This is a genomic window from Lysinibacillus sp. NPDC056959 (assembly GCF_042674095.1).
GTDB classification, from domain to species: domain Bacteria; phylum Bacillota; class Bacilli; order Bacillales_A; family Planococcaceae; genus Lysinibacillus; species Lysinibacillus zambalensis.
The window spans coordinates 1-47062 of sequence record NZ_JBHURE010000030.1 but is presented as its reverse complement, the minus strand read 5'-3'; the positions used below and the strand labels follow the sequence as shown (position 1 = coordinate 47062).

Below are 47062 nucleotides of genomic sequence, written 5' to 3'. Positions count from 1 at the left end.
GTTGCTAAAATGACAGTTAGTAGTAGATTTCCTTTCTTGGCATTATGATATTGTACAATTATTATTACAAGAGCAATAACTATAGGAATATAAAATTGCATTCGTAAACCTCCAATTATCATAATTTTTCAATTTATATAAGTAAATATATGTTATATTTTGATTATATTAACACGGGGGGGGATTACAATGAAAAAATTAAAAGCTTTAGCACTTGTTGCCGTATTATCAATTACAGTTTCTGCTACTGTTTCAGCTGCTCCACAAGATGTATCGACATTTGGCTTTCCTTTTGCTTGCACAGGTCCTTGTATGGATAGATAGTATGAAATTAAAATCAATTATAACTGTCTCTTTTTATGATTTTAGTTAACTCTAATTCAAAATTCAAAAAATCTTATCTCTTTTTATGTGATTTTATTATATCTATTGTATTTCATTTTTTCATACAATTCCATACGGAATAATGTTCCCAAATGAAAGTTTTGGGACGAAATAAAACACTTAAAACGTTGTCATACCAATGTATTAAGTGTTTTTCTTTATTTCATTCATATACACCTTTTTATGCACTATCGTTTGAACTTAGATACATCAAAGCCTTCGATGCTGTTCAAAAGAAATTGCACTGAATCATATTTTGAATAAAAACTTGCATATACAGCGGATTCCTTAACGTTATAAATCAACCTTTTCTTTTAACATAGTCTTTTTCTTTATTCAACTAACGGGGTGCTTTAGTAAAAGAAGAAAGGGTTCTACATATTATATATGACTAATATGTAGAACCCTTTAATTTTTCTATCTTTTTTAAAATTAGGTCTTGATAAAATATATCCAAGCGTTTTTTTATTGATTTTTAAAGTTTATAGATGGGTGTTGAATTTTTTACAGCGACAAGACGTAATCTAGGATATCCTTAATTTACCAAAGAAAAACCATACACGGCGTATAAATATGTAGGAGAGACTTAGAAGATTGATTGATCAGAGATAGTGATAATAATTTTTAATATATCAGTGGATATGAAAAATGGAAATCAGTCATTAAATTGTATTTAGTTCTATCACGAACAACCGTACATGAAATAAGTGGGGTGGTTTTTCCTCCAAATATTTTATTAAAAGCAACAAAAGTAGTTTGGAATCTTCATGAATTTGAACATTAGATTTTGAGGAGGGATGTTATGAAAGTATATACAATATTTAATAATACTATAGGTATACTATTTACAATTGTTTATTTATCCGTATTAGTCATTGGGTCATTATTTGGTTACAGTGATGATCTAAATATTTATATGAGAGCTGCAATTATAGGAGCCTTATCAAATATTGTTGTCTATATCTATTATTTAGTTAGAGATAAATTCATGTCTAAGAAAAGTTTAAAAATATGTGCGATATGTATGGTTATACAATTGCTATTACCAATTCCATTTTGGTGCATAGGTATTATGATTTTACAATAGTTTTTACTAAGGAAGTCGTTGGTTATTTATGATTGATTAGCAGGATTAATGATTAATTATATTTGGAGACCTCAATCCAAGTAATAATTACATTAAGGATCTTGCTCTATTATCGAGATTAGCCCACTTGACATAGCTAGGCATTTCATCGAATCAGATTTGTGATTTTGAACCATTAAGTGAATTTTATTATGTACTTTTAGGAATAATTTCGTCTTAATATTTATGGTTTTCTTTAGTTTATTTAATGTGTATAAACCGCATTTAGTCACATTGCGGAGAACCGTATCATAATTAAGTGCGGTAAAAATGAAAGACCTAAAGTATTGATTTACCTGTTCAGCTACTCAATTAAGTCATTTTTTTATTATATTATATGGAAGAATTGTATAAATAATATATAAGCATTTTGTTATAGGTAAAATGAAGGTATAATTTACTTTATGTTGAAAAAATTTAGAAAATAGATTCGGTTGTAATTTTCAGGAAAATGAAATTGCGCAATTTATATGAGGGTGGTTTTTTTATGTGGATTTTTTTGGGGGGGATAATAATAGGACTTTTACTAATATGCATACGCCTACATTATCAAAAATCTAAGCTACAACAAAAAGTAGAGTTATTAGAACCACTGGTGGAATCGGTTGAAAATATACGTGATATTTTATATTACTGTGAGACAGTTCCTAAGTTGAAATATCTATATTTAAGTCCTACTGTCAATAATCTCCTTGGTCCAAATGCATTAAGAGATCATGTACAGGATCCTGATAAAATTTTTGAAATAATCCATCCTGATGATTATGAGATCTTAGTAAAGAAAATAGTAGGGGCACTTAATTTTAACCAGCCTATTACGGTACGCTTAAGAAATCATCTAGGGGAATACATTTGGTCTGAAGAATATGCTACACCTGTTTATAAGGACGGCAAGTTTGTAGCTATACAAGGTTTATTTAGAAATATTAATGATAAAATCGTATTACAACAGCAATTAGAGTACAAATCTACTCATGACGCCTTAACAAATTTGTATAATCGTGATTTTTTTCAAGTAAAGATGGCTCATTTTAACGAACGCAACGACCCGATTACAGTAGTCCTAGCAGATTTAGATGAGCTGAAATGGGTTAATGACGAATACGGTCATCAAATGGGAGATAAATTAGTTTGTGAAACAGCAGCTTGTTTGGAAGCTTATGCAGATAATGACATGCTTATAGCAAGAATCGGTGGTGATGAATTCTCTATTCTTATTCCAAATAAAAGCGTTTTACAAGTCGAGCAATATTTAAAAAATGTTGAGATGAAAATGCTAAGAGACTATAAAGATTTGCCGTTCTCATCGATTAAAATATCTATCGGATATGAATATAGCAATTCCTCTTACGGCGTTATGGAGCAGTTGTTTAGCCAAGCAGATGCCAAGATGTATAAAAATAAGAAAAAAAGAAAATTATTGAAGGAAAAGATTTAGTTTTTTATTTTGATGCAGTAAACCGCACCATAAGTAAGTGCACTTATGAAAAGAGAGCTTGGGACATAATAAAAAGTCATCATTTCTTTCAGAGGACCGCAATATTAATAAACTAAAGTTTTTTTCATGGTTCAATGAGTTATATGAAGATGACAGGCATCATAGCAGCTTTTTTATCAATAAACATGTTAGAAAATATTTAGAAAGCTCTATTCGTGTCTACCTACTAAAGAGTAGCGAAAAAGAACAGAAAAAATTTATTCAACTATTAAAGAAAGTTGCTCAAGAACGAGAGAAAAATAAAGTTAAAAAAACTACCAGTTAATATGGTGATGAGAATTTTACTGTAATTAAACAATATTTAATTAAATTTAGGAAGGATAAAAATGAAGCTATATCTAAAAAAATATACACAAGGTTTTTTATTTGCGATATTGCTTCCGATTATGTTTGAAATAACGGAGGGAATTAGCAATACGGGGGAATTGAAATATTGGATAGTACTAGCATTAGTATTGCCAGTATTTTTATATTTTCAAATGGATTTTAGTAAGGAATTTATGAAAAATAATATGTTTTCAAGAGTGAATTTTATTATGTACTTTTGGGAATAATTTCATCTTTAATAAGTATGGTATTAGTTGGTTTATTTAAAGTGTAAAAACCACATTTAGTCATATTACGGTGAACCGTATCATAAGTAGAGGCGGTTTATTAAAAGAACCATCTAAAATGCTAATTTAACAACTAGGATGGCTCAGACTTTTACTTCTTATCTGTTTGAACCTGTCTTGAAATAAATCCCTATCAAATAAATCTCTAGTAAACAAAGTAAGCGCCTTGTTTACTAGAGAAATATATTGTGATTATTTAATTAAAATGCTCTTGTTTTTAGCGTTCCATAGTACAGTTTTACCAAGTTCTTCACTTACAAAGCGAAGTGGAACAAATGTCGGGCCATTAATGACTTCAGGTTTTACTTGAAGTCTCTTATCAGAGCCGTTAACAGTTACATAATAGCTATCAGTATTTAATACGATTTTTGTACCGTTTAACTGTACTGTAATATCATTATTTTTAGAATTCCAGTTAACTTTTGCACCAAGCTCTTCACTTACAAAGCGTAAAGGAACTAAGGTTGTTTCTTGTTTAGTGAAAGGTGCAACAGGAAGTATTTTACTTTTACCATTAACATAGGCTGTTGTACTATTTAAATATAATAAAATCTCGTTGCTTTTTGTTAGTGCATTTGGATAACCAGCATTTAAAGTATACGTACCAGAAGAGTATTGATCACCCCAATAGTCACTGTAAACTTTGATATAGTATGTGCCGGCTGCTAAATATTCTGAATAAGACCGTGAGCTACTATCCAACAATTTTTTATTTGCATCATAAATATCAAAACGTGCTGGCGCTGAAGTATTGGATAACGAGATGTTAACATATCCTTCTTCATTTGAGGTAATTGAATAAAAATCAATATCATCGCTATTTGAAATTTGAGAGTTGATTGAAACCTTTGATTTGATAGGGAAAGCATGTTCACTCGTATCATTAGGTTCAAATGTTGATGGATTGTGCTCTTTAGAATTTGTAGAATAGGTCGCAATTAAATCATACGTACCAGAAGAGTATTTATTATCCCAATAGAAATCATAAACTTCAATATAATATGTACCAGCTTTTAAAGATTTGAAAAGAGTTAAGTTATTGCTAGCAATTAAATTTTTATTACTATCATATAGGTTAAATTTGATTGGTGCAGATGTATTTGCTAAATAAATATAAACATCACCATTGTCTACACTGGTACTAAATTTATAAAAATCAACATCATACTCATTTGAAATTAAAGAAGAAATCTTTTTTCCTGACTGAATAGGGAAAGCATTTTCACTTGTATCATTAGGTTCAAATGTAGTCAAATCATGAGTTACATTTCCATTCATATACGTCGCTTTAATTTCATAAGAACCGCTAGAATAGCTATTACCCCAATCGTAATCATAAACTTCAATATAGTATGTACCAGCTTTTAAAGTTTTGAAAGTAGATGAGACACTCCAAGCAATTAAATTTTTATTACTATCATATAGAGAAAATCTGACTGGCGCAGTTGTATTTGCTAAATAAATATTAAGATCGCTGTTATCTTGCTTAGTATCAATTTGATACCACTGTGATTCTTTTGGAGATGTTAGTGTGTTTGAATGTGTGTTACCAGATTCTAAATAAATCGTATTTGATGCATGACTTGTTGAAGCGAATCCAACCATAGCAAACATCACAAGAAATAAACTTAAAATATGTTTTTTCATTAATGACACTCCTTCAAATTATATTGTATTTTTATACAAAATTATACAAATAAATAACTGTAAAATCAACAAAAGGATAAATTAACCTAGTTTTAAATGGTTGTGTCTTAAAGTGAAAAAATACCAAGTAGCTGATGAAAATTAAATTTCAACTATATAAAATTGGTATAAATTTTATTTTTAGGTAATTATTTGTGAATATTAATGAACTATGTAGTAGGGCAGTGCATTTTATGTGGCAGCATCATATGGCCGCCTTCATTGTGAGTATGAATAATTTTTTGAAAGGAGTATGCTATTAACCCATACGAATACGAAAGAGTAACTTCCAACTGTTCATAAATGGTAATTTACTATATCCTATCCGACCTTGCGAAAAAATGAATATTTCGTTAGGTCTTTTTGGTGTGCGTAAATTTGTTTGCTTTAGAGGGTACCCGTCCCAGCTAAATAAAATTAATTCTTCGTATAAAAATATCACCCTCATGTTACGGTGATAAGTCAATGTTTCCTAAAGTATTAGATATATTATTTAGTACTTTTTATGATGTTACTAAAGTCTTGTTGTTTTTTCGTCAATATTTTTCGGATAAATACGCACCGTTTGTCAACGCGAAAAATATGATATAAAAAAATAAGGGATGTGGTTGAGCGACTTGGTTAATCATTTTAGCTTTTACTTTTTCATCCAGTATTGATAATTTGGGTGTCGGACTATCATACGGGATTCGAAAGATAAATGTTAGATTTGAAAAAAATAAAGTAATTTCGCTCATCTGTTTTCTTATGAGTATGGGAGGCATTACATTTGGCGTTTGGCTCTCAACTGTTCTACCCGGTATGCTTCCTGTAATCATTGGAGCGTTACTATTATTTATAATCGGTATTCGGATTATTCTTTTGGCGAAACCATGGAAAGAAGAGACTTCAGATAGTAACTATGAAGCGCAGTTCGATTATGGACAAGATATTGTAAGAAATCCTGAGGAATCTTTTTCAATAAGTCTGGAGAAGTTGGATGAGGAGGGTAGGTGCTTCTGGCATTGCCTTAACGGCGAATGAACGTACGAGTGGGGTAGGTGCAGGTTTACTCGGTCTTTCAACGCTTGTCATCTCGATCTTTGTGCCATCACAAAGCCGAAACTGGACGTAAATGGGTAGATTTCATCTTAAGTGTTGACAAAATGTCAACATAATAATAAACTTTTTGATAATCTTAATTTTATATACAACTGTTTAATGTATGCTAGTCACGGAAAGAAGGGGGAATTGAAAATGGTTGAGCATAGAAACAGTATTACTCTTGGTGTATTGCTGAGAGAATTATTAAAAGAACGTTCATTGTCTATGCGGAAGTTTAGTGAACTCACTGGAATCGATACAGCTACGATTTCACGGATAATAAATGGAAAGAGAAAAGCGACCCCACAACATTTAGAAAAATTTGCTGACTGCCTTGGCGTTCCGTTAATCAATCTTTTTGAAGCAGCAGGATACGCTATAGAACAGAGACAAGAAGAGTCAGATTCAGATATTCATACGTCTGTTGATGCAATACAGGCTCTTCTTAAATCTTCAAATGTTTATGATGACGAATTTTCGGTAGCACATGTTGAACAGAAACTAGAAAGCTATGGATTATACGCGCAAACAGAAGAAGGAAAAAGTTCAATCTATAAGGATTTTGATGAAAAAATTAAGAGTGTAGGAAGCATAGGTCCGTTTATAAGCAAATTAAAAGAGTTATATGAGAAATTCTCATTGGGGAAGGGTACAATTTTTGAACTAACCGTAATTGGAAGTACATTGTTATATTTTATAATCCCTGTAGATGTTATACCGGATTATTTATTTCCAATTGGTTATTTAGACGATGCAATAGCAGTACAACTTACTACAAAGGCAGTACTAAAAAAATAAATTAGCGTTAATGATAGGTGGATATTAATGAGAAAAAGTAAAAAGAGCCGTAAATGGTTAAGGAATTTGATCTTAACATTCGCATTAGTAATCGTAGCAGTGATTATTTATGGGGTGTATCAATACAATAGCGGTTTGGCTATGGCAGAAGATGGTCTTTATAAAGATGACCAAAAGGCGTATGACCCATTTGAAGGTGCGGATGTGCAATTTGGTCAGATTAATGTGCTATTAATGGGAAGTGACGCTAGAGACGAGGATGGTAGATCAGATACGTTAATGATTGCACACTATGATCAAACGACGAATGATGTAAAACTTATATCTATCATGAGAGATACGTATGTTGACATCCCAGGGCACGGAATGAATAAAATAAATTCTGCTTTTGCCTTCGGAGGTCCTGAACTAGTAAGAAAAACAATTAAGCAAAATTTTGATATTGATGTTAATTACTATGCTCTCGTGGATTTTAAAGGATTCCCTAAAATTATAGATCTTTTAGCACCGGATGGAATTGAAGTTGATATTCCTTATGAAATGTCCTATGGAATTGGTATGACCTTAAATCCGGGAAAACAAACTTTACATGGTGACGGGTTATTAGGCTATGTACGATTCCGCCACGATCGTTTAAGTGATTTTGGACGAGTGGAACGCCAGCAAGAGGTTTTGACAAAGGTGAAAGAACAAATCGGTGTTTCAAGCTTAATGAATTTACCAAAGCTTCTTGGTGTTGCAGATTCATACTTTGATACAAATGTTGATAATAAAACAATCCTTACCATTGGAAAAGGGATTGTAAATGGAAAATCTAGTATGGACACTTTACGAATTCCGATTGCAAATTCCTATGCAGATAAACGTGTGAATGTAGGAGATGTTTTGGATATTGACTTAGATAAGAACAAACAGGCATTAGAAGAGTTTTTATCATCGAAGAACAATGAAAGAATGGCTAAGACAGACGAAATTTCATCTTAAGTGAATAAGTATCAAGATATTAACACAATAAAATTAGAGTATGTTTTGAACAGTTTTTCAAAGCATACTCTTTTTGTTTCTTTAGATAAATATCACTGCATTATCGAGAAAAGTTGCTACATATTCCAATCTGCTACTAGCAATTTTATTTCATTTCATGCTCTAGAAAAAAGGTAGCTGACGATTTCATTCATCAGCTACCAATCTTATTTTTCAAGCTTTGTTAATGTTTTACCGCTCCAACCAAAAAGGATCGTCAAAATTGGTCCGAGTAGACAGAAGAAGGTAAATGGCAAGTAAGATGTTGTTGGTATATCTAGTACACTAGCAATAAAAATACCACAAACACTCCACGGAACAAGAGGATTGACTACAGTCCCTGCATCCTCCATAACTCGGGAAAGGTTTTTAGGGGCAAGTCCAACCTTTGCAAACTGTGCTTTAAAAGCTTCACCCGTTAGTAGGATAGATAAATATTGCTCACCAATTAATGTGTTCACACCGATCCCTGTAATGGCAGCACCCGTAATAACAGAGCCAGCGCTTTTAAAGAAGCTTTCGACCTTCGCTAAAATACTTTGAATAATGCCGAGCGTAAATAGTAGACCGCCCATTGTTAATGCTAATAAGACTAAGGCAATTGTAAATAGCATACTGTTCATACCACCACGAGACAGTAGTGCATCAACATCTTTATATCCCGTAGTAGATACATAGCCTTCAAAAAGGATTTTAAAGACATTCGATAAGGCAATCGGTTCTTGTATGTAGGCAAGTACGACACCAAGAATGGAGACAACTGCGAGTGTGATAAGTGCAGGTGCTTTATAAAAAGTCATAATAACGAGAACGGCAATTGGTAATAATGTATACCAATGAATAAGTCCAGTTGACAGTAAGCCTTCTTTAAAAAGCTCAACTGTTTCAAATGAAGTATTTCCTCCTGTTGGCGAAATGATTGCATAAAGGACGAATGAGATCACGAAAGCTGGAATCGTTGTCCAACCCATATTTTTAATATGCTCGAAAAGATCAACACCAACTGTACCAGATGCAAGATTTGTTGTATCCGATAGGGGAGACATTTTATCCCCAAAGAAAGCACCGGAAACAATCGCACCAGCCGTTATAGCTAAAGAGATGTCCATTGCACCAGCAATCCCCATAAAAGCAACGCCCACTGTCGCAACAGTCGTTAAAGAACTCCCAACTGATACACCGACGATACTACAAATTAAAAATACGATGGCAAAGAAAAAGCTTGGTGAAACAGTTAAAAAGCCATAGTAGATAAGTGTTGGAATTGTGCCACCCATAATCCAACTAGAAATTAAAATACCGATAAAGAAGAAAATAAAAACTGCCCCAAGTCCAGCACTTGCACCAGCAACCATACCAGTTTCAAGCTCACGGAACGGAACTTTCTTTAGTAATCCATAAGCAATTAAAAGTGAAATGACAAGAAAAATAGGTATATGGGGTGTCGCCTTTAAATACCCAATACTGTATGCCATCACGGCAATAATTAAAAGTATAATAAAGCTTGCCTCGATAAATCGAGGGTTACTCTTTGCTTCAATTCGAAACATGCTAATCCTCCTACTAGTTACTTCTTCGCTTCAACGCGGTGAAGCCTAAAAGAATTATAGCACGCTAATAATTTTTGTCAATTGGCTGATAAATTTCATTAATGAAATTGGTAGTATTTTACTTAGTGGGTGATGAAATAATCCCATGCATTTTTGACAATTAATGTACAAGTCATGATGATAAAAATAATACGCATCATTTTTGTCCCACGCTTCAGTGCAAATTTTGAACCCAATATGGCACCAAAGATCATGACAAAGCCCATAGGAAGACCGTATAAAAAATTAACTTTTCCTAATAGTAAAAACATAGCCAGTGCAGCTAAGTTCGATGTGAAATTAAAGGCTTTAGCATTACCGGCGGCCTGCAAGAAATCATTGCCTATCATTAATAAAATGAAAATAAAAAAAGAACCAGTGCCAGGTCCGAAGAAACCATCGTAAAAGCCAACAGCTGCAAAAGCGCCAACAAAGATGACTTTCTTTCTAGTACTTAATATCCGCTCTTCAGGTTGCTGTCCCCAATCTTTTTTTAAAACCGTATAAGTGGTAACAAGGACGAGCATAACAAGCATTAGAGGCTTTAAAATAGCCGGTGATACAAGATGCACAGTATAGGCACCAATGAACGAACCAATAAAAATAAAAGGTATTATTTTTCGATTCTTTTTTACATCGACCTTGCCAGCTCGTAAAAAAGTTAACATGCTAGTCCCGTTGCTAATTGTATTGGCGAGTTTGTTTGTGGCAATCGCTGTACTTGGCGGTAAACCAACCGCCATAAGCGCAGGTAATGAAATTAACCCTCCGCCACCGACAATCGCATTTAAAAAGGATGCGATAAAGCCGAGTACTAAAAGTATTACAAGTGATAGTAAATCGATGTCCATATGTATGATACTCACAACCTTCTTTAACGCATATTGTGTAAGTTACACTTTTCTTATAACAGTACTGCGAATTGTAATAAATGACAATGGAGTTTTTCATTTCTAATGTAAATTTCGTTTACAATTCCTTAACATTTATAAAGATGAAAAAAATAGAAGGAAAAAAGTTTTTCAAGTATTTTTATAAAAATAAAAGAAAAAATGGGTATATTTAAAGAAAAAACGTTCATTTTTGTTATTGAGTTTCCAACGTTTTCAACTTGGAAAAGTACCTAGAAATAATTGTGGCGAATTTTATATTACATTTTTGTAAATTCAACTCGTTTATGTTTAAAAATCTGTAGAAGTATGTGAAAGTTTTGTTATGATGATTGCAGAAATCGACAATATTTATTCAACAGGAGGAACATGATGTTCAACTCAAACAAGCAAGATCCATTTTTTAAAGCATTATTAAATATTTCTAAAAACGTCAAAGAAGGTATTTATTATGCGCATAATGCACGTATTCAAAATATAGATGGACTAAAAGAAATCGCAGACACAATGAAGGACTATGAAACAAGTGGAGATAAATTAATTCACGAACTTATTGTAATGTTAAATAAGTCATTTATGACACCAATTGAGCGTGAGGATATTTTAGCACTTGCCAATAAATTAGATGATGTTATTGATGGCATGGAAGGCTGTATTGCTCATTTTGATATGTATAATTTAACAGAAGTGACAGAGCCGATGCGCCAATTCTTAACATATATTGCGAAAAGCACAGACGAAATGGTCCAAGCAATGGAGCTATTAAATAGTAAAAAGCTTGTTGAAATGCGTAAACATGCTATTCAAATTAAGGACTATGAGCGTGAATGTGATGAAATTTTCCGTTCTTCAATGAAGCAATTATTTATTCAAGAAAAGGATCCAATGCGCATCATGGTGTTTAAAAGTATTTACGAACAATTTGAAGATATAGCAGACAGCTGTCAAACAGTAGCAAATACAATTGAAACAATAATTATGCGTAACGCGTAAGATGGAGAGTACGAAATGGATACGATATTACTGATAACAATATTAGTCGTTATATTTGCACTTGTGTTCGACTTTATTAACGGCTTCCATGATACAGCCAACGCGATCGCAACTTCTGTATCAACAAGGGCATTGAAGCCACGTACAGCAGTATATATGGCTGCGGTTATGAACTTCATTGGAGCTATTACATTCGTTGGGGTAGCGAAAGCTTTAACAAAGGATATTGTTGACCCGTTCAGCTTAAATTCTTATATTGGAGATACTACAGGTTCTGTCGTTATTTTAGCGGCATTATTATCAGCAATCACATGGAACTTAGTCACGTGGTACTTTGGAATTCCGTCTAGTTCATCGCATACTTTGATTGGTTCTGTAGCAGGTGCTGCTATTGCAGCGGCAGGCTTCAATGTATTGAACTATAGCGGCTTTATAAAAATCCTTCAGGCACTTATTTTCTCACCATTACTTGCGTTTGCAGGTGGTTTCTTAATGATGTCTTTATTCAAAGTATTATTTAAGGATATGAACTTATATCGAACGAATAAAGGCTTCCGGACAATGCAAATTGGTACAGCAGCTTTACAATCATTTACTCACGGCACAAACGATGCGCAAAAAGCGATGGGGATTATTACGCTAGCTTTAATTGCAGGAGGCTTGCATCATACAGATGATATTCCTTTTTGGGTACGTTTTGCAGCAGCATTGGCAATGGGTCTTGGTACTTCTGTAGGTGGTTATAAAATCATCAAAACAGTCGGTGGTAAGATCATGAAAATCCGTCCAGTAAATGGAGTTGCAGCAGACCTTGCTTCTGCATCCATCATTTTCGGTGCGACATTGATTCACTTGCCAGTATCTACAACACATGTTATTTCTTCATCTATTATGGGTGTAGGTACAGCACATCGTGTAAAAGGTGTTAAATGGGGCATGGCACGGAAAATTGTAACAACATGGGTGATCACGATGCCAATTTCCGCAGTCATGGCTGCAGCTATTTACTATATATTAAGTTTATTTTTCTAACATAATGAGGGAATGCACATTTTGCGTGCATTCCTTTTTTATTTGATTTATTGGTAGGATTGATGGATTGAAAGGCGAAGCGAGCGATAGTCCAGCTAGAGTGGCGGAAAGGCAGGACTGAGCGACGGAAAGAAAAGGCAAAGTGACGGAAGGCCCGCTCGAAGCGACGGATAAAAAACGAGAAGTGACGGAAAGGCAGATCTATGGTAATTATAAAGAAAGTATAAAGTTCAAAAAAAATGTCTTTTTACATAGTAAGGTTAATGCAGGAGGAAATCAGATGAAAGAAAAGCTATTAGTGATTGAGGATGATACGGCGATTGGACGTATTGTGAAGGAAACGCTTGAGCAAGAAGGTTACCAAATTACTTGGGCAACAACAGGACTTGAAGGGTTAGCTGATTTTCAAGCGGATACTTTCGATTTAGTGTTAGTCGATTGGATGTTACCGGAGATGGACGGTCTGACGGTTTGTCAAAATATTCGTTGGGAAAGTGATGTACCTATTTTAATGATGAGTGCACGTAAGGAAGAGGCTGATAAGGTTGAGGGCTTGCAGGGCGCTGATGATTATATTGCGAAACCGTTTAGCTTAGAGGAGTTAAAGGCACGTGTTGCCTCACACTTACGTCGTTGGAAACGTTATACGAAAAAAGAATTAACAGAAGATGTTACATCCTTTGCACAAGGCTTAAAAATTGATTGGCAAAAGGAAACAGCGCGCCTTCATGATGAAGAGCTTACTTTAACACAGAAGGAATTTGCGCTGTTAAAACTACTTGCGAAAAATCCAAACCAAACTTTTTCAAAAGAAGAGTTATATCAGCATATTTGGCAACAGGCTAGCGTAGATGAAACACATACTGTCACAGTACATATAAAGGCGCTACGAGAAAAGATAAAGGACCCAGTTAAAACACCGTATTATATACAAACAGTTTGGGGCAAGGGCTACCGTTTTATAGGTGAACCGCTATGAAAATAAAAACTTGGTTACTCATCACTTTTTTCATCGTGATGGTGTTACCGATAACAGGTGCTTATAGCCTTTATGTGTGGATTAATGCCTATTATCAAGATAAAAGCGTTGTTGAATATTTCGAAAAAATGACCGAGCTTAATCAGGTGAAATCTGTTCTTGAAAATCCTGAGCATTATAAAAAAAACGCGGATATACAAGATATTAAAGCACTATCGAATGATCAACTCGCCATTACACTTTACTCGAAATCAGGCATTCTTTTGTATTCCTCAAATCCATTGAAACCAGATTATGAATCTATGAATACTATTTTAAAAGGTTTATATGAACTAAAGCAAAATTACAATGCCTTTACGTATAAAGAACCTGTTTATCAAGATGCGGAATTACTTGGGGTATATGAAATTCAATTAGTTCGGACGGATTGGGTAAAAGGTGTAGAAAGCCGTTCGTGGCTTGTAATAGTTAGCTCTATACTATTATTCCTCCTTATTTATTTCGCAGTTATGATGCTGCTTAACCGTAAATTAAATCGGCCGTTACATGAACTGATGAGGCAAATGCGTGCTTTTGCAAAGGGGGAACATGTGGAATCGAATTTAGTAGCAAGAAAAGATGAAATTGGAGACCTTGCTCAAACCTTCCTTGCCATGCAGGACGAAATTGAAACTGCACGAGCTCATTTAAAAGTAGAACAACAGCAAAAGGAGCTAATGATTGCAAGTATTTCCCATGATTTGAAAACCCCTCTTACAGCTATTCAAGCGTATGCCGAGTCTTTACAAAGCAAGGTGTTATCAGAAGAACAGCAAGACGAATACCGACAAATTATTTTAACAAAGTCTGAAACGATGAAGCAGATGCTAGAGGATTTACTAATGTTCACTTTACTGCGATCCACAAGCTATCATTTAGACCTTGTTGCAGTAGATGGGGCCGAGTTTTTTGAAATGGCACTATCTGATTATGAGCAACTATGTAAGGATCGAGGATTTATGCTTGAAGTCACTTGTGACATAGTAGGTATGTATGCAGTGCATCCAAAGCAGCTTCAACGGGTGATTGACAATTTAATAAGTAATGCTTGGCGCTATGGAGCACTAGGTACAACGATAGGCTTAGCTGCCATGAATGCTGGAGAATGTCCGGTTTGGAGCTTTGATTTTGTACGGCCAGCTCTAAAAAAACAAGATGGTATGTATATCATCTTGCAAAATAGCGGGCAAGGTGTAAAAAAAGAGGATATTGAGAAATTATTCGAGCCCATGTACCAAGCAGATTCAGCAAGAACAAAGGCTGGGGAGCGCGGAACTGGACTAGGATTAAATATAGCAAAACAAATAATAGAAAAGCATGGTGGGACAGTAGAACTTGTATCAAAAGAAGGCTATGGAACAGCTGTACTTTGCTGGTTGCCACCATTAAAAGGAGAGAATTGATGATGAATTGGAAAAAATCATTACGTGCAGCAGGTTTAGTTGCTGCCTTAACATTTAGCTTAGTGGGTTGTAATACGGAGGGATCATTTTCACCTCAGGAAATTATTGACCAAGCGTTACAGGAAACGAAAGAGCCACTTACTTATTACGCTGAATACAAAATGGATATGGGGGAAATTGGTGGAAAAGCTCAAGTTAAGGAGTGGACTAAAGATGGTAAACGACGTGTTGAGATAACAGCTGAAAACGGTGAGCATATTATCACAGTCAACAATGGCTCACAAGTCACTTTATATGATGTTGTAAAAAACACTGTTCATAAAATGGATATGGATGAAAGTAGTCCGGATTTATTTCAATCACCAAGAGATCAGGCAGAATCACTTTTCAATATTGTAAAGGATACACATGATGTGAAAATTGCAGGGGAGGAGAAGATTGCTGGAAGAGATACGTATAAAATTGTAGCGAAAGCTAAAAAAGACGATACTTTAGTAGGTGATATTGAAGTATGGATTGATAAAAAAACTTGGGTGACGTTAAAAACAATAACGAATAGTGCTGGAAATAAAATGACATCAGAATATACGAAACTAGATGACAGTGCAAAAATTGATGATGCACAATTTACAATTGATATTCCAAAGGATGCAAAAGTGGAGGAAATTAGCACGCAAGAATCTGAGTCAGTAACACTTGATACAGTGAAGGGAGAGCTTGGTGAATTTTTAATGGTGCCAGAAGAAAATGGATTGATTTTGGAGGATATTTCATTAGATAAAGGGATAGAAGGTCGTTCAGAGTATACCTTTAATTATACAAAGAACAGTCAGAAAGAAATTTCAGTAACTGTTTTTAAAGCAAGTGGTAGTGCACCAGAGGTTGATCCCACTTTTGGTGAAAAAGAAATAGACATCCGAGGTCAAAAAGGGTCTGCCATGGACGAGAAGAAATTCCGTTATATTGGCTGGCAGGAAAATGGCTATCAATATGGCATTATGAATGAAAACCCTGAGCGAGCAATTGAAGACCTTAAAGCCTATGCAGAACAAATGATCATCGTTAAATGAGGTGAATTGAAATGAAAAGAAATGAATTTATCAAATGTCTTGCATTGTTTTTATTTAGCACAGTTTTTTTATACGGTGTAGGTGAAACATACGGTGTTCCATGGCTGCAATTTCATTTCTTAGGACAATACAGTGATGAAGGTTATTATTTCAGTTTTAGCTCTTTAACGCCTATACTTGGCGGCATACTAATAGTTGCACTATATGAAACGAAGATTAAGCGACTCATCTAATATGAGGAAAATCCACTCTAGAAAAAGAGTGGATTTTTTTTCTGGATTAATCTATAGGTATAAATGCTATAATATGTAAAAACTTTAGGGGGAACTATGAATGGGACGGGAGATTATAGAAACAAACTATTTTACTTTGCATAATTTATGTGACGGTGTATATGCTGCGGTTGCTAAACCAGGTCAAGGTGCTTGGAGTAATGCGGGAATCATTGATTTAGGTGAAGAACTTCTAGTTTTTGATTCGCTAAGTACTCCTTCAGCGGGAGAAGAGTTGAGACGCCAAGCTGAAAGTTTAACCGGTAAGAAAGTAAAGTATTTGATTAACAGTCACTATCACGGGGATCACGTTTTTGGGAATCAAGTATTTTCGGATACAACAATTATTTCTACATATGCAACGGAGAAATTGTGCAAAGAAAAGAATAAGTTTGAAGACTACGAGAAGGAAAAGCAGGATATGAATCAATACCTGCTTCAGCTAAAAAGTAAAATTGATTCAACAGAGGACATCATTATAAAAACGAGTTTAATCAACCAATATCAAGAAATGTCGAAGGTGTTGGATGATTTATCTCAATTACAAATTGTGTTGCCATCCATGTTGTTTGAAGAAAAATTGACTATCACAGGTTCCGATAAAACTGTGGAATTATACTGTTTAGGTGGGGGACATTCACCGAGTGATACATTTATGTACTTACCTAAAGAAAAAATAGCTTTTATGGGGGATATAGTGACAGAAGATTTACATGTCCCGATTTATGACCCTGAAGAATTTTTGAACATATTAAAGCGAGTTAAACAAATCGATATAAATATAATTGTTCCTGGTCATGGTAATGTTGCAGATTTGACTGCATGCGATACGTTAATTGATTATTTATCTTATATGACTCAACGAGCAAAAGAGGCCCTTCAACATAAGTTGTCACTGGAGGATTTTATTTCTGAATTTGATGTATCTAAAACGTATAGGGAGTGGAAGGGAGTAAACGGTATTAAAGCTAATCTTACAACGGTATACACATACCTTCAAAAAAGCTAAAAATCCACTTTTAAAACAGTGGATTTTTTTAGCGTTGATTAAAAACGGACAATAAAATCTGATTAATGATGATTAGTATAGCAAATACATAAGCTAATTTTGTTTGACCTGTAGCATATAGTGCTATGACAGCTAGCGAGAATATCACAAATTCAAACATAAAATGCGAAATCCCACTCAATGGAAATGTTGCTTTGGGTGAACCAAACATACTCCAAAGAACTACAAACAAAGCGGGTGCTCCAACCCCAAGTAGGAGCTTGAAGAACATACCTTTCCCAGTTTGTATACCCCAATATCCATAAGCCATTAACACGCAAATTTCTAATAGAAAGCGAAGAACTAAGTTCAACACCATATAATCCCTCCGAAAAATTGATTTTTAAAAGGGTAAACTTAAATGCTAATAAAGTGAACAGAACTACGAAAGAGAACGCTCATCGCTGATAAAATACCGTTAACTGTTAGAGTCTCAACTTCTCACTTATGCTATTTGTTGTAAATGAGTTTTTGTAAAGGCTTCATCATATTTTAAACCATAGCCTAGTGCACGATCTAAAAATATATGAGCTAACCAAATTATAGAAGCCATTAGTAGCGGTGATGATGCAATGACAAAGCCTATAATCAAGAGAATCCCTGGCAGGACTAAACTGTGGCCAATATTGTAAAATAACGCGCCAACTTTAGTGTTTACTATATAGCTTAACATCGTTATATCAGGTAGTAATAAAAGTAGTACAAAATATAGGAACGAAAATTCAAAATGCCAGTAGAAAAATACAGTTACTAAAAGTGCTATTAAATATTCCGATGAGATAATTTTACGTAGTTTCATGATGAACACTTCCTTCTTGTAATTTATTATACATATCCTCAATAAGTGAACCGATGATTAACTTATTTTCAGCGTATTTTCCTTCAGCCATTAATGTTTGAGTGAGCCGTAAGGATTGCAGTGCCTGCTCATAAAAATATAACTGCTGCTCAATATGAGTGATCTTTGCAGAGAAAAGCTGTACAGTCTCTTGATTGCAGGAATCTGAAGTGGGCTTTTGCTCTAGTGTAAGGAGTTGATTGATTTCTTGTAATGTGAAGCCAAGCTGCCTTAATACTAAAATAAATTTAATTGTATGTTCACACGTGACGTCATACACGCGATAACCATTGTCCTGTTTATTCGGATGTAGTAATCCTTCTTTTTCATAGTAACGTACGGTATCAGTAGATAAATTATACTTTGCTGCAAACTGTTTTATATGCATGTGAGCACCTCCTAAATTTATCCTAACATTGGAGTATGCTCTAAGGTCAATACGATAATTGAAATTTTTAAAAATTAAGTGAAACAGTCATTTTGTGTAAAGTAGGTTACGGTATGGTATGTCTTAGTCAAAAAAGCTTTTAGGTATTAAAGAATCTTTACAATAAGCGTTATGATAATATAATCGGCGAATCTCAGCATTTGAACTTTTGTGGGAACGCTTTCTTTATGACGAGGTTTGATTTCTTTAAATAAATTCATTTAGTGATTAAGAATAGTTGATTTTAGCAAAACCATCACGTCCTGTTGTTGTTGCTCCCGCTACCTTGGCGCTACACTTTCGCACAAAAATCTGTTGCCCCGAAGCTCCTAGGAGAGTAGCTAGCCAGAACGGAAATCAACCTTACATTATGGTGATGATCCACACATATCTAGCCATCCCCACCTTTTTCAAGTCTCGTTCGAGAAGAGTCTGTTTTTTTATTTATCGGAAAATTATGGTTTTTATGGTATCTTAAATATTCCCCCTATAAAAAGAGTCATTTTACAGGTGGAATCACAACTTTTTAGGATAAATGAATCACTGAATGGAATTTTGAGGTTAATTTTACTCATAAATTTGAAAATAAATGAGTCTGAGGAATTGTAATATTAAGCTCGTAAAGATAGTATTAAAGAAGTAGGGGTTACTTTAAGGAGGGGCGGTATGAACACACTGGAGTTTGAAGAATTATGGATTACGCTCAATGAATTGTATGAAGCGAATCGCTTTATAGAATATATAGAATTAAGTAGTGTCGCAATTGAAAGCGCTATTGAGCTTGGTATGTATAAAAAAGCAATCCTGTTATTACGCTATAGCTGTGCAAGCTATTTCCAAACAGGTGATTTGCAAGTATCCATTAGTGTGCTAGAGCAATATCGAGAATTAACCTTCCAATATGGCGATGATATCGATTTGATCCATCATTATATTTTAGCATCCATTTATTGGGGGACATTCGGCCATATAAAGAAATCGAAAGAGTTTATGATCAGGGGGCTAGAGATTGCTGAGCGTATTCAACATACAGATAGCATAGGGAAAATTTATAATAATTTAAGCGACTTAGAAAACTCTTTAGGGAACTATCAAAAAGCGAAGGATTTTGCATTAAAGAGCTTATACTATGCCAATTATTTTGAGACAAAGCATGAAAATCCTTATTCAGGGATTATTTATTCAAAAATAAACTTAGCTGTTGCACAAATTTGCTTGGAGGAATTTGATGAAGCAAATGAATTATTGCAAGAATTGCTAGTGACGATTAAGAAACCACCTTACTCCAAGTTACAATTGGAGGTAATAAATGCCTATGCATTGCTTTGTGAAAAACAGGGGCGCATTAGCGAGGCCATTGATTTGTATCAAAAGTCGAAACACTATGCCTTACAAAATAATGATTTGTCTATGCTTCAAACTATATATAATTCTTTAGTGAAGCTAATAGAAGAACAAGGGAATAAGCTTGTATTGTGCTCGATACAAAAGGAATATATTAACATTCTATTGGAAATACAAAGGGAAAATTATACTCATTTATTGTTTGAGATGGAGTATAATGACCAGAAAAAACATTTTGAAAAAACTTCTTACATTGATCCGTTAACGAATATTTATAATCGACGTTATTTTGATGAGAATGCAGAAAAAATGCTGAAGAAAGCTTCGATAGAAAATCAGCACTTAGCATTAATGATGATTGATTTAGACCATTTTAAAGAAATTAATGATGCTAATGGTCATTTATTTGGTGATGATGCTTTAACGATTACAGCAACTACATTAAAGGATTATTTTCAATCATTTGAGTCGATCGTTGCTCGTTTTGGCGGAGATGAGTTTATTGTTCTTAGTCAATTACCGGATGGTGAATCTATTCAAACGATAACCGAAAATCTCTATCAAACATTAAACTCTCTGTCCTTAACAATTAATGATGAGACCGTTCAGTTGGAATTTAGTATTGGCGTAAGTACGAATAAACAAGGTCAGATTGCCACTGTTGAGGCGCTGATCCATAATGCGGACACAGCACTATATACGTCAAAGCGCAATGGTCGTAACCAAATCACTGTTTTTAATCAATATAGTGGTGCGGGGAATCGTAATTAAATAAGTCAGATGACTGGTACTGGCGTGTAAGTGCAAATATTTAGTATCGATCAAAAAGGATCTGCTTCATTCCAACGTATAGTCGTTGGAGTTTCGCAGATTCTTTTCTTTTGAAAAAATTTTTAAAAAAATGAATCGGAAATGAAGTGACGTCCGTCAGTAGTATAGAAAGTAGGTGAGGACAGCGATGGATATTGAAAATATTATTGCAGAGCACGGTGATTATTTATTAAAGGTTGCTTATTTATATGTGAAAAATGAAGCAACAGCTGAGGACATTGTGCAAGATGTGTTTATCGCCTTTTATCAAAAGCAGGAGCAATTTCGTCAAGAAGCATCATTACGTACATATTTAGTGAAAATGACGGTCAATCGAAGCCATGATTATTTACGCAGCTGGAAAAGTAAACGACTGACACTCTTTGAAAAAATAACAGGACGTACGACAGCAGTCACGCCTGAAAAAGAATATCTTGCTAAGTCCACAAAACGAGAGCTAGTAGAGGCATTGTTTACATTATCAGTTGCCTATAGGGAAGTACTGATTCTCTATTATTTTGAGGATATGACGACAGTTGAAATTGCACAGCTCGTATGTTGTCCAGAAGCAACAATACGTACAAGATTACAGCGTGCTAGAAAGCAACTTGCAACAGCAATCGGTGATTATGATTGGGAGGTGTTACGCCATGAATCAATTTAAAGAAGATGTGCTACAAGAACTTCGAGATATAAAGCTTACAGATGAGAAAAAACAGGCAATTGCTCAGAAAGCACGTAGTAAAACGAAACAAAGAAGAAGTAGTCCGTGGCAATATCGTGTGGTGCTTGCGACGTTTACGATGTTGGCCATTGGTTTTAGTTATTTATTATCACAGAATAAACATTCAGGTAGTCATCAGGCAGCCAGTGTACAGCAAGAAGCGGATACATGGAGCCTATGGACAATTTTACAAAACGATTTCGTAAAAGGTATATTGCTTTTTAGTTTTTTGGTAGGTATTGCCTTTATTATTAAACGTGTGCTAATCAAGAAAGGCTATGGCCTACCGGTGTGCATTGAGTGTGGGGAAACTTGGTCAGAGAAGCATGCTCGAAAAATGTACCGAAAAAATGGACAAATCGAATGTCCCTATTGTGGGAAAAAACAATATCGCTCAAAAAAATCAATGAAAATGGGTGGTATTTTAACGTTCCCGATTCCGCTTATGGTATTTATGCATTTGACTTTTGATAATATTGCTATCGGGACTATTTTCTTTATGGCTGGTGTTCTTATTTATTATCGACTACTAGCACCATATGTCTTTGATTTACAAGAAGATGATCCTATCAACGATCCGCTTTGGTAATTTGTATAGAGAAATTGCTAGTTCACTATAGCAATTTCTTTTTTTAGATTAGATTGACAACAGTCGAGAGGATGCAATATTCGCTACGGTTTCGGCCATAAGGCACTTCTATGAAAAGCCCCTCCTAATCACTCGGCTAACGAGGATAAGGAGGGGCTTTGATTATTCCTGTTTTTTTAACCACATTCGAGAAACGTTTAGCGGTTATTTCTTATGCAAATTAAACTTTCTGCTTGTCAATCTCTTGGTCCTTGTCCTGGTCTTGTGCAGGGTGCTCCGATTGCTCCGTTTGTGTCGGTAGTTCCTCCGAATGTTCAGCTTGCTCTTTCTTCAAGCCCATTCTTTTACGAATAAAGCCCCAAATCGCACCGACAGCCAGCACAATAATGAACCCGAACTTCTTCAATAGAGGGAGGAGTATAGCAAAAAAGCCCGCTTTTTTGGCAACTGCTAGACCCGCACCTCCAAGAATTAATCCTGTCAAGCCGAATTCAGCTACCTTATCAGTTTTTTTGTCAAAATCCTCATAGCGCTGACCCTTCTTTAAGTTAAACTTGGACAGGATCTTGTTGTTAAACACAATACGATCGGCCTGCAATTTTGCCGGATCTGAGACTAGTATCGCCGAGATATAGCCTTCGCGGGATAGAATTCTCACATTGTAGTTAATAACACCGTTGTTCTGATTATCATGCGCTAATAAAGACCACGACAAACTATGTAATTGGTTGTCGTAGAATGGAGCAACATCCCATTTGTCAACGAATAATTGATTTTCAGGGCTTAACTCCTTATTCATTTCTTCCGTACCTTCTTTGTAGCTTTCCAACAAGGCATCAGCATCGATTTCCGCTTTTTCGTCGTCTTCTATATATCCAGATTCGTCATATTCGAAATAAACGGCCCAAGTCTGATTTTCATCCTTTGGAAAAACCACGCCGATTTCTGACCCGCTCGGTTCCATTCCGCTCTGCGTTAGGTACTTTTTCGTATCTTCGGCATTAAGAAAAATAAAATCACTGTCTAACTCCAGTTCCGCTAAATTGGTCCCCACGTCAACTTTCTGTCCACCTTCGACCCAATTTAGCTCTTCTTCAGCGAATGCGGGAACCGCACACACCATCATAATTAAAGTCATAACAGTTACTGATTTAAATAGTCTTGCAATTAACGATTTCAAAATACTTTCCTCCCAAAAATCACATGTTCTTATGCTGCGGACGACTTGTCCTTCTTTCCTTTAAATAAATGGATGCATACTAGGACGGCGCCTATACCTGCAAGAGCAATTTCGACATAGGTTTCGCCTCCGCCAAAAATGTCGTTAAAAACGGTAAATAGTTTGAATTGTAGACCGAATTGCGGCAGTATAAATGCCCCTAAACCTAAAATTAAAAAAATGATTCCAGTGCGTAACATAACTTACCTCCTTAATAATGGAAAAATACTTAAGTATGTTACCATATAAACCAAAATGTTACAATATGCATTCTTCCAACTATATATGCTGGCACAATTTCTACCATTTACTCGCACACGTTTGGAGACTGAGATACCTATTATTCATTTTCAAAATACGGGTCTTTTTCAGAACGATTTTTAGCCAAATGGACTAATTATAGTCAAAAAATCAACATTAATTGTAGAATGTTAACGAATCGTACATTCAATATAAATACGTGACTAATTAAATTTACACATTTTTTACTAACCATTTTGGAATTAGATTATATTTGGTGAGATTTTCTTATCAAATAGTTGGAGATTTATTTAAATTACAAGCTTACGTATGATTAAAAATTGCTAGTTTACTATAGTAATTTCTTTTTTTATAGCAATTTTTCGAAATAGATTGACAACAGTTTTCATTTGCTTTATGTTTGTGTTAACTTATTTTCATCTATAGTTAACGCACAAGGGGAGGAAATTTAGTTTGAAAAAGAGTAGTACATATAATTATGTGTTAGCGGCATTTGGTGCAGCGATTATTGCTGTTCTTGCGCAAGTAACGATACCGTTACCACTTATTCCGATAACAGGGCAAACATTAGCAGTAGGCTTAGTCGTAACGATTTTAGGAACAAAACTTGGAACGTTGTCAGTATTGATTTATATTATGCTTGGAGCGGCAGGTCTCCCAGTATTTAGTGGTATGTCTGGAGGATTTGGGATTTTAGTTGGGCCTACAGGTGGCTATATAGTCGGATTCCTTGTCTCAGCAATTATTATGGGCTTATATTTAGATAAATTTGGTATTACAATTTTCCAAGCTATTACTTCGAACATCATTGGGATGGTTGTGACATTGGCATTTGGAACGACTTGGTTAAAAATTGTTGGAGATTTAACTTGGACAGCTGCATTTATGGGTGGTGCGGCACCGTTTATTATAGTAGGTATTGTGAAAGCCGTTATGGCAGGGTGGTTTGGCGTAATTGTTCGTCGCCGCCTAGAGCGAGCACATTTAATTGAAGCGATTGCATAGGAGGAAATGTTTTGGCAACGTTATGGACAGGTGGAAAAATTTACACGATGGCAAAAGTTGGCGAAACAGTTGAAGCAGTCCTTGTAGAAGATGGAAAAATTGTGGCGACAGGCTCAGTAGATAGCTTGTCGCCACAAGCTACTTCTATTCTATATTTACAAGGAAATGTGATGTATCCAGGCTTTGTCGATAGTCATTTACATATTATTGGCTACGGGGAGAAATTAAAGCATATTGATGTATCGAACGTCAGAAGTAAGGCTGAGCTACTGGCCATTATTCGTGAAAGGATTCTGGAAGTTCCCGCAGATCAATGGGTGATTGCGATAGGGCTTAATGAGACACAGTTTGAAGCTCCTATTTTCCCAACATTAGCGGAACTCGATGCTCTAGGGGAAGCACAGTTAATAATTAAGCGTAGTTGCCATCATTTAATTTTGGCTAATTCCAAGGCAATGGCATTTGCAGGAATAACAAACGACACACCATCACCAGAAGGTGGCGTCATTGAAAAAGTAGATGGTCAGCTAACAGGCGTCTTAAAGGATGCAGCTTTGTATATGATTGTTAACCATATGCCCCATATTACGCTCGAATATATAGAGGACGCGCTTGAGAAGGCGGTAATATCCTTGCAATCATATGGCTTAGTGGGCGGTCATTCTGAAGATTTAAGCTATTACGGGCCACCGATTCAACCAATAAATGCTTTTCGCAAAATCGTCGAGGCCAAGCAATCGTTTAAAGTTCATTTATTACAACACCACACAGTATTTAAGGAAGTAACTAAGATGGAAGAAACATCTTCTCCGTATTTAGAGTTTGGTGCAATGAAGATTTTTATCGATGGTGCCTTTGGAGGACGTACTGCAGCCTTACGAGAACCATACTGTGATGAGCCAGGCAATTGCGGTATGCTTGTCCATTCAACAGAACAATTAGAGCAATATGTTCAACTTGCACGACAGCATGGACAAACAGTGGCAGTGCATGCCATTGGGGATTTAGCCATTGAAACAATTTTAAACGTATTTGCTACCTATCCGCCCCAGAAAGGTCAATTAGATCGTGTTATTCATTGTAGTTTAGTGGATGAAGGGATATTAGAAAAACTTGCGGAGTTACCAGTCGCCGTGGATATGCAGCCGCAATTTGTGCAGGGCGAGTATGCAGCAGAACTAGCTAGGCTAGGAGAGGAACGAGCAAAAGGCTTGCACCCACTAAAATCGCTACTAGATCGCGGATTAGTCGTTGCAGGTGGTAGTGATGCCCCGATTGAAGTGCCAAATCCCTTATATGGTATATACGCTGCAGTCACTAGACGGAATTTGGGAGAATCTCATAACGGCTACGGACCAAAGGAGAAAATATCACGTTTTGAGGCAGTACGACTTTATACTGTAGGAGCTGCACAAATAATAGGCCAAGACGATATTCGAGGTAAGATTGAAAAAGGCTATACAGCAGACTTCACTATTTTAGAAGAGGATCTTTTTACGATAGATATTGAAAATATTCCACTAGTAAAAGTGGCAAATACGGTTGTGGATGGCCGTATCGTTTATGAAAAACGCTGTAAAGAATAAACTTTACAGCGTTTTTGCTTGCGATAAAAGAAGTTTGTTCAAAGCCATTTTCATTTCTAAAAGAATTGGAATATGGAAATTTGATTATATAAGAAGTACATTCCTTAATCTTCGAATTATTACGGGAACTAGTGAATTTGTAAACATTACAGAAGGAATAAATCATATTATTTTCTAATGTTAACGTACCGTTTACAGAACCATCATAACCGTGGTTAATAATTTTGCAATTATACAGCTCTGCTACTTTACTATTTAGGAGTTCTTTTAGTGTTTCAATAAAATTTTCTTTTCCTCGGATAAGTTCTTTACCGATAATGTTCCATTGAAAATTATCTGAAATACTATCCATAATGAAAACTATATCGTTATTTACATAAGCAATAATTGGTTCGGAATTAATATTTCTAAAAGTACGGAGTTGCTTGATATTAATATTTTTATAACACCGTGTAATACGCTGTAAAGAATAACTTTACAGCGTTTTTTCATATAACAATTATTTTTTTAAGAGCTATTGTCTTTCTGATAAATTTTCCACACGATGCTCTAGCGCTTTTACCCGTGTTGTTAAATCGTCTACTTTTTGTTGAAGTGTTTCTTCAGGAGGTAGAGGAGCGGTCGATTTCATTTTTTTAATCATATTAATCATCACGAAAAATATGGCGAGGAAACTTACAAGAAGTACAGTTGTACTAATGAGATCTCTAAAGTTAAAAATCGTATGTATCATAATTATTAGCCCCCTTAAATTGTATCGATTTTATTATTTACTGAGTGACATACAAAAAAGTTTCAAAAAAATTTTTAGGCACTACTATAAATACAGAAATCTTATCATTTTTACTCGCATATTATATGGGACAAATTGTATTTCAAGAGCTCAAGTAATTTTACATAAATGGCTTTAACGAAGAGCTTTTAAAAATCGTAAAAATGCTTAAGATAGGGGATACGATAGGTATGACTGGGGTGAGTAAATGCACAAAACTGGACAAGTGATGCGCCAAGCCGTCTACAATATTTATAAGTATCGCTTTGATTATATACAAGGTTTGGCAATGATTAAATTATTTCAGTTTTTATTAATTGTTCCAGTAACAGCTATCGTATTTAAGCTAATGCTACGAGTTACTGGGTACACGCAAATAACTGAGCAAAATATTCAAAGTTTTGTGGGGCATCCCTTTGTCATCTTGATGATCATTCTTTTGATAATGCTCATTTTGCTATTTATTTATTATGAAATGGGCTTTCTTTTTATAATGGCCTTTCATCAACAAAAAGGTACTCGCTATCGATTTTTACACATATGGCAGCAACTCCATCGTAAGGCGCTTTCCTTTTTTAGTATTCAAGTCATTTTTTTTATAATTTATAGTGCACTTTTATTACCAGTAGCTTCAATTATATTTCCACTAACAGTTACCCAAGCCATTTCTCTTCCGCATTTTTTGACAGATGAAATCATGAGCACTCGTTCTGGTCGTTTACTCTATGCGGCTATTACAATAGTTTTAGTTATAGTAGGGATACGTAGCATTTTGGCAATGCCGATTTTTACAATCCAACCAAAAATATCATTACTTCGTTCATTCATACGAAGCTGGCGTTTTTCAAAGCGCGGCTTGTTGGGCCTACTTGGATTAATATTCATGCTTATTATAATTCATTTACTTGTGATGCTTGGCATTACGCTAATAAGTACTTTTCCATTATATTTGTTGGAGCGTTTGATTCCGAGCACAGCACTTGTTACAGCAGCGATTACTCTTGCTTTTTTAGAAATGGTTTTTGGGGTGTTATTTAGTTTACTGCAAGCAATGATTTCACAAGTAATGGTGGCGATTACGTATAATACGCCTATTTTAGGCAGATCACGATTTACAACGAAATTTAGAAAAAGAAACTATAAGCCGTTAACTATTATCATTTTGGTTGTTTTCATCGCATTAAGTGTGATGAATGGTATTTCATTAGAGAAAAGTGTCTATGCACCAGATACAAAAATTATTGCACATCGTGGTTACACGAAGGGGAATGTGGAAAATACGATTAGCGGCCTTGTTAGTGCAGCAAGTTCTGGTGCAGATTTAATCGAGATCGATATTCAACAAACCGTTGATGGACAGTTCGTTGTATTTCATGATCGAACATTAAGAAGACTCACAGGTAAAAATGGTGTTATCGCCAATATGACGCTTGGTGAATTAAAGACGTTAACAATTCATGCTAATGGCTTTAACGACAAAATTTCATCATTGGATGATTTTATTGAAATAGCAAAAGCCCTAAATGTTTCCTTATTAATTGAACTAAAAGTACACGGTAAAGAAACGGAAGACGTATTGCCCAAATTAGTAAAAAAACTAAAAGCTTACAAGGTTCTTGACAAGTATTATGTGCAATCTTCAGATCCACAAATGATGTCACAAATAAAAAAATTGGCACCGAACTTACGCGTTGGAATTGTCTATGCATTAAATATAGGGCCGATGGATGAAACTGTTGATTTTATTTCGCTAGAGGAAGCGTGGGTAACAGACCAGCTAATCTCAGAGATGAAGCAACAAAAAATCGACTTGTTCGTATGGACATTGAATAATAATCGGTCATTACATGATTTTATTCGGAAAAATGTCAATGGAGTCATAACTGATCTCCCCGATATGGCTTTGGATATACGAACAAAGCAAAATGAACGTGAATACTTTTTACAGCGTATACTAAACCTACTTCAATTCATGTATTAAATCTGTATGGAATGCTTGTAATACTAGTTTCAATGAAATACCCGCGCGGGGAGGAGAAATACCCGCGGAAGGAGAGCGAATACCCGCGGAAGGCGAGGAAATACCCGCGGAAGGAAGACGAATACCCGCGGAAGGAGGAAATACCCGCGGAAGGAAGGCGAATACCCGCGCGAGGGAGGCAAATACCCGCGGAAGGAAAGCAAATACCCGCGGAAGGTGACCGAACACCCACGCGAAGCAAGGAAATATCCGCAAATCAATACAAACAGTATAAGTAAAAGCTGCGATTTTTCGTTGTAAAAGAATCGCGGCTTTTTTGGGGAATGCTAAAAAAGTTGGCAATGCTGTAACCTTTTTCTTTTATAATCGACTACTTCTATGAATTCGTGAAATGAAGGAGATGCTTTTTTATGAAAATGACGAAAGTCGTACCATTTGCCATGTCAGCATTATTAATCGGGGGCGCTGTAGTAGCTCCAACCGCATCAGCAAACGAAGGAGAAGCAGTTGTGACGAATGCTACTGATAATAAGGAGCAAAATCCAGAAGTTCAACCAACGTTTATTAAAATAGCTGGAACAATTGAGAATGTTGAAAAACGTGAGGATGCAACCTATTACACTGTGAAAGAGAACGAAAATATAAATGTTTTTGTCGTAAATGACGAGACACTAGTTTTCGATAATACAGGTAAAGAAGTTAAACTACAAAAGGGTGATCAAGTAACAGCTTACACGTATGCAAATAAGCCGATGCTTATGATCTATCCACCACAATATAACCCAGAAGTAATTATTGTTGAAACAAAAGAAATGGGAATTGGTGAAGTAGACTTTTTCAATAAAGAATTAGTGAATACTGATAATACGTTAAAGCTAAATGTTGGGAAAGAAACGGAATTACTCAGCCTATCTGGTAAAAAAGTAAAAGCTAAAGATTTAGCAGAGCAACATTTACTAGTGTTCTACACAATTACAACAATGAGCATTCCAGCACAAACTCCACCTTCAAAAGTTGTCGTTTTAGATACGATTGCACAAGAACAAGGTGAAGTAGATCCGTCTAAAGCTGCTGTACAAGAAATTATTAACAATGACTTTTATGAGGTTGAAGGTACTAAGATGGTCCCATTACGTTTAATTGCCGAAGAGTTAGGCTTTAAAGTAGAATCAACAGGAAAAGGCGCTATTATCTCTAAAGGCGCAGTATCTTATACAATTACACGTGGTCAAAAAGAATATGGCTATAATAAAGCACTTCGTTATTTTAAAGTAGCACCAGCTTTATTAGAACCATCAAAAACATATGTACCAGTTGAATTTATTGAAGAATTAATGAAATAAAATGTCGTTTTACCCCCTTCATGGCATCGTTGCTATGGAGGGGGTTTTATCTTAACTTAGTATATGCTTTAGAAAGGATGCGTCTCATATGACGCTCTCAAGAAAGTATTTAGCCGGAACGGAAATCAACCACACGCTATGATAATACGATATTCATCCCTCATAATTCTCTTTAAATGGAAAATAAATTTATGTACAATTAGATAATTAAAGTCAAATTCTAAAGGAGCACTATATGAAGCAGGCATTAATTATCGTGGATATACAGGAAGCATTCTTTTTGGATAGTGAAAATTATTTATTTGATTATGAAAAAGTATTAGATAATATTAATATGTTAATAACTTGGGCTCGTAATAGTAAGGTTCCTATTATTTTCATCCAACATACGGATTCAAATAAGGACGACGATTTTGCATTTGGTAAGCCAGGTTGGGATCTATATCATGGACTTCTGCGACAACCCGAAGATAAAGTAATTCAAAAAACAACTTGGGATGCATTCTATCAAACGGAATTAGCGCAATATTTACAAGAACAACAAATTGAGCAGCTTATTTTCGCTGGTGCTCAAACAGAATTTTGCCTTGATACGACCATCCGAAATGCTTACAGCCATGGATACCATCATAATATTTTAGTTGAAGGTGCACATACCACACTACATAGTCGTGTATTAAATGCAGAGCAAATTATAAAGCACCACGAGTCCGTTTGGCACAATCGATTCGTGAACATTCAGCCAAGTACTTTTTTTAAAACTAAGTAAAAGAGGTTTCAATAATGCACATAAACAGCCAAGAATTTAATGTAAATGAACTTCGTTATACAATTAGATCTGCCGATATCGAAGATGCCCAAGCATTATCAGATTTAAGGCTACAACTTGATGGAGAAACGGAAAACTTCGATAGAGAACAAGGAGAAGGCTTTATCGATATGAATGGTTTTGAAGCGATTATTAAGGAAGACACAGAAAGTCCAAGAAATTTGTGTTTAGTGGCAGTAGTCGATAATCGCATTGTCGGATTCTCAAGATGTGCGGGATCACCATTTAAAAGAATTGCTCATAAAGTAGAATTTGGTGTAGGTGTATTGAAGGAGTTTTGGCGCTATGGAATAGGCAAAAATTTTTTAAATGCTTCGATAGAGTGGGCTGACGCTAATGACATTAAAAAGATGGCCTTGAATGTTGTAGAGACAAATGACAAAGCAATTTTGCTCTATAAAAAGCTTGGCTTTGAAGTTGAAGGCGTTTTAAAAAATGATAAACTCCTTTCAGATGGCAATTATTATAATACAATTGTCATGGGAAGAATTAAGGCATAATTTTAATATAAACTCAGCTAAGCAAATAGGTGCTTAGCTGTTTTTTTTACAACAAAAAACATTGCTATGGCAATATGGAAGAAAGTTTCAATGAGAGAACTATAAATAGCTTATTTATCATAAATGATACATAAAGAAGAAAATATCGTATGTTTTTAGCTGAAAAATAACTTATCTATAAAAATGCCGTTATTTACAATAACTTTTACTGAATTTTCTGATTATAATTAAGAGGAACAAATTATAAGGGGTTGATACTATGTCAGTAAAGGTTAATCCAAACGTTGAGCTAAGCCACCCATTATCACCATTATCTGAAGTAGAAATTGAAAAAGCTGTTCAAATAGTCAAGGAACAGCAACAGTTGTCTGAACATGTACGATTTATGTCGGTGATGTTTCATGAACCTAAAAAATCAGAAGTACTAAATTACAAGCCAGGTAATACTGTAGATCGCCAAGTGTTTTTAGTGATTTTAGATGATAAAGAATTGAAAACATTTGAAGCTGTTGTAAATTTAACTTCAGAAAAAGTTGATTTCTACGAATATATTCCTGGCGTACAACCTAATGTAGCCTTAGAGGAATTTGAGCAATGTGAAAAATTAGTAAAGAGCCACCCTGATTTTGTAGCAGCTTTACAGAAACGTGGCATTGACAGTCCTGATTTAATCATGGTGGATCCTTGGTCAGCAGGGAATTTTGGTATTCAGGAACATGAAGATAAACGCTTACTTCGTGCGATTTGCTGGCAAAAAAAATCACTAGAAGATAACGGATATGCTTACCCTTTAACAGGTATTGTAACGTATGTAGACTTAAACAAAATGGAAGTTTACAAAGTAGAAGATCACGGGGTACGTCCAATCCCAACAACATCAGGTAATTACCATCCTGAAGTTGATGAATCGATTGTGTTTAGAAATGACTTAAAACCATTGGAAATCATTCAACCTGAAGGGCCAAGCTTTACAATTGAAGGTAATTTGATCAAATGGCAAAAGTGGAGTTTCCGCTATGGTTTTACACCACGTGAGGGCCTTGTATTATACACAATTAATTACCATGACAAAGGCAAAGATCGTCCGGTTCTTTATCGTGCAGCATTATCGGAAATGGTTGTCCCTTATGGTGAACCAACATTTTCGCATAACACACAAAATGCCTTTGATGCTGGTGAATATGGAATGGGTCAATTAGCCAATTCGTTAGAACTTGGTTGCGACTGCTTAGGTGAAATTCAATACTTTGATGGTGTTGTAGCTGATGTTAAAGGAAATGCGCGTACGATCAAAAATGCGATTTGCTTACACGAAGAAGATTATGGGATTGGTTGGAAACATACAGATTGGCGTACCGGGCATGTAGAAGTACGGCGCTCACGTCGACTAGTGATTTCATTCTTCTGTACAGTTGGAAATTATGATTACGGCTTCTATTGGAGTTTCTACCAAGACGGTACGATTGAAGCTGAAGTCAAGCTAACTGGTATTTTAAGCACTGGTACATGTGAAGATGGCATCCAAACAAAATATGGATCTGAGATTTCTCCAGGATTAAACGCAACACATCATCAACACTTCTTTAATTTCCGACTTGATACGATGTTAGACGGTGAAAATAACTCAGTAGTTGAAACAGAAACAGTTTCAGAAACATTAGGAGAACACAATCCGAATAGTAATGGTTTCTATCCTCTTTCACGTATCTTTAAAACGGAGAAGGAAGCGTTACGTAATTTAGATTTAAAAACGCAGCGTACTTGGAAAATTATTAATAAAAACTCACTTAACCGAGTGAATCAACCTGTTGGATATAAAATTTTGCCTGGCGAAAATTGCTTCCCATTTGCTCATGAAGAATCAAGTGTTATGAAACGTGCTGGTTTCCTTAAGCACCATTTACACGTTACGCAATTTGATGAAAATGAAAAATATGCAACAGGTATGTATCCAAATCAACATGCAGGAGGAGATGGTCTTCCAAAATACGTTGAGAAAAACCGTTCAATTGATGATGAAGATATCGTCGTGTGGTACACAATGGGCCATCATCATATCCCGCGCCCAGAAGATTGGCCTGTAATGCCAACCGCATACATCAACTTCCAATTGAAACCAGTTGGATTCTTTGATCGAAACCCAGCAATAGACGTTCCTAGACCGGACAAGAAGTGTCACACAACTTCGTCTTGTCATATACAATAAAACTCTTAAAGGAGTGTTTATATGCTACCATTCCTAAGTATGTTGGTGATTGTTACTTTTACGGTAATCACGAACCGTTTACTAAAGCAGCGTTTTGCTAATCATGGCATGGCTAAGTGCTGTATAATGCTGATTTCTATGACAATGAGTACTGCTGTTGGGATGAATATGGCTACCTGGCTTCCCGATATGGTACTAGGTGCAATAGCATCTATTATTATTTCTATTGCTTTAGGCTATTTATTGTCAACAGGCTTACCAATGCACCTATTCATGGAAAGTGTAGGATCTAGTTTCATGGGAGCGATGATGGGTGCGATGTTAACATTAATGACTACCCCATATTTAACGTTAAGCATTCTCTTTTTTACAATGATGTTTATTGTAAGTGCTATCATTTCTATCGGTGTATGGAATCGTGAAATGTTTCCTATCTTTATAAAAGCCATTCCAAAGCATATTTACATTGTGGCTGGGTTAATGATTTGTGTACTAGTAGTAAGTAGTTTTGAGATTCAAAAAGAGGTACCTGTAAAAGAAGAACAAGTGCATCATAATCATCATTAAAGGGGTCGATAATTATGGTAAAGGTAAATGTTAAACCGAATATTGAAGAATCTGGCATTCAATTCAAAAAGAAATATGACAATTTTATTGGTGGTGAATGGGTAGCACCTGTAAATGGAGAGTATTTCGATAATAGTACGCCTATCACGAAAGAAGTATTTACACGTGTAGCTCGTTCAACAAAAGAAGATGTAGAGCTAGCATTAAATGCCGCTCATGAAGCCCAAAAAACTTGGGGGAAAACACCCGTAGCAGAACGGGCACGTATTTTACTAGCCATTGCTGATCGTATGGAAGAAAACCTTGAAAAAATTGCAAAGGTAGAAACTTGGGATAATGGGAAAGCGATTCGTGAAACTATGTATGCTGATATTCCATTGGCAATTGATAATTTCCGCTATTTTGCAAGTGCCATTCGCGCACAACAAGGGCAAGTGACACCTTTTGATGAGGATACAGTAGCTTATCATTACCAAGAACCTATTGGTGTAGTAGGCCAAATCATCCCATGGAACTTTCCTGTTTTAATGGCAGCTTGGAAATTGGCGCCAGCACTTGCTGCAGGAAATAGTGTTGTATTAAAATTAGCAGAACAAACGCCGGTATCATTCTTATTCGTAGTTGAGCTTATTCAAGACCTATTACCAAAAGGTGTATTAAACGTCATTAATGGTTTTGGTGTAGAGGCAGGGAAAGAGTTAGCTTCAAGCCCACGTATTGCCAAAGTGGCCTTTACGGGTTCTACAGCTGTCGGCAAACTGATTATGAAATATGCATCTGAGAATCTAGTTCCTGTTACACTAGAGTTAGGTGGCAAATCTCCTAATATCTTCTTTGAAGATGTCATGGATGCTGATGACGGATATCTAGATAAGGCGATTGAAGGATTAGTTATGTTTGCTTTAAATCAAGGTGAAGTTTGCACTTGTCCATCTAGAGCCTTGATCCATGAGTCTATTTATGATCGTTTCATGGAAAAAGCCATTGAACGAGTAAAGCAAATTAAAGTTGGGGATCCATTCGAACTTGAAACAATGATGGGTGCACAGGCTTCAGAAGAACAACATAAAAAAATTCTTTCTTATTTTGAAATTGCTAAACAAGATGGCGCAGAATGTTTAATCGGTGGCGCCGAAAATCACCTTGATAATTTAGATGGTTATTTTATTCAACCAACTATTTTTAAAGGCAATAATAAAATGCGTATTTTCCAAGAAGAAATTTTCGGTCCTGTATTGGCAGTGACTACGTTTAAAACCTTCGAGGAAGCAATTGAAATTGCAAATGATACTATGTATGGATTAGGGGCAGCTGTATGGTCACGTAATACAAATGTTACCTATAAAGCAAGTCGAGAGATCCAAGCAGGACGTGTTTTTATAAATACCTATCATCAATACCCTGCGGGTGCAGCATTTGGCGGCTACAAAAAGTCAGGCTTCGGTCGAGAAAATCATTTGAAAGCTTTAGAATCGTATCAATCGACTAAATGTGTTTTAGCTAGTTACAATGAACAGGCGCAAGGATTCTTTTAATTTTACCTAAGAGTGAAGTGAGGGGGCGGCTTATTGAGTAGCTATTATCCAATCCAACCTGAATTGGTCCAAAAAACGTATTCTTATATAGAACTGACTCCAAACAGCGAGTTAAACGAGGATATACTATTTTATTATGAGTTTGAACCAATAGGCATTAATAGTGATATTCATGTCATTCCTGATGCTTGCCAAGATTTAATGTTTTACATGGGCAAAGATCAAAAGGTTGTCTTAGGGAATACGCCGACTACACGTGAAATTTATTCATTTACCCCAAAAGGTAAATATTTTGGTGTTCGTCTAAATCCAAAACAAACAGTTATTCAATACAATTGCGCATTAAAACAAATTATTCAACAACCGTTTGTTAATGTTGAATTAGGCTGTACACTAGACTCAAAATTTATAAAAGCTGTTTTTGAAGCAGGAGATTTCGAACAAAGAGTGCAGATTTGTAATGAATATTTTTGTTCTCGAAAAAAGGAAAAAAGCTTGGGTGATGAAATATTCGCTACTTGTTTTGATTCTATTATTGAAAATTATGGTCTGTTCTTACCAGATGTAATTCAACATAAAACAGGTTATTCTGAGCGATATATCCGAGAACTTTTCTACAAAAAAACAGGTTTTGGACCGAAAAAATTAAGCAAATTCATCCGTATTCAACTCTTACTTCAACATTTTTCTTTTGAAGAGACACCTGTAAGCATTGACCAATATGGTTACTATGATCCTTCACATTATTACAAAGAATTTAAAAGCTTACTTGTCATAACACCTGCTGAATATATAAAAGAATTTTTAGGTTGGAAAAATATAAAACGAAAGTTTCTATCTTATTAGGCCCTCAAAGCTTTCACTCTTTCTTAAAAAAACATACTAAATTAGTATGTTTTTTTAGTTCATGAGCAGAAATGGTTCTATGTTCTGTGGCAGTTGGATTTTCACCTCCAAAACACACCTTATTTGGGTGATGAACAAAACAAATAACATTTCATAATATAGAAATAAGAAATAATTATCTTCATTCAGTCAAACACCTACTAAATGAAGATAAAGCCTCCGGCGGATGTCATGGATTTTGAAAGGACTGAATTGTGCTGGCGCAATTCAAAATCCGGACTCAATTACGCCAAGGCGAAATTGAAAAGAAAAGGAGGATGTATTATTTCTATAGCTAGAACTGGTACCCTTCCTAGCGGAGAAATACAAGACGGCTTGGAAGATGTTGATGTTGTTTGGGACATTGATCGTTGGGAGAATGACGGCGGAAGAAGTCTTGGAACGAGTTCGAGGACGTGAAACATATTAAATGGAGAGGGAGACAAACTTGTCTCCCTTTAAATATTTATAAGGACAAGTTTCGAATGAAAATATTTCTATTGCCTTTCACAATCATATGTGGAGGGCCTTTTTAGCTGGATTAAGTCCTTTCTACTTTTTTCATTTGGTTCATCTTTAGTTTTATATAATTAATAAACTTGTAAGGAATGAGTAAGAAAAAAGAGACAATCGATTCGTACAATTAAAGTATGAAATGAAAGGGGCTGATCTAAATGATACTAATTAGAGGAACCGATTTAATAGCAAAAAATTTTACTGAGGAAGATATTCCATTACTTAAACAAAGGTTACGTGAAAGTTGTGCTCAGAGTTGGAAATCGAAAGGATACAAATTAACTAGCATCGATACACTTACTAATGAAGTCGGCATATCAACCGAATTATTTTACAGGCTATATAAAACAAAAGAAGAGCTCTTTCTAGAAGTACTGTCAATGATTCAAAGTCAATTGAAAGAACAATGGCATTTTATGATACAGACTAACTCGGGTATTGATGGGTTTAAAAAAGCTATGAACTGGCTTTTTGAAGAGTATGTAAAGCATCCTACATTATATAATTTCAACAATCCAGATTATCATTTGTTTTTAAAAAAGCTACCTAAAGAAAAAATTGAAAATCTAAGAGAAAATGATGTGCAGTTTTTTGATGAAGTTTTAGAGCGTTCAAATTTAAAAATGAGAATACCAAAAGAAAAAGCATATGGAATCTTTAGTACATTATTATATACTGCAGCGATGAAAAAAGATTTAGTTTATAACAAATGCGAAATATTCAATTTTCTACTTGATAGTTCAATATGTAAAATTTTTGAAAATTCGTTTTCTTTAGCAACCAAAAATCCTACTAATGACCATTGTGTAAACTAACAGAACAAACATTAAGTTTGGGGGAATTTGCTTTGAGAAATTTAATAGTAGATATCTTGCAACAAAATATTTCTATAGGAATATTCAGCTACATATCAATTGCGCTTGCACTTGTTGTGTTTATGATTGGATTGTTTTGTATTTTAAAAAAGAAAAAATATGGTGTATATGTATTGGCTTCCAGTTTCTTGCTATTAGTAAATCCAGCTATTGATTTTTTATTCAATTTATTCTAACGGAGGAAAACTAAAATGATTAAACAATTAGATGCTGCTTTGAGTAAGGTAAATAAGGGGTTTGGGGTAAATATGAAAATGCCAAAAGTAACAAAATCAAAACTGAAATATAGTAGGTATTTTACAACTGTCGTAGGAGTAGGAGGATTAACATTAGGAATTATTGGTCCATCGAAATCGTTGTTAGTTCTCGGGACAATAGGTATTTTGAGTTCTATTGCAACAACCAATGAAATAAGAAAAATTTAGAATGCTGAACTGTGCTAGATCAAGTGGAATAATAACCATGTATGAAGCGGCTTGAGCCAGGAATTTTAAAGGCTCAGGTCGTTTAATCGTTTCTGCTAGCGTATTAATGGATATAGTGTCAATCGCATAAAATGATTTTTTGACGTTAGTTTGAGAATAAATATTTAATTATATGAATAGGGAATTGAAACTTTTTCCATTGTTTAACGTATTATTTAAGAGAATTAGTGGGAGGTGAGAATTTGGAAGAAAAAGTACAGGGAAAACTAAAAAATGAGTTAATCGAATGGATAAAGGCGATTGCATTCGCTTTATTGGTGGCGTTTGTCATCAAATCGTTTTTATTTACGCCAGTACTCGTAAAAGGTGCTTCTATGATGCCGACACTTGAAGACCACGACCGTGTTATTATTAACAAAATCGGTCCGAAATTTAAGTCGATTGATCGATTTGACGTTGTTGTTGTTGAACATGTTCTTCTTAATAAAAATGAAGAAAAAAATATTATTAAACGTATTATAGGTCTACCAGGAGATAAAATCGAGTATAAGGATGATCAATTATACATAAACGGTGAGAAGTTCAGTGAACCTTATTTAGACCAATTCAAGAAGGAATTAAAAGGTTCTAGATCGCTCACTTATGATTTTACGCTAGACCAACTTTTAGGTGAAACTACGGTACCTGAAGGACATTACTTTGTATTAGGTGATAATCGTCCTGTAAGTAATGATAGTAGAAACCCTGAGGTAGGATTCATCCCTAAAGATAAAATAATGGGTACAACAAGTATCGTCTGTTGGCCAATTAAGCATATTGACTTGAATTTTAACTGAACCTAGGAGTTAGTTGAAAAAAACAAACTTACTGCAGCAATAATTCTGTGGTAGAACGAGTAGGTAAATTGAAGACTAGTTAACCTGAATATTCAGTGGCAAACCTCCATTTTTAAGTTGTAAATGGAGGTTTACCATTTGAATAAACAGGGGATATTACCTTTTTATTATACGGCTTTATTTAAATGCTTTAAGTAATTTTTTCCACTGTTTAAAATAATCTTTTTTAGGCGTTCGATACCATTTTTCTATCTTATTTTTTTTGAGATGATATTCACCGCCTTCTAGGATATACATATAATCTTTATGTTCAAAAATAAAAATTTGCCAACCTTGATCCAAATCCCGAAAAGGATGTTTAATAGTTCCGGATGGTATATCCCGTTTACACCATTCTTTTAGGTAGGTTTCAGCATGGTCCAAATATGGAAACGAACCTAATTTTTCATTTCTGCTCGCACTATAAAAATATATATGTTTACCAAAGCCTTTAGACAAACGTTTCTTAGTGATAAGGATTTCGAAGTCATATACAATAGGAAACTTTTCGAAGTTCAATTCTTTTAAATTAATTGTATTATTTGTACAAATATTTGTTAGTTTTTCATTATTGTTAATATGTATTTTTGTATCAATCTCTTTGAAATAGAATTCACCATTTTTTGTACCTATTACCTTAATATCTTTTCCTTTATATTGCTTAACTAATTTATTCCACTCTTTGAAATATCCCTCTTTAGGCGTTCGATACCAGGTGTGAATCGTATTAATTTTCTTTTTAAATTCATTACCTTGTAAAATATAAATATACCCTTTATATTCAAAAATAATAATTTGCCAACCTTTCCTCAAATCATAAAACGGATCGTCAATAGTTCCAGTTGGTATAGTACTACTACTCCAGTCTTCTAAGAAGGCTTCAGCACAATGCCACCGAGGAAATGTAGTTAACTGTTCATTTCTGCTTGCGCTATATAATGAAATTAGTTTCCCTCTACCTTTGTAATCTTTATTATTAATTAGTACTTCAAAGTCATTTACAACAGGGAACTTTTCTAAATGTAACTCCTTTAAATTTGTTAAAGTTACATCTGATAATCTTTTATGATCGTTTATAAGTATATCTTTCTTTTTTAATTTGAATTTACCACTTTTTGTACCAATTACCTTCATAAACATTCCTCCTAAATACTTTGAAACCTATTGTTATTATATTAACCTTGTCATTAGTTGAACAACAAGGATTTCACCTTTTTTAGATATATTATCTTAAATTCCTGTTATTACTAAAAAAGAAGAGGTGAAATTGAAATTTCGAAATTAAAGCATAACGAAGATTTTGAGGAAGATTACCGAATTCACTGCCAACATATGAAGCATTTAACTCAATTCATATTGAAATAATGAACATGCAACAATACAACAGAAATTAACAAAAGTCGATTTAATAAGCGTGACAAGTACCCACAACTGTGGGTATTAGACCGGGTTTTTAAAAAACTGGCTTGAATGGTAGTGAGGAGGATAAGTAATGACTCATTTTGAATACATGGAGCAACACGGTCAAATGACTAGATATGATTTTCTTGCGGACCAGGAATCGGACAATGATCTGCTAGCGGACCTAAAACCTTACAAACTAATAAAACTGTTGAAAAGAAGAAAACGATATGGCATCGCATATGAAGGTATATTGTGCGGAGGTAAGAAAGGGGTTAAACCTTAAATCATTGTTTAATGACTTTTTGGATAACCCCGAATTTTTACTGGTTAGTGTAGTGGAAGATAGTCATGACTGTTTATCGTTACTTTAGAAGCTGATATAAGAATTTCTTTATTAGCTTCAAAATATGGGTTTAAAATTTTGTGAAATGTTTCCCATTTTGCTTCGGTTTTTTCTTGTTCTTCTTTTTCATTAAGAGCGAAGATTTCTTCATAAAGCTGTTTTAATTTCTTACTATCTGTTTCACTAACTTCGAATTCAAATTCAGCCATGTATTCTTCAAATGTTTGAGGTTTTATGGACTGATGATAAAGGATTTCATAAAATTCTTCCCAAAGCTTATCATTCAGTTCGTCATCTCCCTCTTCTAATGCTTTTTGAGAATCTTCATAAATAGTTTTTAGTTTGGCTAAAGTTTCAACAGGGATATTTAATTTAGTGTCTCCCATATAATCATCCAAATATTCTTCAAATGTTGGAGGTGCATATAGCGCAACTAAATATGGTTCAAGGATTTTATCAAACTCTTCATATTTTTTGTTAGCTTTTTCCTCATCACCACTTTTTTCAAGCTTTATCCATTCTTTATAAATAGCTTTAAGTTGTACGTTATCGGTTTCTTTAATAATAATATTTTTCTCATTAAATCCGTAATTCTCCATATACTCTTCAAATGATAGAGGTTGCCAATTAGCTAATGTATACGGCTTTGTGATTTTATGTATTTCTTCGTGAATTTTTTCTAGTTCCTCATGTTTCTTTTCTATCTCTTCATCTGTTAAGTTTATCTCTTTTGAAAATCCTTTTTGCAGTTGCTTCATTTCATTGAACAATTTTTCTAATATTGTTAAATCTTCTTTTGTCATCTCCTTAGGAAAGTCTTTTTTAAATACTTCAAACGTGAAGAAGTCTGAAAAACTCTCTACAGTGTTACCTTCTACAGAGACTTCCTGTCCTTCTACTAGTTTCATTTTTCTTATTTGTTCATCAGAAAATTTGTGGAAACTTATAAAGTAATTTTTACCATCTCTTCCTCTGATATTCATTCCATCATCATAGATGTGTTTAATAGTTCCTGTAATTTTTTGTTCAAGTTGAACAGTAATACTACTATTATCTGTTGTTTCTACTGACGCAGCCCCAGCTTGAAGTGGTGTTAGAACAGCTATTCCAATAGTAAGTGCTGAAGCAATCATCAAAGTTTTTTTAATCGGTTTTTTCATATGTATTTCTCCTTCTATTTAAAAAATTAGGTATTACCAATAATTAGACGAATTACCATTTATAAAAGTTCATTGATTTATAAAATTTATAATGAAGAATTTGTGAAAAGACGACACCTAAAAGTTAGACATAGTTATTACATTAGGCAGCGGTTTGGGCATGAGTTCGATATTGGATACAATTGCGGTGCAGTTCACAATGAGTGGTTATTTGTATTGTCAGTTGCTAAATCAACATCTGTGGAAAACAGACACACAAAATGTAATACGTTAAATAAAACCTTAGATGATTTGTTCTGGGAGAAGTAAAACTGTGTCAACTTACAGGGCATGGATTGTTTAGAAAGTATCACTTCATTGAAAAGAAAGGGCATAGCAAATTGAACTTTCAATATGCTATGCCATTTAAATTATCTAATTCAAAACTATATTTCCAGACTTCGTTACAATTTGCAACTTATGATCACTATTACCTGAAATACCTTGTAATCCCTTTTTTGTCTTTGAACTGCTGTTTAAAGCTAAGTCAATTGATTGTCTACCGCTATTTGTATTGATATCTAATTGTAAATTAGGCTGTTCTTCATCAAAATCCACGGATACTTTACCACTTGTGGTTGTTATCTTTACATCATTGTTCAATTCTATAAAATGGAGTTTAATATTACCGCTGCTTGAGCGTATTTCGATGTTATTTTGAATTAATTCCTTTCCGGTAACATTTCCAGAAGATCCATCAAGAATTAATTTACCTTTGAATTGCTGAGGTACTTTAACTTCTAAAGTCGGTTTTTTACTAAGATTAAATAATTGTGTAATATCAGTATCCAATTTAATCGATATCAGTTTTGAAGATTTTTCTACTATTGCACCCGGTCCGTCATCATTAACCGTTAAATTTGCTTCTATTTCATTTGTTTCACTTGGAGAAAATACAACATCAGTACTTGCAAAATTTATCATAATCTCCTCAATATTTTCTACAGATTCTTTATTGACGACGACGTCTTCCTCCCTTGACGAACATCCTGCAAGCATAATTAGTACTATAAAGAAACGAATGGTTGCTTGTTTAATCATTTTCGGCCCTCCTTAAACTAGATTATATTAAATGACGTAAGGTAAGTTTCAAATTTTATCCAACAGGATGTTTAAATTACTTGAAAGTGACCTTGCGTCATTTTTTATACTGTTAGTAGAGATTTTACTTTAAACTAACTTAAAAGGAGAATCCTGTTATGAAGAAAGACGATATTATTATTTATGCTTCCGTTATTATTGGAGCAGGAGTCGGTTTATTGATTGATAATGCTTTTCCGGGGGTACTAATTGGCTTAGGAATTGGTTATCTGTTAAAAACTATGTTTTTTAAAACAAATGAATAAAAAAGTAGGGGTATTAACTTGTTTCATATTAACGAATTTAAAAAACTGAGTGGTGTATCAGTTAGAACCATTAGATATTATGACAAAATTGGACTTTTGAAACCTGTCTCAAAAACGGAAGGAGGTCATCGATTATACTCATACACTGAGTTAAAGAAACTTCAGCAAATACAATTCTTAAAAACTATAGGATTTCAATTAAGTGAGATCAAAATGATGCTAGAGTCCGAAGAATGGGATTGGTCGAACAGTCTAATGAAACAACTATCTTATGTTATTAGTGAACAGGACCGTCTTTCAAAGATAGAAACTAGTTTAAGGGAACTAATAAACGGTATAGCGATTGATGGAGAAGAATTCAGGATTAAAAAAATTATGGATTTATATAATAATCAGGATTCTAAAGAAGTATTAAAAAATAATCGAGATACATTAAATTTTAAAAACATGGAAGCACTAGAAAAACTTCCGAAAATGAGTAGTAGCGATTCAGATTCTTTAGAGTGGGTTGCTTTAGTAGGGCAATTAAAAAAACATATGCACCTTGGTTATAGTAATACACGAATACAAAATATTATTAAGAGAATGGAAGTAAAAAAAGGTGAAGACTTTAATGACGAAGATGCTTTTTTAGATAAGCTTTGGGACAATAGAAAGTCACCTGAGGAATCCGAAAAATATAATTTATATCCAATGGATCAGGAAATCCTTAACTTTATGGAAAAGGCTTATATATATTATCTCGGACATAAATCATAGTTGTTTGAAATGTGGAGGGTAAAGATGGGAACAGATATATTAATTTATTTGGGTGGTTTAGCTCTTTTAGATACATTAAGCCCTACAATTATTGGTGTTACTTTATTTCTCGTTTTAACAGACAATAGAAATTTAACATCAAGATTATTAGCATATCTTCTTACAGTTGGGCTACTCTATTTTTCATTAGATATCATCATGATGTTAGGCTTAAATTTTATTTTAGAAACATTCTCTAACATTTTTCAAAATAAAATAGTTAGCTGGGTCATCTTTATAGTAGGGGTGATACTATTTATTGCTAGCTTTTTTATCCCTGCTAATAAACAAAGTAATATTCCGAAGCCTAAAACTCAAAGCATATTCTCAATTATTATTATTGGTATTACGACTTTTATTATAGAGGCAGGCATGGCTTTACCGTATTTTGCTGCTAATGGCTTACTAACGACAACGAATATGCCTTTTTATCAGTGGCTCCCAATTATAGCGGTATACAATATTATTATGGTTTTACCAGCTCTGCTACTATTTTTAGGATATAAATTGTTTGGAAAGTGGATAAACCCTACCTTAGTAAATCTTCGGAATAAAATATCAAGCGGTTCAAGTTCTGCCTTATCCTGGATGATGTGTATAGTAGGGGTAATATTAATATTTTACACTAAAGATTATCTATAATGAATGAAACGGGTTTTAACACCGTTAATCACTTTGTTGAACTTAAAATGGTAGGGGGAGGTATTCGTCATGAGTGATAAATGGTTAGAATGGGCAAAGAAGATCCAATCAATTTCCCAAGCAGGATTAACTTTTTCAAAAGATGTTTACGATATGAACAATTAAGAAGTTTAAGTGCCGAGATTATGAGAGAATACACCGGGTTAGAAATGAAAAAAATCAAGGATTTATTTACGAATGAAACGGGTTATCAAACACCTAAAGTGGATGTTCGAGGAGTAGTCTTTCAGAACAATAAAATACTAATGGTCAGAGAAAAAAATGATGATAGATGGTCTTTGCCAGGTGGTTTCTGTGATATAGGTTTGTCGCCTAGTGAAAACATTGTCAAAGAAATTAAAGAAGAAGCGGGTTACGATGTAGTCCCTACGAAATTGCTTGCTTTATTGGATATGAATAAGCACCCGCATCCACCTCAACCATATCATTATTATAAATTATTTATTCAATGTGAGATTATTGGCGGGCATGCAAGAAATGGTTTGGAAACAAAAGGAGTAAAATTTTATCATGAAGATCATTTACCGAAGCTTTCTTTAGGGAGAAATACAAATACACAAATTAACATGCTTTTTGAATTTTTAAGGGACCCTTCTAAAGATACAATATTTGATTAATAGTGATAAGTTAGATTAATAGTGATAAGTTAATGGAAGCGTTGAATTTACTATGATAAACAATCAAAAATATTTCCGTATAATGGTAAAAGTCCGATTTCTTAATGATAATGTATAAGAAATTGGACTTTTAAGTTTATAAAAATTTAATCATTTAATCCTTTACCTTCGAGAATGTGCTGCGTGTATTTTTCGATTCTTGATACTCTAGTTTTGGATTGTTTAGGTTGAGAAAAATGTAAAATATATGCTCTTTGTCGCCCTGGCGTTAAGCTTTCAAACGCCGTCTTTAAGGCAGGCGTTTCATTAAATTTATTGTCAAGTTCTTCAGGAATGATGTATTCCTTATGCTCTTTCATCGGCACTTCTAAACCTACTTTTTCAACTTCAATGGCTTCAAGTATATAATCTTTTATAATGGTTTCCATTCCAACTATTTCTTGAGCGCTAGTGAAACGAATTTGGCGTGCGGCCTGTACATTTTCCGTTTGCTGAATTAAAATCCCATGGGAATCCTTTAACAAGGCACCTTTGTGAAAAAGAAGCGCACAATAATCTTTAAATCCATGGATTAACACGACATTTTTGTTCTCAAGCGTGTAACAAGGATGCATCCATTTAAATTCTTCGGTCAGCTCACAGTCAAGAACGATATTTCTCAACACCGAATATTCTTCCGGCCACTTTTTTGCTTTATTTAAAAATTCATCAACCTTCGGATTCATTTTGTTATTTGTCATCAAGGAACACCCCTCAGCCATTATTAATTACATGATATTGATTATCTAATCGTTTTATAATAAAACATTAATTAGTGTCATGTCTAGCTAAAAATAAGGAACTAATATCGCTAATTTACAAAGAATAGTGATGAGTTGAAAAAGCCTTTGAAACATGTAGCCTCAATCTTTTTTTGTTGGACGGATTGTAATATTAAGTGCAACACCCAGAAGTCAATATAAAGGAAGCCCATAACGACCTCGTGTAGAATGTAGTTACCACACCAACATTCAA

At 34.5% G+C, this 47062-nt stretch carries 50 protein-coding genes and 1 pseudogene; 37 read left to right on the top strand and 14 right to left on the bottom strand.

Going from position 1 to position 47062, the window contains the following annotated elements:
- Positions 1-189 precede the first annotated feature (189 nt).
- The 4 genes from ACFTQ7_RS22250 to ACFTQ7_RS22235 all read left to right on the top strand — a co-directional run bounded on the left by ACFTQ7_RS22250 (position 190) and on the right by ACFTQ7_RS22235 (position 3562).
- Complete coding sequence (locus ACFTQ7_RS22250; RefSeq protein ID WP_386831218.1) at positions 190-324, top strand: hypothetical protein; 135 nt, start codon at positions 190-192, stop codon at positions 322-324.
- A gap of 862 nt (positions 325-1186) precedes the next feature.
- The gene (locus ACFTQ7_RS22245; protein ID WP_386831216.1) at positions 1187-1471 is read left to right on the top strand and encodes a hypothetical protein; all 285 of its coding nucleotides are present in this window, start codon (positions 1187-1189) and stop codon (positions 1469-1471) included.
- A 526-nt stretch (positions 1472-1997) separates the two neighbouring features.
- The gene (locus ACFTQ7_RS22240) at positions 1998-2948 is read left to right on the top strand and encodes a sensor domain-containing diguanylate cyclase (RefSeq protein ID WP_386831214.1); all 951 of its coding nucleotides are present in this window, start codon (positions 1998-2000) and stop codon (positions 2946-2948) included.
- Between the two features lie 386 nt (positions 2949-3334).
- Complete coding sequence (locus ACFTQ7_RS22235; RefSeq protein ID WP_386831212.1) at positions 3335-3562, top strand: hypothetical protein; 228 nt, start codon at positions 3335-3337, stop codon at positions 3560-3562.
- Positions 3563-3814: 252 nt separating this feature from the next.
- Here the strand turns inward: ACFTQ7_RS22235 and ACFTQ7_RS22230 are convergent, their stop codons facing one another.
- Positions 3815-5269: a copper amine oxidase N-terminal domain-containing protein gene (locus tag ACFTQ7_RS22230; protein WP_386831210.1), complete on the bottom strand. Its 1455-nt coding sequence runs from the start codon at positions 5267-5269 to the stop codon at positions 3815-3817.
- Positions 5270-5971: 702 nt separating this feature from the next.
- Between ACFTQ7_RS22230 and ACFTQ7_RS22225 the strand changes: the two genes are divergently transcribed.
- The 4 genes from ACFTQ7_RS22225 to ACFTQ7_RS22210 all read left to right on the top strand — a co-directional run bounded on the left by ACFTQ7_RS22225 (position 5972) and on the right by ACFTQ7_RS22210 (position 8173).
- Positions 5972-6331 carry an MntP/YtaF family protein gene (locus tag ACFTQ7_RS22225; RefSeq protein WP_386831208.1) on the top strand — a complete coding sequence of 120 codons (360 nt, stop codon included), beginning with the start codon at positions 5972-5974 and terminating at the stop codon, positions 6329-6331.
- A complete protein-coding gene (locus tag ACFTQ7_RS22220) occupies positions 6288-6422 on the top strand; it encodes a hypothetical protein (protein ID WP_386831220.1) in 135 nt (44 codons plus the stop codon). The genes ACFTQ7_RS22225 and ACFTQ7_RS22220 overlap by 44 nt, the downstream gene beginning before the upstream one ends.
- A 122-nt stretch (positions 6423-6544) precedes the next feature.
- Positions 6545-7189, top strand: a complete 645-nt coding sequence (locus ACFTQ7_RS22215; protein ID WP_386831206.1) for a helix-turn-helix domain-containing protein — start codon at positions 6545-6547, stop codon at positions 7187-7189.
- A 27-nt stretch (positions 7190-7216) separates the two neighbouring features.
- Positions 7217-8173, top strand: a complete 957-nt coding sequence (locus ACFTQ7_RS22210; protein WP_386831204.1) for an LCP family protein — start codon at positions 7217-7219, stop codon at positions 8171-8173.
- A gap of 206 nt (positions 8174-8379) precedes the next feature.
- Here ACFTQ7_RS22210 and nhaC read toward each other — a convergent pair whose 3' ends face one another.
- Both nhaC and ACFTQ7_RS22200 read right to left on the bottom strand, forming a co-directional pair.
- The gene (gene nhaC / locus ACFTQ7_RS22205) at positions 8380-9762 is read right to left on the bottom strand and encodes a Na+/H+ antiporter NhaC (RefSeq protein ID WP_386831202.1); all 1383 of its coding nucleotides are present in this window, start codon (positions 9760-9762) and stop codon (positions 8380-8382) included.
- Between the two features lie 122 nt (positions 9763-9884).
- Positions 9885-10652: a sulfite exporter TauE/SafE family protein gene (locus tag ACFTQ7_RS22200; protein WP_386831200.1), complete on the bottom strand. Its 768-nt coding sequence runs from the start codon at positions 10650-10652 to the stop codon at positions 9885-9887.
- 411 nt (positions 10653-11063) lie between these two features.
- Here ACFTQ7_RS22200 and ACFTQ7_RS22195 point away from each other — a divergent pair, with 411 nt between their 5' ends.
- The 7 genes from ACFTQ7_RS22195 to ACFTQ7_RS22165 all read left to right on the top strand — a co-directional run bounded on the left by ACFTQ7_RS22195 (position 11064) and on the right by ACFTQ7_RS22165 (position 17488).
- A complete protein-coding gene (locus ACFTQ7_RS22195; protein WP_349658851.1) occupies positions 11064-11684 on the top strand; it encodes a DUF47 domain-containing protein in 621 nt (206 codons plus the stop codon).
- Between the two features lie 15 nt (positions 11685-11699).
- On the top strand, positions 11700-12716 hold the full coding sequence (locus ACFTQ7_RS22190; protein WP_386831198.1) for an inorganic phosphate transporter: 1017 nt from the start codon (positions 11700-11702) through the stop codon (positions 12714-12716).
- Between the two features lie 280 nt (positions 12717-12996).
- Positions 12997-13695, top strand: coding sequence for a response regulator transcription factor (locus tag ACFTQ7_RS22185; protein WP_386831196.1), 699 nt, complete (start codon positions 12997-12999; stop codon positions 13693-13695).
- Positions 13692-15137, top strand: a complete 1446-nt coding sequence (locus tag ACFTQ7_RS22180) for a HAMP domain-containing sensor histidine kinase (protein WP_386831194.1) — start codon at positions 13692-13694, stop codon at positions 15135-15137. The genes ACFTQ7_RS22185 and ACFTQ7_RS22180 overlap by 4 nt, the downstream gene beginning before the upstream one ends.
- Positions 15137-16207: a LolA family protein gene (locus tag ACFTQ7_RS22175; protein WP_386831192.1), complete on the top strand. Its 1071-nt coding sequence runs from the start codon at positions 15137-15139 to the stop codon at positions 16205-16207. Before ACFTQ7_RS22180 ends, ACFTQ7_RS22175 begins: the two co-directional genes overlap by 1 nt.
- 11 nt (positions 16208-16218) lie before the next feature.
- Positions 16219-16440, top strand: a complete 222-nt coding sequence (locus ACFTQ7_RS22170) for a hypothetical protein (RefSeq protein WP_349658549.1) — start codon at positions 16219-16221, stop codon at positions 16438-16440.
- A gap of 100 nt (positions 16441-16540) precedes the next feature.
- Positions 16541-17488, top strand: coding sequence for an MBL fold metallo-hydrolase (locus ACFTQ7_RS22165; RefSeq protein ID WP_386831190.1), 948 nt, complete (start codon positions 16541-16543; stop codon positions 17486-17488).
- Between the two features lie 28 nt (positions 17489-17516).
- On the opposite strand, the gene ACFTQ7_RS22160 is transcribed toward ACFTQ7_RS22165, so the two are convergent.
- From ACFTQ7_RS22160 to ACFTQ7_RS22150, 3 genes are all read right to left on the bottom strand, one after another.
- Positions 17517-17846, bottom strand: coding sequence for a YrdB family protein (locus tag ACFTQ7_RS22160; RefSeq protein ID WP_386831188.1), 330 nt, complete (start codon positions 17844-17846; stop codon positions 17517-17519).
- Between the two features lie 126 nt (positions 17847-17972).
- Entirely contained in the window at positions 17973-18326 is a 354-nt protein-coding gene (locus ACFTQ7_RS22155) for a DUF4260 domain-containing protein (protein ID WP_386831186.1), read from the bottom strand.
- Positions 18313-18753, bottom strand: coding sequence for a MerR family transcriptional regulator (locus tag ACFTQ7_RS22150; protein WP_386831184.1), 441 nt, complete (start codon positions 18751-18753; stop codon positions 18313-18315). The genes ACFTQ7_RS22155 and ACFTQ7_RS22150 overlap by 14 nt, the downstream gene beginning before the upstream one ends.
- A 705-nt stretch (positions 18754-19458) precedes the next feature.
- Between ACFTQ7_RS22150 and ACFTQ7_RS22145 the strand changes: the two genes are divergently transcribed.
- The 3 genes from ACFTQ7_RS22145 to ACFTQ7_RS22135 all read left to right on the top strand — a co-directional run bounded on the left by ACFTQ7_RS22145 (position 19459) and on the right by ACFTQ7_RS22135 (position 22259).
- Positions 19459-20907, top strand: coding sequence for a tetratricopeptide repeat-containing diguanylate cyclase (locus tag ACFTQ7_RS22145; RefSeq protein WP_386831182.1), 1449 nt, complete (start codon positions 19459-19461; stop codon positions 20905-20907).
- Positions 20908-21094: 187 nt separating this feature from the next.
- A complete protein-coding gene (locus ACFTQ7_RS22140) occupies positions 21095-21610 on the top strand; it encodes a sigma-70 family RNA polymerase sigma factor (RefSeq protein WP_079560250.1) in 516 nt (171 codons plus the stop codon).
- The gene (locus ACFTQ7_RS22135) at positions 21597-22259 is read left to right on the top strand and encodes a TIGR04104 family putative zinc finger protein (RefSeq protein WP_386831179.1); all 663 of its coding nucleotides are present in this window, start codon (positions 21597-21599) and stop codon (positions 22257-22259) included. Before ACFTQ7_RS22140 ends, ACFTQ7_RS22135 begins: the two co-directional genes overlap by 14 nt.
- Positions 22260-22479: 220 nt before the next feature.
- Here ACFTQ7_RS22135 and ACFTQ7_RS22130 read toward each other — a convergent pair whose 3' ends face one another.
- Positions 22480-23439 carry a DUF2167 domain-containing protein gene (locus ACFTQ7_RS22130; protein WP_386831177.1) on the bottom strand — a complete coding sequence of 320 codons (960 nt, stop codon included), beginning with the start codon at positions 23437-23439 and terminating at the stop codon, positions 22480-22482.
- Positions 23440-23468: 29 nt separating this feature from the next.
- Entirely contained in the window at positions 23469-23678 is a 210-nt protein-coding gene (locus ACFTQ7_RS22125; protein WP_349658541.1) for a hypothetical protein, read from the bottom strand.
- A 514-nt stretch (positions 23679-24192) separates the two neighbouring features.
- Here ACFTQ7_RS22125 and ACFTQ7_RS22120 point away from each other — a divergent pair.
- Together ACFTQ7_RS22120 and ACFTQ7_RS22115 are read left to right on the top strand one after the other, a co-directional pair.
- Positions 24193-24744, top strand: a complete 552-nt coding sequence (locus tag ACFTQ7_RS22120; protein ID WP_386831175.1) for a biotin transporter BioY — start codon at positions 24193-24195, stop codon at positions 24742-24744.
- Between the two features lie 11 nt (positions 24745-24755).
- On the top strand, positions 24756-26330 hold the full coding sequence (locus ACFTQ7_RS22115; protein ID WP_386831173.1) for an amidohydrolase: 1575 nt from the start codon (positions 24756-24758) through the stop codon (positions 26328-26330).
- Positions 26331-26844: 514 nt separating this feature from the next.
- On the opposite strand, the gene ACFTQ7_RS22110 is transcribed toward ACFTQ7_RS22115, so the two are convergent.
- On the bottom strand, positions 26845-27063 hold the full coding sequence (locus ACFTQ7_RS22110) for a hypothetical protein (protein ID WP_386831171.1): 219 nt from the start codon (positions 27061-27063) through the stop codon (positions 26845-26847).
- 247 nt (positions 27064-27310) lie between these two features.
- On the opposite strand from ACFTQ7_RS22110, the gene ACFTQ7_RS22105 reads away from it, so the two are divergent.
- Positions 27311-29083, top strand: coding sequence for a glycerophosphoryl diester phosphodiesterase membrane domain-containing protein (locus ACFTQ7_RS22105; RefSeq protein ID WP_386831169.1), 1773 nt, complete (start codon positions 27311-27313; stop codon positions 29081-29083).
- Here the strand turns inward: ACFTQ7_RS22105 and ACFTQ7_RS22100 are convergent.
- Positions 29063-29425 carry a hypothetical protein gene (locus ACFTQ7_RS22100; RefSeq protein ID WP_386831167.1) on the bottom strand — a complete coding sequence of 121 codons (363 nt, stop codon included), beginning with the start codon at positions 29423-29425 and terminating at the stop codon, positions 29063-29065. The genes ACFTQ7_RS22105 and ACFTQ7_RS22100 overlap by 21 nt on opposite strands.
- Before the next feature lie 68 nt (positions 29426-29493).
- On the opposite strand from ACFTQ7_RS22100, the gene ACFTQ7_RS22095 reads away from it, so the two are divergent.
- The 11 genes from ACFTQ7_RS22095 to lepB all read left to right on the top strand — a co-directional run bounded on the left by ACFTQ7_RS22095 (position 29494) and on the right by lepB (position 39600).
- Complete coding sequence (locus tag ACFTQ7_RS22095; protein WP_386831165.1) at positions 29494-30426, top strand: stalk domain-containing protein; 933 nt, start codon at positions 29494-29496, stop codon at positions 30424-30426.
- Between the two features lie 235 nt (positions 30427-30661).
- Complete coding sequence (locus tag ACFTQ7_RS22090; RefSeq protein ID WP_386831163.1) at positions 30662-31195, top strand: cysteine hydrolase family protein; 534 nt, start codon at positions 30662-30664, stop codon at positions 31193-31195.
- A 14-nt stretch (positions 31196-31209) separates the two neighbouring features.
- On the top strand, positions 31210-31755 hold the full coding sequence (locus ACFTQ7_RS22085; protein WP_386831161.1) for a GNAT family N-acetyltransferase: 546 nt from the start codon (positions 31210-31212) through the stop codon (positions 31753-31755).
- A 259-nt stretch (positions 31756-32014) separates the two neighbouring features.
- The gene (locus tag ACFTQ7_RS22080) at positions 32015-33961 is read left to right on the top strand and encodes a primary-amine oxidase (protein WP_386831159.1); all 1947 of its coding nucleotides are present in this window, start codon (positions 32015-32017) and stop codon (positions 33959-33961) included.
- Between the two features lie 21 nt (positions 33962-33982).
- Positions 33983-34528, top strand: a complete 546-nt coding sequence (locus tag ACFTQ7_RS22075) for a hypothetical protein (protein ID WP_386831157.1) — start codon at positions 33983-33985, stop codon at positions 34526-34528.
- 14 nt (positions 34529-34542) lie between these two features.
- Positions 34543-36063, top strand: coding sequence for an aldehyde dehydrogenase family protein (locus ACFTQ7_RS22070; protein ID WP_386831155.1), 1521 nt, complete (start codon positions 34543-34545; stop codon positions 36061-36063).
- A gap of 33 nt (positions 36064-36096) precedes the next feature.
- Complete coding sequence (locus tag ACFTQ7_RS22065) at positions 36097-36909, top strand: helix-turn-helix domain-containing protein (RefSeq protein WP_386831153.1); 813 nt, start codon at positions 36097-36099, stop codon at positions 36907-36909.
- Positions 36910-37622: 713 nt separating this feature from the next.
- Positions 37623-38279, top strand: a complete 657-nt coding sequence (locus ACFTQ7_RS22060) for a TetR/AcrR family transcriptional regulator (protein ID WP_386831151.1) — start codon at positions 37623-37625, stop codon at positions 38277-38279.
- A gap of 32 nt (positions 38280-38311) precedes the next feature.
- Positions 38312-38515, top strand: a complete 204-nt coding sequence (locus ACFTQ7_RS22055) for a hypothetical protein (protein ID WP_386831149.1) — start codon at positions 38312-38314, stop codon at positions 38513-38515.
- A gap of 15 nt (positions 38516-38530) precedes the next feature.
- On the top strand, positions 38531-38764 hold the full coding sequence (locus tag ACFTQ7_RS22050; RefSeq protein WP_349658527.1) for a hypothetical protein: 234 nt from the start codon (positions 38531-38533) through the stop codon (positions 38762-38764).
- A gap of 242 nt (positions 38765-39006) precedes the next feature.
- Entirely contained in the window at positions 39007-39600 is a 594-nt protein-coding gene (lepB, locus tag ACFTQ7_RS22045) for a signal peptidase I (protein WP_386831147.1), read from the top strand.
- A gap of 177 nt (positions 39601-39777) precedes the next feature.
- Here lepB and ACFTQ7_RS22040 read toward each other — a convergent pair whose 3' ends face one another.
- Positions 39778-40773 carry a hypothetical protein gene (locus ACFTQ7_RS22040; RefSeq protein ID WP_386831145.1) on the bottom strand — a complete coding sequence of 332 codons (996 nt, stop codon included), beginning with the start codon at positions 40771-40773 and terminating at the stop codon, positions 39778-39780.
- Positions 40774-41131: 358 nt separating this feature from the next.
- Between ACFTQ7_RS22040 and ACFTQ7_RS22035 the strand changes: the two genes are divergently transcribed.
- A complete protein-coding gene (locus ACFTQ7_RS22035) occupies positions 41132-41326 on the top strand; it encodes a hypothetical protein (protein WP_386831143.1) in 195 nt (64 codons plus the stop codon).
- 44 nt (positions 41327-41370) lie between these two features.
- Here ACFTQ7_RS22035 and ACFTQ7_RS22030 read toward each other — a convergent pair whose 3' ends face one another.
- Entirely contained in the window at positions 41371-42546 is a 1176-nt protein-coding gene (locus ACFTQ7_RS22030) for a hypothetical protein (protein WP_386831141.1), read from the bottom strand.
- Positions 42547-42960: 414 nt separating this feature from the next.
- On the bottom strand, positions 42961-43626 hold the full coding sequence (locus ACFTQ7_RS22025; RefSeq protein WP_386831139.1) for a DUF4097 family beta strand repeat-containing protein: 666 nt from the start codon (positions 43624-43626) through the stop codon (positions 42961-42963).
- 158 nt (positions 43627-43784) lie between these two features.
- Between ACFTQ7_RS22025 and ACFTQ7_RS22020 the strand changes: the two genes are divergently transcribed.
- From ACFTQ7_RS22020 to ACFTQ7_RS22005, 4 genes and pseudogenes are all read left to right on the top strand, one after another.
- On the top strand, positions 43785-43931 hold the full coding sequence (locus ACFTQ7_RS22020) for a hypothetical protein (protein WP_386831137.1): 147 nt from the start codon (positions 43785-43787) through the stop codon (positions 43929-43931).
- Positions 43932-43949: 18 nt separating this feature from the next.
- Positions 43950-44690: a MerR family transcriptional regulator gene (locus ACFTQ7_RS22015; RefSeq protein ID WP_386831135.1), complete on the top strand. Its 741-nt coding sequence runs from the start codon at positions 43950-43952 to the stop codon at positions 44688-44690.
- 24 nt (positions 44691-44714) lie between these two features.
- Entirely contained in the window at positions 44715-45371 is a 657-nt protein-coding gene (locus ACFTQ7_RS22010) for a GAP family protein (RefSeq protein WP_386831133.1), read from the top strand.
- Between the two features lie 69 nt (positions 45372-45440).
- A pseudogene (locus ACFTQ7_RS22005) lies at positions 45441-46048 on the top strand (NUDIX hydrolase).
- A gap of 146 nt (positions 46049-46194) precedes the next feature.
- On the opposite strand, the gene ACFTQ7_RS22000 reads toward ACFTQ7_RS22005, so the two are convergent.
- Positions 46195-46788, bottom strand: coding sequence for a YdeI/OmpD-associated family protein (locus ACFTQ7_RS22000; protein WP_386831131.1), 594 nt, complete (start codon positions 46786-46788; stop codon positions 46195-46197).
- Positions 46789-47062 lie beyond the last annotated feature (274 nt).

Coding starts and splice junctions, on each gene's coding strand:
- ACFTQ7_RS22250 (WP_386831218.1), top strand. CDS start 190: ATGAAAAAATTAAAAGCTTTAGCACTTGTTGCCGTATTATCAATTACA.
- ACFTQ7_RS22245 (WP_386831216.1), top strand. CDS start 1,187: ATGAAAGTATATACAATATTTAATAATACTATAGGTATACTATTTACA.
- ACFTQ7_RS22240 (WP_386831214.1), top strand. CDS start 1,998: ATGTGGATTTTTTTGGGGGGGATAATAATAGGACTTTTACTAATATGC.
- ACFTQ7_RS22235 (WP_386831212.1), top strand. CDS start 3,335: ATGAAGCTATATCTAAAAAAATATACACAAGGTTTTTTATTTGCGATA.
- ACFTQ7_RS22230 (WP_386831210.1), bottom strand. CDS start 5,269: ATGAAAAAACATATTTTAAGTTTATTTCTTGTGATGTTTGCTATGGTT.
- ACFTQ7_RS22220 (WP_386831220.1), top strand. CDS start 6,288: ATGAGGAGGGTAGGTGCTTCTGGCATTGCCTTAACGGCGAATGAACGT.
- ACFTQ7_RS22215 (WP_386831206.1), top strand. CDS start 6,545: ATGGTTGAGCATAGAAACAGTATTACTCTTGGTGTATTGCTGAGAGAA.
- ACFTQ7_RS22210 (WP_386831204.1), top strand. CDS start 7,217: ATGAGAAAAAGTAAAAAGAGCCGTAAATGGTTAAGGAATTTGATCTTA.
- nhaC (WP_386831202.1), bottom strand. CDS start 9,762: ATGTTTCGAATTGAAGCAAAGAGTAACCCTCGATTTATCGAGGCAAGC.
- ACFTQ7_RS22200 (WP_386831200.1), bottom strand. CDS start 10,652: ATGGACATCGATTTACTATCACTTGTAATACTTTTAGTACTCGGCTTT.
- ACFTQ7_RS22195 (WP_349658851.1), top strand. CDS start 11,064: ATGTTCAACTCAAACAAGCAAGATCCATTTTTTAAAGCATTATTAAAT.
- ACFTQ7_RS22190 (WP_386831198.1), top strand. CDS start 11,700: ATGGATACGATATTACTGATAACAATATTAGTCGTTATATTTGCACTT.
- ACFTQ7_RS22185 (WP_386831196.1), top strand. CDS start 12,997: ATGAAAGAAAAGCTATTAGTGATTGAGGATGATACGGCGATTGGACGT.
- ACFTQ7_RS22180 (WP_386831194.1), top strand. CDS start 13,692: ATGAAAATAAAAACTTGGTTACTCATCACTTTTTTCATCGTGATGGTG.
- ACFTQ7_RS22175 (WP_386831192.1), top strand. CDS start 15,137: ATGATGAATTGGAAAAAATCATTACGTGCAGCAGGTTTAGTTGCTGCC.
- ACFTQ7_RS22170 (WP_349658549.1), top strand. CDS start 16,219: ATGAAAAGAAATGAATTTATCAAATGTCTTGCATTGTTTTTATTTAGC.
- ACFTQ7_RS22165 (WP_386831190.1), top strand. CDS start 16,541: ATGGGACGGGAGATTATAGAAACAAACTATTTTACTTTGCATAATTTA.
- ACFTQ7_RS22160 (WP_386831188.1), bottom strand. CDS start 17,846: ATGGTGTTGAACTTAGTTCTTCGCTTTCTATTAGAAATTTGCGTGTTA.
- ACFTQ7_RS22155 (WP_386831186.1), bottom strand. CDS start 18,326: ATGAAACTACGTAAAATTATCTCATCGGAATATTTAATAGCACTTTTA.
- ACFTQ7_RS22150 (WP_386831184.1), bottom strand. CDS start 18,753: ATGCATATAAAACAGTTTGCAGCAAAGTATAATTTATCTACTGATACC.
- ACFTQ7_RS22145 (WP_386831182.1), top strand. CDS start 19,459: ATGAACACACTGGAGTTTGAAGAATTATGGATTACGCTCAATGAATTG.
- ACFTQ7_RS22140 (WP_079560250.1), top strand. CDS start 21,095: ATGGATATTGAAAATATTATTGCAGAGCACGGTGATTATTTATTAAAG.
- ACFTQ7_RS22135 (WP_386831179.1), top strand. CDS start 21,597: ATGAATCAATTTAAAGAAGATGTGCTACAAGAACTTCGAGATATAAAG.
- ACFTQ7_RS22125 (WP_349658541.1), bottom strand. CDS start 23,678: ATGTTACGCACTGGAATCATTTTTTTAATTTTAGGTTTAGGGGCATTT.
- ACFTQ7_RS22110 (WP_386831171.1), bottom strand. CDS start 27,063: ATGATACATACGATTTTTAACTTTAGAGATCTCATTAGTACAACTGTA.
- ACFTQ7_RS22105 (WP_386831169.1), top strand. CDS start 27,311: ATGCACAAAACTGGACAAGTGATGCGCCAAGCCGTCTACAATATTTAT.
- ACFTQ7_RS22095 (WP_386831165.1), top strand. CDS start 29,494: ATGAAAATGACGAAAGTCGTACCATTTGCCATGTCAGCATTATTAATC.
- ACFTQ7_RS22090 (WP_386831163.1), top strand. CDS start 30,662: ATGAAGCAGGCATTAATTATCGTGGATATACAGGAAGCATTCTTTTTG.
- ACFTQ7_RS22085 (WP_386831161.1), top strand. CDS start 31,210: ATGCACATAAACAGCCAAGAATTTAATGTAAATGAACTTCGTTATACA.
- ACFTQ7_RS22080 (WP_386831159.1), top strand. CDS start 32,015: ATGTCAGTAAAGGTTAATCCAAACGTTGAGCTAAGCCACCCATTATCA.
- ACFTQ7_RS22075 (WP_386831157.1), top strand. CDS start 33,983: ATGCTACCATTCCTAAGTATGTTGGTGATTGTTACTTTTACGGTAATC.
- ACFTQ7_RS22070 (WP_386831155.1), top strand. CDS start 34,543: ATGGTAAAGGTAAATGTTAAACCGAATATTGAAGAATCTGGCATTCAA.
- ACFTQ7_RS22060 (WP_386831151.1), top strand. CDS start 37,623: ATGATACTAATTAGAGGAACCGATTTAATAGCAAAAAATTTTACTGAG.
- ACFTQ7_RS22050 (WP_349658527.1), top strand. CDS start 38,531: ATGATTAAACAATTAGATGCTGCTTTGAGTAAGGTAAATAAGGGGTTT.
- ACFTQ7_RS22040 (WP_386831145.1), bottom strand. CDS start 40,773: ATGAAGGTAATTGGTACAAAAAGTGGTAAATTCAAATTAAAAAAGAAA.
- ACFTQ7_RS22035 (WP_386831143.1), top strand. CDS start 41,132: ATGACTCATTTTGAATACATGGAGCAACACGGTCAAATGACTAGATAT.
- ACFTQ7_RS22030 (WP_386831141.1), bottom strand. CDS start 42,546: ATGAAAAAACCGATTAAAAAAACTTTGATGATTGCTTCAGCACTTACT.
- ACFTQ7_RS22025 (WP_386831139.1), bottom strand. CDS start 43,626: ATGATTAAACAAGCAACCATTCGTTTCTTTATAGTACTAATTATGCTT.
- ACFTQ7_RS22020 (WP_386831137.1), top strand. CDS start 43,785: ATGAAGAAAGACGATATTATTATTTATGCTTCCGTTATTATTGGAGCA.
- ACFTQ7_RS22010 (WP_386831133.1), top strand. CDS start 44,715: ATGGGAACAGATATATTAATTTATTTGGGTGGTTTAGCTCTTTTAGAT.
- ACFTQ7_RS22000 (WP_386831131.1), bottom strand. CDS start 46,788: ATGACAAATAACAAAATGAATCCGAAGGTTGATGAATTTTTAAATAAA.